Genomic DNA, 57,029 nt, shown 5'->3' on the forward strand with positions numbered 1-57,029 from the left:
GTACGGCAAGGAAATTCACGTCAAGTCCGTCAGCGATGCCATCCATCACGGGATCGCGTATGCGACCGAGGACCGAAAGCGATACGGCCTCAACCTGATCGACGACATCAAGCGCAACATCTCCACTGCGGCCCTCGACAAACTGGTGACCGGCGGTTTCGTCGACGACAACCAGGAATACAAGGTTGCCGAGGGCTTCCGGAAGAGCATGAACATCAAGGCACCGAACGTCTCCGCCGTGGTCGGCAAGCTCTCCGGCGGCAATCAGCAGAAAGTCGTGCTGAGCAAGTGGATCTTCAGTGATCCCGATGTGCTCATTCTCGACGAACCGACGCGCGGTATCGACGTCGGCGCGAAGTTCGAAATCTATTCGATCATCAACGGTCTCGCCGACGCGGGCAAGGCAGTTCTGGTGATCTCCTCCGAGCTACCGGAACTGCTCGGGCTGTGCGACCGGATCTACGCGCTGTCCGCAGGCCGGATCACCGGCGAGGTGACTCGCGAGGACGCGACACAGGAATCTCTCATGCACCTCATGACCCGTGGAACAGGAGTACTTCGATGAATCAGCTGTCGACCGTCCGGGGGCTGCTCACGCGAAACCTCCGCCAGAGCGGGATATTCATCGCGTTCGCGTTGATCATCCTGCTGTTCACCGTTCTGACCGGCGGCCAACTGTTGGTCCCGCAGAACATCAGCAACATGGTGGTCCAGAACTCGTACATCCTCATCCTGGCCATCGGCATGGTCGTGATCATCATCGCGGGCCACATCGACCTGTCCGTCGGATCGGTCGTCGCGGCAACAGGAGCGATCTCCGGTGTGCTGATGGTCCAGCAGAACGTGCCGTGGCCGCTCGCGGTGCTCATCACGCTGATCATCGGTGGTCTGATCGGAGCGTGGCAGGGCTATTGGGTTGCGTACTTCGGCATTCCGGCGTTCATCGTGACCCTGGCAGGCATGCTCATCTTCCGCGCGGTCACCCTCATCGTTCTCGGTAACCAGGGCATCGGACCGTTCCCCGGGCCCGTACGTACTCTCTCCAACGGCTTCCTCCCGGGCTTCATGGGCAACGTGGGCCTCGGGCCGCTCGGCGGCGCGGACATCTTCACCCTGCTCGTCGCGATCCTTGCCGTTGCCGGAATCGTGTTCACTCAGTGGCGTTCTCGGACGGGTCGGCAGAAGTACGGGCAGACCGTCGACGCGATGCCACTGTTTCTGACCAAGATGATTCTGGCCGGCGGCCTGGTTCTCGCCATTGCCGTACAGCTGGCGCGCTTCAAGAACCTGCCGTACGTGCTGATCCTTCTCGCCGTACTGGTGATGGGCTACTCCACGCTGGCAGGCCGGACGGTGTTCGGTCGGCACGTGTACGCCATCGGCGGAAACATCCACGCCGCATCGCTGTCCGGCATCAAGGTCAAGCCGGTCACCTTCTGGATCTTCGTGAACATGGGCGTGCTGTCCGCCCTCGCCGGAATCATCTTCGCCGGCCGCCTCAATCAGGCGGGCCCCACCGCAGGCAACGGCTTCGAGCTCGACGCGATCGCGGCGGCATTCATCGGCGGTGCAGCAGTACAGGGCGGCGTCGGCCGCATCGTCGGCGCGCTCACCGGTGGACTCATCATCGCCGTGATCAACAGCGGAATGTCCCTCATCGGTTCGCCCAGCGAGCGCGTTCAGCTGGTCAAGGGCCTGGTACTCCTCGCCGCGGTGGCGTTCGACATCTGGACCAAGCGCCGAGCAGCGAGCGGCAAGGGCAACAAGGGTGACAAGGGTGACAAGGCTGCGCCTCCGAGCAGCTATCTGGGGGTGCCCGTGCCTGCCGAGATGTTCTCCGGTGCCGAGCCCGGTAAGCCTGCGCCCACCACGACCGGTTCTGCGGTGACCACACCCACGTAATCGACACGGTCGCGGGCACCGCAGGACCGGGCATGCTGTGATTGTCTTCGACCAGGAAGGGAGGCTCGGCAAAGATGACACCGACTCGCGGACCCGCCATGACCGACGTCGCCCGGCTCGCAGGCGTGTCTCATCAAACCGTCTCCCGCGTCATCAACGGTCATCCCAACGTGACCGAAGCGACGAGAAACAAGGTGGCTCAGGCGATCTCGGAGCTCGGGTACCGACCGAACACTGCTGCACGCGCTCTGGTCACCGGCCGCAGCAAGACCATCGGAATCGTGGGGACCGGAAACGCTCTCTACGGTCCGGTGTCGACGCTCTACAGCGTCGAGTACGCAGCCCGTCACGCCGGCTACTCCGTGGTGGTCGGCGTGCCCACCTCGTTCGACGAGTCGGCGATCATCACCTGCGTGCGCCGGTTGCAGAAGCAGGGTGTCGACGGCGTCGTCGTCATCGCGCCTCTGCGAACCGACGGCGGTGACATAGCCGATCTGGCCGGGGAGCTCCCGCTGGTCGCCGTCGAGGGCTCGCCTGCCGGTGATCTGGCCGTCGTCTCGGTGGACCAGATCGCCGGAGCCAGAGCCGCGACCGAACATCTGCTCTCGCTCGGACACAGCGCCGTGTGGCACGTTGCCGGCCCGCTGGGGTGGTACGAGGCAGCCGACCGCGTCACCGGATGGCGGATGGCCCACGAGGATGCCGGCGTGGAACCACCGGCGACCCTCAGCGGCGACTGGACCGCGAAATCGGGCTTTCTGGCCGGCAGCGAACTGGCCCGGAACGCCGACGTCACCGCAGTGTTCGCAGGCAACGACTCCATGGCGCTCGGGGTGCTACGCGCACTGAACGTGCACGGAAAGCGAGTGCCGGAGGACGTCAGCGTGGTCGGCTTCGACGATGTTCCCGACGCGGAATTCTTCTCGCCGCCCCTGACCACCATCCGCCAGGAATTCACCGACGTCGGCGTGCGAAGCGTCGAAATTCTGCTCGACCAGATCGACACCGGAAACCGAAGCACGAGGCGTTCGAGTATCGAACCGACCCTCGTGATCCGAGCGAGCACCGGCGGCGCTCACATACGCAACTGAATCTCGACGAGGAGACGTGCGTCGGAATCGGTGAGATCGAGATCGAGAATCTGCTCGACGCGTCGAATGCGGTAGCGCAGGGTGTTCGGGTGAATGTGCAGTCGCTCGGCGGCAGCCCGAACGTCGCCGAAGCACGCCAGATAGAACTCGAGACTCTCGCGCATTCTGGAGTCGTTGGTGGCGTCGTAGCGGTCGAGGGCGGTGATGCGTGGGTCTCGCAGCTGGTCGTGATTGGTGATCAGTTCCAGGATTTCGCCCAGCAACACCGAGGTTCTCGACTCTTCCAGCGTCGTGACGCGCACCTCGCCGGTGGTGCCGTCGAGCACTCGGTCCACCTCGAATCTGGCCACGGCCACCCCGTCGAGATCGGCGATCGGCGCAGCGACCGCGGCACGCAGCGCCAGCGAGGTACGCGCCTCGATCCGCCCGACGGCATCGGCGGTCCACGCCGCGATCCCCGTGCCCGACGCCACCCCGGGAAACAGTGCGTAGATTCTCTCACCGATGATGGTGACCAACGAGTCTCGCCGAAAAGCGCTGGCATGCAGTCGAATGGACGGTGCCAGGGCGCTGATCTCGAATTCTCCGCAGGCAGCGAATCCGACGACCGCCGCGGATCCCGAGGTGGGTATCGACAGCGCCGACGCCAGCGACGGGACGTCGACACCGCCGCCCCTGGCCCCGAGCAGGCGCTGAATCTGCAGGGCCTCGTTGGTCGGGGCGTTCGCGATGCGGGTGATCAGTCGGGCCGCGACGGCCGAGGCACCGCGCAGTACCGCGTCGGCGTCGGCGGCGAGTGGGGCGGAGCCCTCCTGTATCCAGATCGTCCCGAGAGTCGTTGCGCTGCCTGAGCTTCGGCGTATACCGACGGCGAGCCGTCTACGAATGCCCAGTTCGGCATCGGCCGGTACGTCGATCACGTCGTCGGTGCGGCGGAGTCGATCGAACACCCCTCGCTCGTGCAGTCTGCGCAGGTAGTCGGCCGGACCTTCACGTCCGAGAATAGACAGGGTCCGCAGTTCGTCGGCCGCGTCGTCGGATGCCGAGTAGGCCAACACATGTGAGCGCTCGTCCTCGATGCTCACCATGCCCTTCGTCAGTGACGCCACCGTCTGCGCGAGTTCGTAGAGGTCGGTGTCGGCTCCGAACAATCCGTCGTCGGGGCTCTGGGCGCGCACCTGGTCCAGGACTCCGCGCATCATCGACAGCAGGAGTTCCCACCGTGTCTGCTGGTGCACCGCGACCAATGCGATACCCGTCTCCCGCGCACCGTGGGACAGCGCCGTCGAGGTTGCGACTTTGGTCAGCACCGCGAGCGGTCGGTCTGCGACGGGGCGCAACGCGAGATCGTCGAACCACCGCACCACATCGGCCTCGGTCACGCCGACCAGCAGCGTCAGGTCGGACGCAGTTCCCGGAGGCAGCCGCAGGTCGTCGGCATCGAGCAGCGCGACGGACTCGACGGCCATGTCCGTTCCCGCGGGCGCGAGGACGAGTTCGACGACGGCGCTGTGTAGAGAGGTCAGCATCGAACGCAGCGACACCGTATTGGCCATACGGACAAGTAGATCACGAATTCTTTGGCCGACGGGCTGATTGAACGACGAGCGGATCGGACTTCAATGAGCAGCACACGCCGAAGACGAGGAGCAGCCATGGACGCCGTCACATCCGTACCGACCCCCACCAACGAGCCGGTCAACACCTACGCCCCGGGTAGCCCGGAACGGGCCCGCTTGCACAGCCGCCTGAGCGAACTCCGTTCCTCCCCCGTGGAGATCCGTCAGGTCATCGGCGGGGTTCACCGCCGGGCCGACGGCCCGGTCGAGAACGTCGTCGAACCGCACAAGCACTCGTCGATCATCGGCAGCTTCACCGGGGCCACCCACCAGGATGTGCGCGACGCCATCGACGCCGCGACGACAGCAGCCCCCGCATGGCGCGATCTCCCCTTCGACGAGCGCGCCGCGGTGTTCCTGCGGGCCGCGGATCTGCTGTCCGGTCCGTGGCGCGAAAGAATCGCTGCTGCAACGATGCTCGGTCAGTCCAAGTCGGCCTACCAGGCAGAGATCGACGCACCATGCGAGCTGATCGACTTCTGGCGGTTCAACGTCACGTTCGCCCGGCAGATTCTCGCCGAGCAGCCCGTATCGGCACCGGGAGTGTGGAATCGCGTCGAATACCGTCCACTCGAGGGCTTCGTCTACGCCATCACCCCGTTCAACTTCACCGCCATCGCAGGCAACCTACCCACCGCGCCCGCGTTGATGGGCAACACCGTGCTGTGGAAGCCCTCGCCCACCCAGGCAGTGGCCGCGTATCTGACGCTCCAGTTGCTCGAAGCCGCAGGTCTGCCACCGGGGGTCATCAACCTCGTCCTCGGCGACGGGCCGATGGTGTCCGACGTGGCCCTCGCCGATCCGCGTCTGGCCGGAATCCATTTCACCGGGTCCACCGCGACGTTCCAGACGCTCTGGCGCGAGGTGGGCAACAACATCTCGAACTACCACTCGTATCCACGGCTCGTCGGCGAGACCGGCGGCAAGGACTTCATCGTCGCGCACAGCTCTGCCGATCCGGATGTGCTGACCACCGCCATGATTCGCGGTGCGTTCGACTTCCAGGGACAGAAGTGCTCGGCAGCGTCCCGGGCGTTCGTACCGAAATCTCTGTGGGCCTCGATGGGCGATACGTTCATCGAGCAGGTCTCGGCGTTGAAGTACGGTGACGTGACCGACCTGTCCAACTACGGCGGAGCCGTCATCGACCGAAAGGCGTTCGACCGCAACGCAGCTGCTCTCGACCGAGCCAAGTCCGTGTCGAGCCTGACCATCGCCGCCGGCGGTACCTGCGACGACACGGAGGGGTACTTCGTCTCCCCCACGGTGCTTCTCGGCGACGACCCCACCGACGAGGCCTTCACCACCGAGTACTTCGGCCCGATCCTCGCCGTGCACGTCTACGACGACGCCAGGCCCGACGCCTATGCCGAGACGCTGCGCGCCGTCGACTCCGGATCGAAGTACGCGCTGACCGGAGCCGTCATCGCCACCGACCGCACCGCCGTCGAACAGGCCCATGCGGCACTGCGATTCGCCGCAGGCAACTTCTACGTCAACGACAAACCCACCGGCGCAGTGGTGGGACAGCAGCCGTTCGGCGGAGCCCGCGCGTCGGGAACCAACGACAAGGCCGGCTCGCCGCAGAACCTGCTGCGGTGGACCTCGGCCCGCACCGTGAAGGAAACGTTCGTTCCGCCGACCACCCACGGCTACCCACACCAGGAAGGCGAGGGCACGCGATGACCACGCTACTGAGCAATCCGCTGCGGCCTGCCCTGCTGGCGGCGGCACGTTCACCGAAACTGCAGGCGACGGTGACGCGGCTACGCGCCACCCGATCCCTCGTCGACCGTTTCGTGGCAGGCGAATCCGAGCCTGCGGCCGTCACTGCAGTGGACGCCCTGCTGGCGTCGGGCCGGTTCGTCTCGGTGGACTACCTCGGCGAGGACACCACCGACCGAGGCCAGGCGAGAGCAACCGTGGACGCGTATCTCTCCCTGATACAACGCTTTTCGACTCGCCGGGCCGATGCGACAGCCCTGGAGATCTCGCTCAAGCTGTCTGCGCTCGGCCAAGGAATCGACCGAACCCTGGCGCTGGAGAACGCACGAACGATCTGCACCGCTGCCACTGCGGCCGGGGTGTGGGTGACGGTGGATGCCGAGGACCACACCACCACCGATTCGACCCTGTCGATCGTCCGCGAACTGCGCGTGGACTTTCCGGATCTGGGGACGGTGCTGCAGGCATACCTGCGGCGCACCGAAGCGGACTGCCAGGACCTGTCCGGGCCGCGATCTCGAATCCGACTGTGCAAAGGTGCGTACAACGAACCGTCGTCGGTGGCATTTCAGGGTGCACGGGAGGTCTCCGACTCCTACCTCCGGTGCCTGACGATCCTGATGAACGGCCGCGGTTACCCCATGGTGGCCTCGCACGACCCGGAGATGATCGAGGCGGCAGACAGGTTGGCGGCGGCCGCAGGACGGTCGTCCGAGGAGTTCGAGTTCCAGATGCTCTACGGAATCCGTGATCCCGAGCAGCGTCGACTCGTGGACGCCGGGCGCAACGTACGCGTGTACGTCCCGTACGGATCGCAGTGGTACGGCTACTTCATGCGCAGACTGGCCGAGCGTCCGGCGAATCTGATGTTCTTCGCGCGATCGGTGCTCTCGCGTACGTAGCGGGTTCACCGAAGTACTCGATTCCCGCACCCAGGAGTCGGCCGCCGCTTCCTCTCGGCGTTCTGGCGTGGATTAGGTTCTGCGACATCGGGGCACCCTGGCTGCATGGCAAATTACAGAGTTATCGATCCGCACGGAACCGTTGTCGAGACCAAGGACATCTCCAGTTCCGAGGACGCGCACGCCTGGTTCAAGGACAGCCGCGCCGACAACGAGGAGTTGGGGTGGCGACTCGAGGTCGAGCACGACGGCGAGTGGGCGTTCTTCAGCGACTCCGAAGGAACCAAGGACTAGTTCGCCTGAGCCGAAACACTTTCGGACGATCCTGAGCCACGGCCATGCCGTCGAGCAGGGTCGTCCGTTGTGGAATCGGGGTTCGAACGAACAGTGGGCAGCCCCGGTACTGGAGCTGCCCACCTCTTGTCGCGGCGATGAACGCCGGGGTACTACTGGTCGTTCGTAGGACGAGCCGTCGGAATCGTGGACTCGAGATCGGCGACCTGGAGCAGACGCGAAACAGAGCGTCCGGCGACGATCGACCATGATGCGCCGATGCCGGCCGTGTAGTCACGGACTGCATCGAAGACTGTGAGACCTGCGATGCCGAAGAATTCGACATTGTGCAGATCGAGGGTGACATGCCGTTTGCTGGACACGCGGCTGCAGACGAAATCGGAGAACATCGGCGCGCTGCGCATGTCGATGTCGCCGTGGACGGCGACGACGAGTGAGCCGTCGGGGCCGTCGTGCGCAGTGAAGATTGCTCCGGTTGCTGCGACGGACACGGACTTCTCCGCGACTGTCACCGGGGTGGTTCGAACTTTGTTGCCTGAAGATTCAACACTCATGGCAGATCCCATCGATCGGTCGAACTGAGGGGGAAACCGATTGACGCAGCGGGAGCAGAATGTTGCCTGACCCGGACGCCGACTTCGCTGCGTTTCCCCGTGACCGGCTGTTAGCTCAACCAGGGCCAACCCTACGTCACAGGCAGCCTCAGCGTCCAGCATCGGTTCTGCACAGGCCGCCCACCAGCGGTTCGAACACCGCGCCGCGCAGGCACCCTACGCGCGACCGCTGTTTCCCAGGTCGGCATGGTGTTCTCGCATGGCTCCGATGAGCGCTTCGAACACCCGATGCGCGGCGGCGAGATCATCATCGGGCAGGTCTGCCAACGCGGTGCTCGTGCGCTTGCCGAGGGGGCCGAAGAACCCGCGAGCGACCTCCATCCCGTGCTCGTCGTATCGCAGAATGACTTTGCGTCGATCGGATGCGTCGGATTCGCGGCGGATGTGACCGGAGGTGATCATCCGCTCGACGAGGTAGGTCATCGCCGCCGACGACAGCCCCAACATCGTGCCCAGTTCCCCCGCCGTCAGCGGCGCACCCTCGACGTCGGCGACCATGACGTGAAGAAGCGCACGAAAGTCGTTGGGCCGCAGGCTGTGTAGAGCACCGAACACTTGGCCGATCTGTTCGGAGACCGACGACAGCGCTCGTAGATCCGCGGAAATCGCGGATTCGAGGTGGTTTCGGTCGGCCATGTCGGTGGTAACTCCTTCGCTGCGGTCATCGTCAGACTACTGCCCGCAAGAGATTCAGTTGCTTAATATCTAAGTAAATGAGATTGTTTGACCGTGGACAGCACTCGAACCGAGAACAAGACCGTCTGGGACCGTGTCGCGGACGCAGCCACCGGGCGTAGATCCGGTGCCTTGGCGGCAGCGATCGTCATCCTCGCGGTCGCCGTGATGGGATTGGTCGGCAGCAACGATTCCGCCGACCAATCGCCGAACTCGTTGCCGACGTCGGCCGAGTCCTACCAGGTGGACGAGCTGCTCTCCCAGTTCTCGGACTCCGACACCGCACCCGTGATCCTGGTTCTGAGCCGCGCCGATGGCGGCGACCTGACACCGACCGACATCGAGAGCGCAGCTGCCGCGCAGAGCAGGCTCCTCGCCGTCGATCGCTCGGTGCCGGACGAGCCCGGCCCGCCCCCGATCGTCGCACCCGACGGCAAAGCGGCGATTGCGCTGGTCCAGGTCGATTCCGAGTTGTCGGGCTTCACGCTCAACGAACTGATCACCGAACTGCGGTCCGCTGCGAGCGACGGCCTGTCACCCGATCTCGATGCTCAGGTCACCGGCGGACCCGCCTTCGGTGCCGACATCGCGAACTCGTTCTCCGGTGCCAACTTCACACTTCTCGCCGTCACCGCACTCGTGGTGGCCGTCCTCCTCATCGTCACCTATCGATCGCCCATCCTCTGGCTGGTGCCGTTGGCCGTCATCGGTTTCGCCGACCGATTCGCCACCACCGTCGGCACCGTGCTCGCCCAGGCCACCGGCCTCTCCTTCGACGGTTCGACCTCCGGAATCACCAGTGTGCTGGTGTTCGGCGCAGGCACGAACTACGCACTGCTGCTCATCTCTCGATACCGCGAGGAGCTGCGTCGCGAGCCCGATCATCGCCTCGCCCTGCACCGCGCTGTTCGCCAGGCCGGGCCCGCCATCCTCGCCAGCAACGCAACCGTCGTGCTGGCACTGCTGACCTTGCTCCTCGCGATGCTGCCGAGCACCCGCAGCCTGGGGGCGCTGGCCGCGGCCGGCCTCGTCGTCGCAGCAGTGTTCGTGCTGTTCGTACTGCCGCCCCTGCTGAAACTGTGCGGTCCGAAGCTGTTCTGGCCCTTCGTTCCCAAGGAATCGGACCGGGACACCACCACGGAAGGCGTCTGGCACTCGATCGCCGCAGGCGTTGCCCGACGCCCCGTCGCCACCGCCTCGGTCACGATCGTTGCGCTACTGGCCTGCTGCGGCGCATTGTTCGGGACTCAGATCGGACTCTCGCAAACCGAGCAGTTCCGCGTCACCGCCGAATCCGTCGAAGGCTTCGACACTCTCTCCCAGCACTTCCCGGCCGGATCAGCCGATCCGATGACGGTCCTCGCTCCCACCGCAGACATCGACGGAGTCATCAGCACCGCCGAGGGCATCGACGGCGTCGTCTCGGTCGATCGCGTCGCGGATTCCGACACCGGACTCACCCGGCTCTCGGTCGTCACCGATGCGGCCCCCGCATCCGACGAGTCGTTCGCCGTCGTCGGCGATCTCCGCGCCGCACTCACCGGTGTGGACCGTGCATTGGTGGGCGGCAGCGACGCCAAAGCACTCGACACCAGCGACGCAGCGGCCCGCGATCGCCTCGTGGTCATTCCCGCGATCCTTGCGGTCGTGCTCGCCGTGCTCCTGGTACTGCTGCGCGCCCTCGTTGCACCCGTGATCCTGGTTGCCACAACGGTATTGAGCGCCGTGGCCGCCATCGGAGTCGGCAGCTGGGTGAGCCTGCACGTCTTCGGATTCCCCGCCCTCGACGACAACACTCCGCTGTTCGCGTTCCTGTTCCTGGTCGCGCTCGGAGTGGACTACACCATCTTCCTGGTCACTCGCACCCGCGAGGAGACGCCTCGGCACGGCACCAGGTCTGCCATCGTGCGGGCGGTCTCGGCTACCGGAGGTGTCATCACGAGCGCCGGAATCGTTCTGGCAGCAGTCTTCTGCGTGCTCGGCGTCCTACCGCTGATCACCCTGACCCAACTCGGCATCATCGTCGGACTCGGCATTCTGCTCGATACCTTCGTGGTACGCACCGTGGTGATTCCCGCCCTGTTCACCCTCATCGGCCCGGGGATCTGGTGGCCGAACAGGATCGACTCGAGCACGAACACAACCGCAACTCAAGGAGCGAACACATGAAGATCCGCAACGCATTCGGCCGCACCGCACTCGTCGGTGCCCTCGCCGCGGGTGCACTGCTGACCGCGGCCCCGGCTCAGGCCCAGCCGGTCGGACCGCTGGGATCGGTCGGCCTCGAGCCACTGGCTCCGATCCCGTCGCTCGATGTCGAGCGTTACCTGGGCACCTGGAACCAGGTTGCCGCGGTACCGCAGCCGTTCAACCTGATCTGCGCCCGTGACACCCAGGCGAACTACCAGATGATCGACGCGTCCAACATTCGCGTCGAGAACACCTGCACCACCTGGACGGGCCAGGAGAACCGCATCGTCGGCAACGCACGAGTCAACGACACCGTCACCAATGCCCAACTGCACGTGAGCTTCCCGGGCGTCCCCACACAGGAGAGCCAGGAGGGGCCGACCAACTACATCGTGGCCTACATCGCCGACGACTACTCGTGGGCGTTCGTCGGAAGCCCCACCCGCACGTCCGGATTTGTGCTCAAGCGCACGCCCGACGTCAGCGTCGAGCAGTTCCGTGAGATCCGCAGCGTCGTCGAATCGCTGGGTTACGACTCGAACTTCATCACCACGACGCCCACCCCGGGCGGCGCGACGACGATTCAGCAGCTCTCGACGGTGTAACTGCGGCGGAGCCGCAGTGGCGCGGTTGAGTGCCCCAGGGGGGACTCAACCGCGCCACTGCGCGGACCGCACTCAGCTCGCGGACAGGATCGAGATCGCGAAGATCAAGCTGTCGCCCGGCTCGATTCCAGCTGCCGGATTGCCGCTCGCATAGCCGTCGGCCGAGGTGACCGCCACGGCGACGGTCGAGCCGACGGTCTGTCCGGCGATGGCCTTCTGGAAGCCGGCGACGACTCCGTCGAGTGGGAATTCGACCGGCGCGCCCCGCTCGAAGCTGCTGTCGAACGTTTCGCCGGTGCGTCCGTTGACGCCCATGTAGCAGACGGACACCTCGGCGTCGGCTGCGATGACCGGCCCGTCCCCCGCCGTCAGAGTTTCGACCTGCGTCTCGGCGACGGTGAACGGCGTCTCGACGGTGACCGCGGGCGCGGCCGTGTCGGTCGATCCGACGACGGCGATGCTGCCGGAGTCCCCGGCCAGCGTCCATCCGGGGGTGGCTGCGGCGTCGGGTGTCGCCGTGGGGCAGGTGCTCGAGGCGGCCGCGGCACCGGCGGCGGACGACGCCGAGGAGGTGGAGGTCGCCGCGGACGAGGTGTCGGAGTCCGAGCTGCACGCACCCGTCAGCAGGGCGAGCGAGACGGAGGCGGCCAGGAACACGGTGCGGGTGTAGGAGTGATTCACCGCGCCCACGCTACAAGTACCGCCCCCGGTGCCCGTCACACAGCGGCGCGGAGTACGTCTGCGACCGGGGTGGATGCACGACCGATCAGGGTCTGCAGGTCTCCGGAATCGGTATCCAGCTCGCCGCGAGCGATTCCTGCGTCCGCGCTGGCCAACATGGTTGCCACGAAGTCGGGCAGTCCCGCGCCCTGAAGAATTGCGGCGTACTCGGACTCGGTGACGTCCTTGTAGACGATCGACTTGCCGGAGAGCTCGCCGATGACGGCCGCAAGCTCGGCGTAGGTGAGGCGTTCGTCGCCGCCGAGCTCGTAGATCTTTCCACCTTGATCGTCGAGTGTCAGTACGGCTGCGGCCGCGGCGGCGAAGTCGACGCGAGACGCGGCGGCGAGCTTGCCGTTGCCTGCCGCGCCGAGGAGCACCCCGCCCTCGATGGTCTGTGCGAGCGAGCCGAGGTAGTTCTCCCAGTACCAGCCGTTGCGGAGAAATACCGCCGGAATGTCGGACGCGGCGAGGCGTTCCTCGGTGGCCTTGTGCTCGGGCGCGAGGCTCACTCCCGACGTGTCGGCGGCGAGCAGGCTGGTGTAGGCGATGAGGCCCACTCCGGCGGCCTCCGCTGCCTCGATCACGTTGATGTGCTGCGCAATTCGCTGGCCTACCTCCGAGCCCGAGACGAGCAGCAGCTTGTCGACGCCCGCGAGAGCCGCCGTCATCGCGGCGGAATCGGAGTAGTCGGCGACCCGAACCACGACGCCCCGTTCGGCCAGCGACGAGGCCTTGTCTGCGTTTCGGACGACCGCCACGATGTCGGCGGGTGCGACGCCACGCTCGATGAGTGCGTCGACGACGAGTCCGCCGAGGTTGCCCGTTGCTCCGGTTACCGCTGTGGTCATGATCGAACTCCTGAGGTTGAGGTTTCAAGTACCCACTCACTATGCACTTACTTTTCGTACAGTGCAACCCCTCACGTCATCACTCACTCTTTCGCATGCGCTAGCATGGCGATATGCCAGAGCCCACGGAATCACTCGAAGCATCCGTCTTCGCGCGTGACTGTGCGTCGAGGCAGACATTGCAGAACGCCACCAGCAGGTGGGGTGTGCTCGCGCTCGCCGCCCTCACCGAGGGCGACTACCGATTCAATGCGTTACGCCGACGAGTCGACGGCGTCAGCGAGCGCATGCTCTCGCAGACCCTGCAGACCCTCGAGCGGGACGGGCTCGTGGTGCGCACCGTGCAGGGGACCATCCCACCGAAGGTGGAGTACAGCCTCACTCCGCTGGGCCGCGACGTCGGCACCCGATTGAGCGGTCTCATCGAACTCATCGAGGGCAACATGCCTGCCGTTCTCGAATCACGCGCCGAACACGACGCCCGCTGATCGGCCGGGCTCACGCGGGAGGCGTCACCAGGCACCACTCGTTGCCTTCGGGGTCGAGGAGCACCTGAAAGGTTCCCGCTGCGTCGGAGTGTCGGTCGCCGAGCACCCTCGCGCCCAGTGCCACAGCCTGCCCGACGGCACGGTCGATATCCGATACATCGACGTCGAGATGGAGCCGGTTCTTGCCGGCCTTGCCCTCCGGGACTCGCTGAAATGCCAACCGAGTGAACCCGGGGACGTCGACGAAATGCCACGACTCGTCGCGCACCGTCGGCTCTCCGCCGAGCACCCCGGCCCAGAATCGCGCCAGCACCGCCGGCTCTCGGCAGTCGAAAACGACCTCGTCGATGCGTCCGATCATGGCCTCATCGTAGGGACCGAGAACAGCACCCGGTTGCGTTATCTCAGCGTTACTTTACCGAGACGCTTTCGAGATCCCGATGAACCCGCGCCGCGCCCGGGCAGGTCGAGACTCGAAGCCAGGACGTGCGGGCCGTCCGCAACCTCGGCCCGGTGACCGACACGCTCGGCACACCGGTGCCGACGCACTGATCTGGGGAGGCATTCACCATGTTCCACACCAAGAGGATTGTCGGCGGAGCGGCAGCATTCGGATTCGCCTGCGCGTTCGCAGCACTGGTACCCGGCACCGCATCCGCAGCACCGGTCGCGTGTACCACCGCACCCGGAGGGGCCGACGTCGCTGCGCTCGTCGGAGGATCGCAGTGCGACAGCTCCGCGGACGTCGCAAGTGCTGCGGCCGGCCTCGGCCTCGAGGGGTGGGGTTCGGCCGAGGCGATGAACAACGCAGCCGCCCTGGCCCTCGGACTGAACGGTGGAACTGCAGTCAGCAACGGCAGTTTCGGTGGTGCGCCTGCAGCGATCGCCTTCGGCCCCGGTGCCGTCGCGCAGAACACCGCAGCCGGCCTCGGGCTCTCCATCGCGGTGGCAGCACCGGGCTCCACCATCACCCTCACCCCGACCGGCGCGGTGTGCGACGGTGCCGGAATTGCCGGCAGCTTCACCACTCTGCAGGGCTGCATCGGCTGACGCGCGCTACGGGGGGGCTCCGCGCAACGGAGTGCGCCGAGTGGGCGATATGGGTGTCACCGAAGGCCGCGTGATCTACAGTCTCAATGACCTACAGTCTCGGTCACCCACAGTCTCGGAACGCGGGCCGGCAACGACCCGCTGAACAAGGAGTTCGACGGCAATGATGTCCTACCTGCTCTACGACGTTCTGCTCCCCCAACTCGGCCACGACGTCGCGTCGTACTGGGCGCACCTGCTGGTTGTCGCCCCGGTCTGAGTTCTGAGGCCGGACACGACAAAGGCATCCCCGCTCGGCCACGCAGGCCGGGCGGGGATGCCTCGTTCGAAACCGGAATCGAATCAGACCGGTTGGGGCAACAGTCGGGTCAGCACATCGGACAGAGTCACGACGCCGACGCTGCGCGCCGGATCGTCCGCCGCCGCCGAACCGTCGACCACCAGGGCCAGATGATGCCGGGTCTCGCGCATCGACTGCAGGGCAACGTATACCGGCGTCGTCGCCTCGAGCGTGTATGCCGGACGCGTGATCTCGGCGAGAGTCTGCGGAGCGGTCAACGTATCGCGCACGTGCACCACTCCCTTGACCACGTCGGCGTCGCTGACCAGGATCCGCAGATGCCCCGAGCGACGCGAGGCTTCGCGCACGTCGTCGATGGTGGCCGTCGACGGTACCGACGTGGGCTTGCCGAACTGGCGCACCAGGTCGCCGACGGTCAGTTCCTGCAGTTCGAGCGCACTCGAGATCTGCGCCTGGTAGCTGGCGTCGAGAGCACCGACGTTCACCGAATGCTCCACCAGCTGACGTAGATCGTCGGCGTTCTGGCCGGTACCCACGGTGTCGGCCGGCTCGACGCCGACCCGCCGCAGGCACCAGTTCGCCATGTTGTTCAGTGCCGTCAGAACCGGACGGGTGAGAAACATGAACCCGCGCATCGGGATTGCAAGCATCGTCGCCGACTTCTCCGGATGGGCGATGGCCCAGGACTTCGGAGCCATCTCACCGACCACCAGGTGCAGGAAGGTGACGACGATCAGCGCGAGCACGAAGCCGAGAACGTCGGCGAACCAGTACGGCAGGCCGCCGCTCTCGAACAGCGGAGTGAGCCAGTAGTGCACGGCCGGCTTCGTCGTTGCGCCGAGACCGAGGGTGCAGACCGTGATGCCGAGTTGCGAGCCGGCGAGCAGGACGGTCAGCTCGGACGAGCTGCGCAGCGCGGCACGCGCAGAGCGCGAATTGGGAGCCGCGTCTTCGAGCCGATGCCGCTTGGCGGCCAACAGCGCGAACTCGACGGCCACGAAGAACGCACTGGCAGCGATGAGGCCGATCGTGACGGCCAGGAAGACCCAGATGTTGCTCATCGGTGCACACTTTCCTTCGTCTCGGCCGACTCGTCGTCGTGCTCGGGGTCACGCTCGCCGAGCGTCAGAGTCAGCAGGGACGGGACGTGGCTGTCGATCTCCTCGATCTCGAGGATCACGAAGCGAACGGGACTCTCCTCGTCGTTCGCCAGATCGGCGTTGTCCGGTGGTAGGTCCACTTCGATCCGTTCCCCGACGTCGGGGAGAGATCCGTTGTGCGCGATGGCAAAACCGGCGATGGTCTCGTAATCGCCCTCGGGCAGATCGATACCGATGGCGCGTTCGACCTCGTCGACGTGCACCTCACCGGCCATGGTCCAGCTGCCGTCGTCGGCACTGACAGGGCTCGGGTCGGACAGGTCGTCGTCGTGCTCGTCGGTGATCTCGCCGACCAGCTCCTCGGCCAGGTCCTCGATCGTGATGACGCCGGTCAGACCGCCGTATTCGTCGATGACACAAGCCAATTGGTTCTTCGTCGAACGCAACTCGCGCATCGCGTCGGGCAGGCTCTGGATCTCCGGAAGGATCAGCGCGTCACGCGTGAGCTCGGAGATCGGCGTGGAACCCGGCACCGTCGCGGACAGGACGTCCGCGAGATGCACGACGCCGACGATGCCGTCGTCCTCGTCGAGCACCGGGTAGCGAGAATGCTCCTGACCCATCAGGGCCGCGACCTCGGCGAGGGTGTCGGTGTCTCGGACCGTGGCCGAACGAGAGCGCGGGATCATCGCGTGTTCGACTGTGCGAGTGGGGAAGTCGAGGATGCGGTCGAGCAGCGTCGACAGCTCGTCGGGCAGATCGCCGGTCTCACGCGAGTCCGAGACGATGTGCTCGAGGTCGCGCAGACTGGCCGAATGCTCCACGTCGTGCACCGGCTCGATCTTGAGCGCCTTGAGCAGCAGGTTCGACGACTGGTCGAAAATGGTGATCAACCACCCGAAGAGCTTGAGGTAGATGGTCGTCGACAGCGAGAGCCATCGAGCCACCGGCTCGGGGCGGGCGATGGCGAAGTTCTTCGGGAACAGTTCACCGAAGAGCATCTGCACGAACGTCGCGAACGTGATCGCCAGAACGGCACCCAGGCCGACACCGACGGCCGTCGGAACTCCGACGCCGCCCAGTATCGCGCCGAAAGACTGACCGATCAGAGGTTCGGCGACGTAGCCGACCAGCAGTCCGGTGACCGTGATGCCCAGCTGAGCACCGGACAGCATGAACGACGTGCGTTTGGTGACGGTCAACGTACGAGCTGCGACGGCGTCACCGGCCTCGGCGCGAGCTTTGAGCCGGGACCGGTCGACGGTCATGTACGCGAATTCCTGGGCTACGAAGTAGCCGGTCGCGACGGTGATGAGGAAAACGACGAGCAGGCCGAGCAGAAGAGTGAGCAGAACGCTCATTCGCCGGACACCGCCTCGCACGTAGTAGCCGTGGTGCGGGGGGCCGTGTCCGGCCCGGGTTTATCGCTGTCCATGATTCCTCGGGGTCGTATGGGGTGAAGTTTGTCCGATACTACCGGGTCACGGCGCCTTCACGACGAGTACGGGAACCGGGCAGTCCAGGAGCACCCGCTGCACGGTGCTGCCCATCAGGAACTTGCCCACCGCGGAACGACGCTTGGAGCCGATCACGACCATGCCCGCACCGACGTCTGCGACGAGGTCGACCAGAGCGCCGGCCGGGTCGCCGCCGTCGGGTTCGACGCGCACGGTGGTCGCGATCCCCGGCAGTGTTCGCTCGACCTCTGCCTGCGCCGAATTGCGATCGTCCGCGGACACCGAATCTCGGTCCACCACGGACAACACGATCAACGGGGCCTGACGCAGCTCGGCCTCGGCGGCACCGCGGCGCAACGCTTCCTGACCCTCCGGTGTGTTGCTCATCGCTACTGCCACTGCGCTCGCTACCGACACGTTCTCTCCCGTTGCTCGTTGCTCGTATCCACCGAGGATCACCCTCGGAGAGTTGTGAACTGGACTAATCAGACAAACTGTATCTAACCTGACGCTGTGACACACCACACGAAAGGTCTCTGATGGCGATATCGCCCACACTGCTACGAACGGCCGGAGCCCTGGTGGTGGTGGGAGCAGTCACCGTCGCCGGAATCGATGCCGCTCGCAGTGCCAGCGGCTCCGACGCCCGAGCCAAACTGACACTGATCGCACCTGCTGCTGCGGGCGGCGGCTGGGATCTCGTCGCCCGTGAATCGCAGCAGGCGCTGCGCAGCGACGGCATCGTCAACAACGCCCAGGTCGTCAACGTTCCCGGTGCAGGCGGCACCATCGGCCTGAGCCAACTCGAGAACCTCAGCGGGCAGCCCACCACCGTCATGATCACCGGCACCGTCATGCTCGGCGGTATCGCGATCAACAACTCCGAGACCACCCTTGCCGACACCGTCCCGATCGCCAAACTCGCCGAGGACTTCGAAGTGTTCGTCGTCCCGAAGGACTCGCCGATCCAGAACCTCGAGGACATGATCGAGGCCTGGCGCGCCAACCCCGGAGGCCTCCCGATCGGCGGCGGTTCACTCGGCGGCATCGACCACATCGTGGCCGGCCAGTTGGCACAGGAAGCCGACATCGACCCGGCCGCAATCAATTACATCGCCTACTCCGGCGGCGGCGAGGTACTGACGTCGCTGCTGTCGAACACCGTCGGCGTCGCGGTCAGTGGGTTCAACGACTTCCGCGACCAGATCGAGGCGGGCAACGTGCGTGCACTCGCGGTGGCCGCGCCCGAGCCGCTCGAGGGATTCGACGTGGACACGTTCATCGAACAGGGCTACAACGTCGACCTCGTCAACTGGCGCGGAATCGTTGCGCCCCCGGGGATCTCGGACGAGGACCGACAGACGCTCGTCGATATCGTCACCGAGATGGTCGAGACCGAGCAATGGGCGACGGCCGTCGAGCGCAACCGCTGGAAGGAATCGGTTCTGACCGGAGACGAATTCGGAGAATTCCTCGACGTCGAGCAGACACGCATCACCGGAATTCTCGAGGAGTTGGGGCTGGTATGACAACAACGACCACCGACACGGACACCGGTACGTCCCGATCGTTCTGGACGGGCCGTAGCGGATTGATCGTTCCGGCGCTGCTCGTCGCACTCGGAGCCTTCCTGGTCTACGGAACCGTCACGATGCAGGTTCCACCCACCGCCACATCACCTGGCCCGCAGGTCTTTCCGGCCATCGTTGCAGGCGGCTGCTTCATCGTCGCCCTACTGGTCACCATTCAACTGTTGATCAAGCCCGACGCCGTCGACCGCGGTGTCGACGGCGACGGCGTGCCGCACACCGGCACCGTCAGCAACTGGCGCACACTGTCGATCACCGTCGGATCGGTGGCCCTGTTCATCGCGCTCCTCGACCCGCTCGGCTGGGTACTTGCCGGAGCGCTGCTGTTCTGGGGTGTCTCGGTCGGATTGGGCGGCCGCCGCTACGTGTTCGACGCAGCCGTCGCGCTGCTGGTCTCGAGCGCGGTTCAGATTGCATTCTCCGCGGGCCTCGGCCTGACCCTGCCCGGCGGCGTTCTCGCCCAGATCTTCTGACGGAGCTGACTTCACGATGGATTCATTGAGCAATCTGATCGACGGGTTCGGCACCGCGCTGACACCGATGAACCTGGTCTGGGTGTTCGTCGGCGCGCTGCTCGGTACTGCCGTCGGCGTCCTGCCCGGTCTCGGCTCTGCCATGGCGGTGGCCCTGCTACTGCCCGTCACCTTCACCCTCGACCCCACCGCGGCGCTGATCATGTTCGCCGGAGTGTATTTCGGTGGCCTGTTCGGCGATTCGATCTCCGGCATCCTGATGAACACCCCCGGCAACAGCACCGCGATCGCCGGGACGTTCGAGGGTCACCGGATGGCCAAGAACGGCCGGGCCCCACAGGCTTTGGCCACCTCGGCCATCGGAGCGTTCATCGGCGGCATCGTCGCCACGACGCTGGTGGTGTTCTTCGCTCCCACGCTGGCGGCGTTGGCGACCAACTTCGGTCCCGCCGAGTATCTCGCCCTCGCGGTGTTCGCGTTCATCGCCACCTCGGCCGTGGTCTCGGACTCGGCGCTCAAGGGCCTGACCGCACTGCTCATCGGCCTCACCCTGGCCGTGATCGGCATCGACGGCCCCTCGGGCGCTTCACGATTCACCTTCGAGGTACCGGCCCTGTTCGACGGCATTCACATCGTCGTCATCACCGTGGCGATGCTCGCGCTCGGTGAGGTCATCCACATCGCATCGAAGATCGGTCGGCCCGAAGATCGGAGTCTGATCAAGTCACAGGGACGACCGTGGCTGAGCAAGGCCGAGTTCCGCGATGCCATGCCGGCCTGGTTGCGCGGCACGGCATTCGGTGTGCCGTTCGGTGTGATCCCCGCGGGCGGCGCCGAGGTACCCAGCTTCCTCGCCTACGGCACCGAGCGCAGGCTCGATCGCAAGCGCGAGAAGCCGATGTTCGGCAAGGGTGCCATTCGAGGCGTCGCGGGTCCCGAGGCCGCCGGAAACTCAACGGCCGGAACAGCAATGGGAGCGCTACTGGCTCTGGGTCTGCCGACGTCGGCGACGGCGGCCATCATGTTGGCTGCCTTCCAGCAATACGGCATGCAGCCCGGACCACTGTTGTTCGAGCGCAGCGGCGACATCGTGTGGGCCCTGCTGGCCAGCCTGTTCGTGGCGATGATCGTGCTGCTGATCCTCAACCTGCCGTTCGCACCGTTGTGGGCGCAGCTGCTAAAGATCCCGAAGAACTATCTCTACGCCGGCATCTCGGTGTTCGCCGCCCTCGGCGTGTATGCGTCGAGCGCCTCGATCGTGGATCTGATCTTCATGCTCGGGCTCGGCATCGTCGGATTCATGATGCGCCGCTACGACATTCCGTTGGCACCGGTGTTGATCGCAGTGATTCTCGGCCCACTGGCCGAGGAATCACTGCGACGCGCACTGGCCGTCAGCGAGGGCGACCCGTCGATCCTCGTCAGCAGCGGCATCACCATCGTGCTGTACGCATTGATGATCATCGCCGTGGTGTTCTCGATCGTCAGCAAGGTCCGCGCCCGCAAGACCGCAGACTTCTAGAGCTGTCTTCACAACCGTTAACCCACAGGTTGTTCAGATGCCCACCTGTGACGGTGGGCATCTGAATATCTGGCCGGTAGACGTCGCCTACTGCTAGTGCTGCAACGCCGGGTAATCCGTGTAGCCCTTGGCACCATCGGTGTAGAAAGTGCTCGGATCCGGCTCGTTCGGGGGCAGATCCTCGCGCCAGCGGTAGGCAAGATCGGGGTTGGCGATCGCCGGACGGCCGACGACGATGGCGTCACCGATGCCGTTGTCGAGCAGCGACAGCGCCTCGTCGCGGTTGGTGATCTCACCGAATCCACTGTTGACCAGTACGGCACCACCGAAGGCCTGCCGCAGATCCTGAACCAGCTCGCCGGCCGGATCCTTGTGCAACACGCTCAGATACGCCAGCCCCAACGGTGCGATTCGGTCGACCAACGCGCGGTAGGTGGCACGCACGTCGTCGGAATCCGTCTCCAGCGCATCCTGAATGTTGTGCGCCGGTGAGATTCGAATGCCCACTTTGCCTGCGCCCAGGGCTGCGACCACTGCCTCGACGACCTCGGCGACGAAGCGCGCCCGATTCTCGGGCGAGCCGCCGTACTTGTCGTCGCGCTGGTTCGATGCCGGCGAGAGGAACTCGTGCAACAGGTATCCGTTGGCACCGTGAATCTCGACGCCGTCCATTCCGGCCGCGATCGCGTTCTTCGACGCCTGCACGAAGTCCTCGATCACCGACGGCAACTCGTCCTCACGCAACGCGCGCGGGGTGGGGTACGCCTTCTTGCCCTCGTACGTGTGGGTCTCGCCGTCGATGGCAATCGCACTGGGTCCGACGACCTCACGGCCACCCGTCGTCGCCTCGTGCGTGACCCGACCCGCGTGCATGACCTGCGCGACGATAAGTCCGCCGTCGGCATGCACCGCGTCGGCGACGTTGCGCCAACCCTCGATCTGCTCGTCCGTGACCAGACCGGGCTGACCGGGGAAGCCCTGGCCTGCATGGCTCGGGTAGGTGCCCTCGCTGACGATCAGGCCGAGGGACGCGCGCTGCTTGTAGTGCTCGACCACCAGTGGGCCCGGCACGCCGTCCTGACCGGACCGAACCCGCGTGAGCGGGGCCATCACCAAACGGTTGTCGAGCTTCAGGTCACCGAGCTCCAACGGGGAAAACAACTTCATGGATCTCTCTCCTCACGGGTGCGTGCACAGTCTTTGCCACTGTCCACTCCGAACCCGAAAGATCCACCGAGCTATTCCGCCTCGAGATATTGCTCACGCCGAAAACAACAGTGGTGTGGATAAGTGCCGCCTGAGGCACCTATCCACACCACTGCCCTATCTGGTCGTTCTGCAGGCTCCACTCCTGCCGAAGGCACTCAGAGGATGTAGAGCATCTCCTGATACGTCGGCAGCGGCCAGAGATCGTCCGCCACCATTGCTTCCAGGGTGTCCGCTGCGGAACGAACGGCGGCCATAGCAGGCAGCAGCTCGTCCTTGGCGTGGGTGGCCTCCGCGAGGGCCTCGCCGCCGGGGTCGGCTTCGAGAGCGGCCTTCAGCGTCGCCAACGCTGCGCGCAGCTCCGACAGTGGAGCCGACACCGCCTGCAGCGCAGTCATGTCCACGTCGTCGACGCCTGCGCCCTTGAGCGCACTGACGTTCTGCGCCAACTCGGTCTGGTAGCGCACCGCAGCGGGCAGGATGGACGTCTGACCCATCTCCAGCGTCAGACGCGCCTCGACGAACACGGTCAGCGCGTACTGCTCGAGCCCGATCTCGTAGCGGGAGTGCATCTCTCGGTGGTTGAAGACCTTGTACTTCTCGAACAGTTCCATAGCCGAATCCGAGATCAGCTCGGGCAATGCGTCGAGCGTCGTACGCAGGTTCGGTAGGCCGCGTGCCTCGGCCTCGATCTGCCAGTTGTCGGAGTAACCATCACCGTTGAACACCACTGCACCGTGTTCGGTGATGATCTCCGTCAGCAGGTTCTGCACGGCGGTATCGAAATCGGTGCCCTCGGCGACGGCCGCTTCGAGGTTGGTCGCCATGTAGTCGAGAGCCTCGGCCATGATCGTGTTGATCGTGACCATCGGGCCGTTGACCGTCTGCATCGAACCGGGGGCGCGGAATTCGAACCTGTTGCCGGTGAAGGCGAACGGGCTGGTTCGGTTGCGGTCGCCGGGGTCGGTCGGCAGCACGGGCAGGGTGTCGGCACCGATCATCATGGTGCCCTTGCCCTTCGACGACGTGGCCGCACCCTTGGCGATCTGGTCGAACACGTCGGCGAGCTGGTCGCCGAGGAAGATCGAGATGATCGCGGGCGGAGCCTCGTTGGCACCGAGGCGGTGATCGTTGGTCGCCGACGCCACCGAGGCGCGCAGCAGACCGCCGTACTTGTGCACCGCGCGGATGACGGCGGCACAGAAGACGAGGAACTGCGCGTTGTCGTGTGGGTTGTCGCCGGGAACCAGTAGCGATCCCAGGTCGGAGTTACCGAGGGAGAAGTTGACGTGCTTGCCGGAGCCGTTGACACCCTCGAAGGGCTTCTCGTGGAACAGGCACTCCATGCCGTGCTTCTTGGCGATGGTCTTGAACGTCGTCATCAACAGTTGCTGGTGATCGGCTGCGATGTTTCCGCGCTCGAACATCGGGGCGATCTCGAACTGTCCTGGTGCGACCTCGTTGTGCCGGGTCTTGGCCGGGATGCCGAGCTTGAACAGCTCGCGTTCGGTGTCCATCATGAAGCCGAGGACACGCTCGGGGATGGCTCCGAAGTAGTGGTCGTCGAATTCCTGACCCTTGGGCGGCTTCGAGCCGAACAGGGTGCGACCGGCGTTGAGCAGGTCGGGACGGGCAAGGAAGAAGTGTCGGTCGACGAGGAAGTACTCCTGCTCCGGACCACAGAACGAGACGATGTTCTCGATGTTCTCGTGCCCGAACAACTTCAGGATGCGCTCGGCATGTCCGCCCATCGCCTGCTGCGAACGCAACAACGGCGTCTTGTGGTCGAGGGCCTCACCGGTCATCGAGACGAACACCGTCGGGATGCACAGGGTGTTGCCGTTCGGGTTCTCGAGCACGTACGCCGGGCTGGTGACGTCCCAACCGGTGTATCCGCGCGCCTCGAACGTGTTGCGCAGGCCGCCGTTGGGGAAGCTCGAGGCGTCGGGCTCGCCCTGGATCAACGTCTTGCCCGCGAATTCGGCGAGCGCGCTGCCGTCACCGACCGGATCGAAGAAGCTGTCGTGCTTCTCGGCCGTCAGTCCGGTGAGCGGGTAGAAGACGTGCGCGTAGTGCGTCGCACCCTTCTCGAGAGCCCAGTCCTTCATCGCGGACGCGACCGCGTCGGCGACCATGGGATCGAGCTTCTTGCCCTTGTCGATCGTCGCCATCACGGACTTGAAGACCGATTTGGGCAGACGCTTCTGCATGACAACCTTGCTGAAGACGTTCTCACCGAAGATCTCGCCCGGCTTCTCGTCTCCGACGAAGCTGACCGCAGGCGGCACATACGCCTCGACGTCTTTGATCGCCTGCAGGCGTACGGTATTTCCACTCATGGCTACCCCTTGACAAGGTGCTGCTCCACAGCTGGATTTTGCGGAGTCCGACCCGGCGACTGTACGAACGCGACGTGGCGGTCGTGTTTCGTCGTTGTGTCCACTGCGAGGCAAAAACGGCGATCGGAGTTTCTTTCCCCGCAGACGGGGGTAACTCCATAGCCAGCATAAACAACTGAAAGGCGTGTTCCATGACCGACGAGTTGACCGTTCGGCGCGTGATCGACGCTCCCCCCGCCTCCGTGTTCACCGCCCTCGCCAACCCCGAGGTCCAGGCGGCAGTCGACGGCTCGGAAATGCTGCGTGGGGCGATCGACCCGACGCCGCTGAGTGCGGTGGGCGATACCTTCGCGATGGACATGTATCAGCCGGAAATCGGCGAGTACGTCATGGAGAACACCTTGTTCGTGTTCGAGCAGGATCGACGCATCGGTTGGATTCCCAATCGCCAGGGCATGGAACCTCGTGGCACGCGGTGGTCCTGGGAGCTCGAGGAGGTCGCCGACGACCGGACAGCGCTCACGCAGGTGTACGACTGGTCGCGCGTCACCGACCCGGAGTTCCGCAAGATGGCCGGGTTTCCGCGGGTGACCGAGGACCAGATCGTCGGCACCATGCGCCGGCTCGCCGACCATCTCGGCGTTCCACTCGAAGACTGAACCTCAACGGCAGGAAAGAACTCTCATGGTCGACGTCACCCGCACCTTCACCGCCGCTGTTCCGCTGGAGAAGGCGGCCGCGTTTCTACGCGACTTCTCCAATGCGCCGTCGTGGGATCCCGGAACCCAGAGCTGCACCCAGATTTCGGACGGACCGGTCGCCGTCGGAACGCAGTGGCACAACGTCTCGAAGCTCTTCGGTATCACCACTGAGTTGACCTACACGTTGGTCACGGACGAGCCTGGCCACATCGTGCTCGAAGGCGAGAACAAAACGGCCACCAGCGTCGACGACATCACGCTGACGGCGGAAGGTGACCGATCGACGCGGATCGACTACCACGCGCAGATCGAGTTCAACGGTGCTGCCAAGGTGGCCGGCCCGTTCCTGAAGGCGGGCTTCGAGGCGAAAGTCGCGCCGGACACCGTGGAGAAGATGACCGAGGCGCTCGAGCGACTGAGCTGACGCCCTACGTACGTGCGACGACGGTGAAGTTGTCCGCCGAGCTCGCCTGGACGTCGGGTGCCACGATCGAACCGTCGTCGGCGAAGATCTCGGAGATGGTGAACCCGGCATCGGTCACCAGTCGTCGCACGTCCGCCACAGTGGTGAAGTGCATGAACGGAGCGAAGTCGTGCGCGGCGAGCGGAGCGACCGCCCACGTTCCTCGATCGACTACTCGAGAACGCGCAGACCACCAATTGGCAACGCTGCGAACGACTCCGGTGGGATCGAGCAGTCGCCTACCGATGGCCGTCACGACGCGTCGGGGTGAGAACGTGAATCGTTGGGTCGGTCTGCTCAACTGAAACGGCGTCTCCCCGAACGACGGTCCGTTGCGGTTGAGAGTGGAGAACACCAGGATTCCGGCCTCACCGAGAACTCGGCGAAACTCTTTCAGTACCCGAACTCGTTCGTCATGGGTCACGGTGTCGATTCCGTTGTTGCTGAACACGATCAGACCGAATTCGCCGTCGGAGAAGTCCGCCAGATCACGCGCGTCGGCCACGTGCGCCTGCAGGTCGGGGAAATTCCGACGAAAGGCGTCGACCATGGTGGGTGCGTAGTCGATCGCAACGTAGCGGTCGCTGATCAGCCGTAGCAACGCCGTGGTTCGGCCACTGCCGACCCCCACGTCCAGTACCGGCGTTCCGCGAGCAACCGACGCAGCCGCGACCAGGGCGGCCGCCTCCCCACGGTCGAGAAACCCATCGGTCGGACCCGCATACTCCACATACGCAGCGGTCACCCGTGCGCTGTCGAACACGTCTCGATTGTGGTCTATGGACACGCGATCACCTCCGCTTCCCACACCGCTGACACAAGCGTCCCGCCCCTGTGGTCAGACGGTACCGGCGAACCCTGAGGTGCGCCTGAGGTCCCGTGCGTCCGCCACACCCCCATCCGGGGGTATTCGTGGGGTGACTCGGATCACTACCGTTCCTCGCATTCGGTATCGCACATTCGCCCGATACCCGACAAAACGGAGGAACCATGACCACTGTCTCACCCGACGACCCGGGTGTGTCCGCACCGACGCCACCTGCGGTGCAGACCAAGACCAGTGTTCGACGGGTCGCTGTCGCCAGTGGCATCGGCACGACGATCGAGTTCTACGACTTCTTCATCTACGGCACCGCAGCCGCGCTGGTCTTCCCGACGATTTTCTTTCCGGCACTCGGCTCCACCGCAGGCACTGTGGCCTCGTTCGCGACGTTCGCGGTCGCGTTCATCGCCAGGCCCGTCGGTGCAGTCCTGTTCGGACACTTCGGTGACCGCATCGGTCGCAAGAAGACCCTGATCTCGACGCTGCTGCTGATGGGGGTGTCCACGTTCGCCATCGGTCTGCTGCCCGGCGCGGAGACGATCGGCGTGGCCGCGCCGATCATCCTGGTACTGCTCAGGTTCGGCCAAGGGTTCGCGGTCGGTGGCGAGTGGGCCGGCGCAACCCTGCTCACGGCCGAATACGCACCGCCCGGCAAACGCGGCTTCTACGCGATGTTCCCCCAGCTGGGACCGTCGGCTGCCTTCATCTTCTCCAGCGCGACGTTCCTCGCGACGGGACTGCTGCTCGGCGATACCAACGAGACGTTCCTGAACTACGGTTGGCGAATCCCGTTCCTGCTCAGCGCCGTTCTGGTGCTCATCGGCCTCTACATGCGGTTGGCCATCGAGGAGACCCCGGTCTTTCGGGCCAACAAGCTCGCCGAGGAGCAGGCACCGGCGAACGCGGCACCGACGAAACTGCCGATCTTCGACGCCTGGCGCATCCAGAAGCGGGAAATCATCACTGCTGCAGGCGCATTGGCATCGCTGTTCGCCTTCTTCTACATGGGGACCGCGTATCTGACGAGCTATGGCACCAAGACACTCGGGTTCGACCGCCCCTTCGTGTTGATCACCGGAATCGGTGCCGCAGTCATCTTCGGCGTCGCCATCGCAGTCTCGGCGACCTACTCCGATCGTGTCGGCCGACGTCGAGTGATCATGGGGGCGTGCATCATCGCGGTACCGTGGTCGATCGCACTGTTCCCCGTCCTCGACACCGGATCACCCGCAGCATTCGTGATAGGCATGTGCGTCACGCTCGCCATCTTCGGAGTTGCCTACGGACCGACCGGAGCCCTGCTTCCCGAGCTGTTCCAGACTCGATTCCGTTACACCGGAGCAGGTTTGGGTTACAACCTCGCCGGAGTTCTCGGTGGCGCGATTCCGCCGATGCTTGCGGCACCGCTCACGGCCGCGTTCGGCAGCATCTCGATCGGCGTCATGCTGGCCCTGCTGTCGGTACTCAGTCTGGTGTGCACCAAGCGGTTGATCGAGACCAAGGACGTCGACATGGCCTGATCCACCGCGAAAGAACCGCAACAACGACGAACCGCGGCCACCCGATGATCGGGTGGCCGCGGTTGCTCGTCGTTTCGGAGCGGACGATCTCTAGTCGTCGCCGCGGGGCGGCGGTTCGACATCTACGCCGCCGGAGTTGTGTTCCGGTCCGGCCGCGGGATGACTCGCAGGTACGCGGCCACGCGTCTTCGCGGCCTCGCTGTCCTTGGTCGCACCCTCGGCGAACTTGCGACGCCAGCTCTCCTCGGGACGGTAGGGGCCCGGCTTCGGCCGAACCTTGCCGCCCGGGAAGGCCAATCGCGCGATGGTCCGCTGGACCATGCCCCACTGCTGAAAGAACGGCCCGGTGTTGTACGGCAATTCGTAGCGCTCGCAGATGTCCTTGATCTTCGGCGCGACGTCCGAGTACCGAGTGCTGGGCATATCCGGGTACAGGTGGTGTTCCACCTGGTAGCTCAGGTTGCCGCTCATCAGGTGGAACAGTGGACCACCATCGATGTTCGCGGCTCCGACCAACTGACGGACGTACCATCCGCCGCGGGTCTCGTTCTCCACCTCTTCCTGACTGAAGGTGTAGGCCTGGTCCGGAAAGTGACCGCAGAAGATGATGGCGTTCGACCAGACGTTACGAATGATGTTGGCGGTGAAGTTCGCGGCCACCGTCGACAGGAACGTGCTCTCGACACCACTGAACCGACTGTCCAGCAGCGCCGCCGTCTTACGGTTCTTGCCGAAGCGAGCCGACCCGCGCAGCTTGGACGCCAGCCGAGACCTTTTGCTCTCCGGCACACGACCGCCCGACGCCAGCTGTGCCAACGCGAACGCTCCGGCGCTGATCAGCGGCCAGCCCACGTAGTCCTTGACGAACTGCTTGCGTGCCTTGACTCCGATGCCCTTGAGATCCTCGACCAGATCCTTCACAGGCTTCTCGCCACGGCGGATCGCCTCGATGTCGAGATCGTGCAGGGCCACGCCCCACTCGAAGAACGCCATCAACAGCACGTTGTAGAACGGCTGGGCCAGGTAGACCGGGCTCCACTTCTGACGTGGGTCGATGCGCATGATCTCGTAACCGAGGTCTTTGTCCTTGCCGCGAATGTTCGTGTACGTGTGGTGCACGTAGTTGTGCGAGTGCTTCCACGAGTTGGCGGTGGACGCGGTGTCCCAGTCCCACACCGACGAGTGGATCTCCGGATCGTTCATCCAGTCCCACTGGCCGTGCATGACGTTGTGACCGATCTCCATGTTCTCGAGGATCTTCGCAATCCCGAGGCATGCGGTGCCGGCCAGCCAAGCGGGCTTGCTGGTGGAGCCGAGCAACAGCACGCGTCCAGCGACCAGCAGCTGACGCTGCGCGGCGATCACCGAGGTGATGTACTTGCGGTCCTTGTCACCGAGGCTGGCGTAGACCTCGTCGTGGATGGCGTCGAATTCCTTGGCGAGTTCGGCGATCGTCTCGTCACTCAGGTGCGCCAGCGGGTTCACCGGCTCATCGGTGTCGGTGACGCGCCTCGTGGTTTCGTCGATAGACATACATTCCCCTGTTCGAATGGAAGATCAGAGTTCGATTTCGATGTCGCCCTCAGCAGTATTGACACAGATCCGAACCGCTTGCCCCGTAGGTTCTGAGATATCCCCGTTACGTAGGTCACGTAAACGCCCCTTCTTCAGGGTACCTACACAGGTGTGACAGATGCCGATGCGACAACCGAACGTCAGATCCAGACCGGCATCCTCACCCGCAGCCAGAATCGTTGTGCCGCCGTCGCATTCGACGTCCTTCTTGCTGTTGAGGAACGTGACGGTGCCGCCCTCGCCTGCGTCGTCGCCACCGCCGATGACCGGCTGGAAACTCTCGTGATGGAATTTGTCGTAGTCGCCCTGGTCTTTCCAGTACGAGCGCAGATCGTCCAGATGTTCGCCAGGACCGGAGCAGAATGCTTCTCGGTCACGCCAATCCGGGACCAGTTCGTCCAGTTCGGATGCCTTCATCCGACCTTCGTCGCTGGTGATCCGGAGCTTCACCGCCAGTCCGTCGTGCTTGCTTTCGAGTTGGTCGAGAGTGTCGGCGAACATCAACTGCTCACGGTTGTGCACCGAATGCACCACCACGACGTCGCGAACCTGATCGTGATGATCGAGGGACCGCAGCATGCTGATGATGGGCGTGATTCCGCTGCCCGCGCTGATGAACACCATCTTGTCCGGAATCGGGCTCGGCAGAGTGAACTCACCCTCCACCTCACTGAGGCGGACGATGTCGCCGGTTCTGATGCTGCCCACCAGATACGGAGAGACCGTGCCCGACGGCACCAGCTTGGGGCTGACGCTGACGAGACCGTCGGCAGGATCGGGATCGGACGTCAGCGAATACGCTCGCCAGTGGTAACGACCGTCGATGAGTACTCCGAGCCGGACGTACTGCCCGGGTGTGTGGCCCTGCCACTCGAAACCGGGACGGATGTACACCGACACGGCTTCCGAACCCTCCGGAGCAACCCGCTCGACCTTCCCCCGAAGTTCGCGCGTGGTCCACAGCGGATTGATCATCGACAGATAGTCGTCGGGCCGGAGTGGATTGAACAACGATCGGACTGCACGCAGCATCGTCCGTCGCACAAAAGAAACCTGGGGCTTGGCCCCCCGTTCAGCCATACTCAACGGTAACCCTGTACGCCGTGCTACACATCCGAATCGCTCAGACTCGAATGAGACTGCTACACAAGGTGAACAGAACCGGCCGATATCGGCCGGTCAGCGCGCTCTGGAAACGCGGTCCCCCAGGGCGGCACTGACTTTTCCGTACCACCCGAGCGGACGCGCGGGCCCGCGTGTCGGCACGTCCGCGAGCAACGCCTCGGCCGTTTCCTCGGCGTCGATCTTGTTGTCGCCGATGCCACCCGTGGCACCTCGCTTGGCCCATCCGACGACGTAACACCCCGGAACCGGAGTGCCGTCGGCAGCGGTGATGCGGCCACCGTCGTTGCGAATGGTGCCACTGATGTCGTCGAACGGAATTCCCGGTGACGGGGTTCCGCGGTAGCCGATGGCGAGCAGCACCAACTCCGTGGGTAACTCGACCGCATGCTCACCGACGCCGACCTCGATGGACTGCACCGAGCCGCTGCCGTGGAGAGCGGACGGAGCTCGGCCGAACGCGAAGACGATGCGGCGGTCTTGTGCCTGCGACCCCAGTTCGACTCGCGCCGCCCCGGCCAGAGCCGATGCGGGAGCGGACAACGGCAGGCGATCGATGGCGTCGACGATTCCGTCCGGTCCTGCCACCACGACGTCGACATCCGGGCGGTCGACGAGGGCTTTGCACTCGGAACGGGTGAACGCCGCGAACTCGGGGCCGCGGCGCGCGAGAACGACGACCTCGGTGACGCGGTGGCGACGCAGCTCGGCCAGCGCATGCGGTGCGATCTCGGTCCCGACGAGCCGGTCCGGGTCGGCCGTGAGGATACGAGCCGCGTCGAGTGCGACGTTGCCGTTTCCGATGATGGTGACGCGGTCGACGCCGGTGAGATCGATGGCATCGGCTGGAACGTCAGGGTGGCCGGTGTACCAGCCCACCAGGGTGCGCGCGCTGACGGATCCATCGAGGTCGATGCCGGGAATCTCGAGGGCTCGGTCCTTGTCGGCACCGACTGCATAGACGACCGAATCGAACTTTCGGGCCAGTTCGACGTGGTCGACGTCCTTACCGACCTCGACGCCGAGCTTCATCGTCACTCGTGGATGCACGAAGATCCCACGGAAGTGCTCGCTGATGCGTCGGGTACCGAGGTGATCGGGAGCGACGCCGTAGCGGGCGAGACCGCCCGCGGTGGGCAGCCGGTCGTAGAACGTGACGTTGGTGCCGGGCACGCGCAGCAGCGCCTGGGCGGTGTAGCAGGCAGCCGGTCCGGTGCCGACGATGGCGATGTCGATCGGCGGTAGGTCGTTGACCGTCGCCACCGGGAACCGAGGCGCGCCCCACTCCGCCACGGCGGGCTTGTCCTTGTAGTAGTCGGCGTTGATGTCGGCGTAGATCTGCTGATCGGGCGTCAATCTCGAGACGCGAGTGATCGCGTCCACCGGACAGGCGTCGGCACAGGCACCGCAGTCGATACACGAGCGCGGATCGATGTAGAGCAACTCGGTCTTGCCGAAATCCGGCTCGTCCGGCGTCGGGTGTATGCAGTTGACGGGGCACACCGACAGGCAGGATGCGTCGTTGCAACAGTTCTGCGTGATCGCGAACGGCATTGTTCTCGGATGTCCTTCACGGCCTCGAAAAGAGTGGTCAGAGCATGTGCAGACGACGGTAGATCATCTCGGCCGGCTTGGTGACCAAACCGCAGTCGAGAAGAAATGCCATCAAGTGCTCGCTCGAGGTGCGCATCATCGTGTGGTGATGGGCGTTGTTCTTCGCTTCCTTCACCGCGCGGTCGACGTCGAGGCCCGCTGCTGCGTAGACCTCCTTGTTGACCATGTTGGACACGATCATGCGGGCGGCGATCGCGACGACGAGCGCGCTGGCCTTACGGCGAGCGGGGCTCTTCTCGGCGATCTCCTCACGCATCTGAGCGCGCGCGAACGTCATGTGCCGCGACTCTTCGACGACGTGGATCTTGCTGGTGGTGCGCACGAGCGGCAGCACGTTCTCGCCGCGCATCCAGTCGCGCTGCATGACGTCGAGCACCTCTTCGGCGACGAGGATGCCTCCGTAGGCGACCTCGGCGGACGCGAGAGCCTTGAAGCCACGGCCGAGTTCGATGCTCGATCGACGCGGCAGGTATGCCTTGATACCCATCTTCTGGCAGGCGCGGGCGAACATGATCGAGTGACGGCACTCGTCGGCGATCTCGGTGAGAGCGAACTGGAAGTCCGAGTTCGACGAGTCCTTGCAGTACTGATCACGCAGAACCATCTGCTGCAGGATCATCTCGAACCAGATTCCGGTGCTCATGATCGAGCAGACCTCGTGACGAGTGAGCGTGATGCGCTGCTCCTCGGTCATCTCGTCCCACAGCTTCGTGCCGTAGAGCGTGCTCCACTCCGGGTTCAGTCCGTAGAGGGAGGGATCGAGATCGGCTTCCCAATCGACCTCCTCGGACGGGTCGTACGACAGCTGGGCGGCGGAATCGAGCAAACGAGCGGAAACGTCCTCGGGCTCGAGAACGTCGTTCCTGGAGAGTGTGCTGGTCATCGCCGTGGTTCCTTCCATCGTCGAAAAGCTGTAGGTAACTGTTACGGAGATTACCAGGTACTCAGCGACACAGGTAGTCACTCCGGCAGAAAGTTCCAGATTCTTTTCGCTTGTCCCTACAGTTCGAGCGTGCAGGACACGGAGAGCGTGGCGGCGGTGTCGTGAACGAGTTCGAGGGCGAGACCGCACTGATGACCTTCGGCGCTCCGGGCTAGCACTCGCTCTGGAAGACGGGCGAGAGGGTCCCCGCCGACGTCCGAACCTCGGGCGAAAAATTCGAAGGTTTCCCGTTCGGTGCCGATGGGGCATACCCCCCGAACCAACTCACCCCATCGCGCATGCGCGAGACGTTGACTGGTACAACGTCTCTCGCTCCGAAAGGCAACCATGCCCGCAATTCTTTTCGGCTCGATCAGCACACTCGTCGACACGTCCGAACTGCAACGCCGATCGTTCAACGAGGCCTTCGCAGCGCACGATCTGAACTGGAACTGGTCCCGTGACGACTACCGGGCGATGCTCGGATCGAACGGTGGTGCCGACCGCATCAGCGAGTACGCGTCCGATACCGGCACCGAGGTGGACGCCGCCGCCGTGCATGCAACGAAGTCCGAGATCTTCCAGCGTCTGATCGGCGAATCCGACGTGAAGACGCGACCGGGCGTGGCCGACACGATCGACTCCGCGAAGGCGAACGGCCTGAAGGTCGGCTTCGTGACGACCACCTCGCGGGACAACATCGACGCACTGCTTGCTGCCCTGTCGCCCGAGCTCACCGCCGATTCGTTCGACGTCATCGTCGACGCATCCTCGGTGGACGCAGGCAAGCCCGACCCCGCATCCTACGAGTTCGCTTTGAAGACGTTGGGCGAGAACGCATCCGACAGCGTGGCCATCGAGGACAACGCCGGCGGCGTTGCGGCGGCATCGGCCGCGGGCATCACGTGCGTCGCATTCCCGAACGAGAACACCGCAGGCACCGAGTTCGGCTCGGCCACCGACACCGTCGATGCACTCGATCCCGAGCGCGTACGCGCTCTGATCGCAGCCTGACCCTTCATCCACCCCAGGAGTAATTGTGAGCAATCTTCAGGCCCAGGTCGTTGCCGGGGACAGGTCGTTTCGCGTCGAGGGATACGAGCGCATCGAGTACGACCTGATCTATGTCGACGGCGTGTTCGCAATCGAGAACACCGAACTGGCCGACAGCTACCGACCGTACGGTCGCGCGCTGATGGTCGTCGACGAGTCTGTGCACGAAATCTACGGTGACCGGATCAGCGCGTACTTCGACCACTACGACATCGACCTGACGGTGGTTCCGGTTCACATCGCGGAGACCGCGAAGTCGCTGGAGACGTTCGAGCGCATCGTGGGAGAGTTCGATGCGTTCGGTCTGGTCCGCACCGAGCCGGTGCTTGTGGTCGGTGGCGGGTTGACCACGGACGTAGCAGGTTTCGCGTGCGCCAGCTACCGTCGCAACACCCCGTACATTCGCATTCCCACCACGCTGATCGGCCTGATCGACGCGAGTGTGTCCATCAAGGTGGCCGTCAATTACGGAAAGCACAAGAACCGCCTCGGTGCCTACCACGCGTCGCAGAAGGTGCTCTTGGACTTCTCGTTCCTCGGCACGCTGCCCGAGGATCAGGTGCGCAACGGCATGGCCGAGCTGATCAAGATCTCCGTCGTCGGCAATCTGGAGATCTTCGAGATGCTGGAGCAGTACGGTCCCGACTTGCTGCGAACCCGATTCGGTCATCTGGACGGAACAGCGGAATTGCGTTCGGTCGCAGACAGACTGACCTACTCGGCGATCGCGACGATGCTGGAACTCGAAGCCCCCAATCTCCACGAGATCGACCTCGATCGCGTCATCGCCTTCGGCCACACCTGGAGCCCGACTCTCGAGCTGACCCCGCCTGCACCGTTCTTCCACGGCCACGCGATCAACATCGACATGGCGCTCTCGACGACCGTCGCCGAGCAGCGCGGGCACCTGTCCACGGCCGACCGCGACCGCGTACTCGGCGTGATGGCGAGTATCGGCCTGGCACTGGACAGCCCCTACCTGACACCCGAATTGCTCTCCGAGGCAACGGCATCCATCCTCAAGACTCGCGACGGTATTCTGCGGGCTGCGGTGCCGGATCCGATCGGTACGTGCCGCTTCCTCAACGACCTCGACGCAGCCGAGCTGGCCGATGTCCTGACGCTGCACAAGAAGATCTGCCTGGACTTTCCGCGGGCAGGCGAAGGCCTCGACATGTTCACCGCGCCGACGCCGTGACGAAGGCCCCGCGACCGGTGACCCCGACGACCATTCTGGCGCGTGAGCTGAGCGAGATAGCCGATCTGCTCGCCGCCGGCGTCGGGGTCACCGACGAGCTGACCACCCGTGTTCATCGAGCCCGCGATCTCGCAGCGGGACTCGACCCGTACCTCGACACCTGCACCACCTCCCAATCCGCAGCACTGGCGACACTGGCGTCGCGGACCCGCACCGAGGACTGGAGATCACGTGACGTCGTCTCCGGCTCGGGGCCCCTGGAGATGGAAATGCTCTCCGGCCACGTGGAGGGACGCTTCCTTGCGTTTCTCGTGCACATGACCCGAGCGAAGCGAGTGCTCGAGATCGGTATGTTCACCGGCTACTCGGCTCTGGCGATGGCCGAGGCCCTGCCCGCGGGCGGCGAGGTGGTCGCGTGCGAGGTGGATCCGTACGTGGCCGAGTTCGCGCAGTCCTGCTTCGCGGAATCACCTGCGGGCTCGTCCATCACGGTGGAGGTGGGGCCGGCACTGGACACCCTGCGCCGGTTGGACGGAACGTTCGATCTGGTCTTCGTCGACGCCGACAAGACCGGATATCGCGCGTACGTGGAGCACTTGCTCGGTAGCGAGTTGCTGGCCGAGAACGCCGTGATCGCCGTCGACAACACCCTGCTGCAGGGCGAGCCGTACAGCGAACAGCCCACCGAGAACGGCCGAGCCGTCGCCGAATTCAACGATTACGTGGCGAACGACCCCCGCGTGGAGCAGGTACTGCTTCCTCTGCGCGACGGCGTGACTCTGATCCGTCGAACATGATTCGTACGGTTGCCGCGCTGTTCGGCCTCGCAGTCACCCTTCCCGCCGATCTCGCGGCGGCCGGGGTGGCTGTCGTTCGCGGCGAACGGCCCGCCACGCGCCGATCCGATTCACCCAAGACTGTCCTGATCAGCGGCGGGAAGATGACCAAGGCCCTGCAGCTCGCGCGGTCTTTCCACCTCGCCGGGCATCGCGTCGTCCTGGTGGAATCGGCCAAGTACCGCTTCACCGGGCATCGGTTCTCCCGGGCGGTCGACCGATTTCACTGCGTACCCGAGCCGACCGAACCCGGTTACGCCCGAGCACTTCTGGATGTGGTGCTCCGCGAGGGCGTCGACGTCTTCGTCCCCGTAGCAAGTCCCGCTGCAAGCATTCACGATGCCGACGCACGGGCGCTCCTCGATCCGCACTGCGAGGTGGTGCACGGTGACGGCGACACGGTTCGCATGCTCGACGACAAGTCCCGATTCTCCGAACGCGCTGCAGCGCTCGGCTTGCGCGTTCCCGATTGGCGGCGCATCACCGATGTGAAACAGATCGAGGAGTTCGACTTCCCACCGGGCCGCGAGTACATCCTCAAACGCATCTCCTACAACCCGGTCGGCCGAATGGACCTGACGCGGTTGACCCGCGACACGCCTGCCGACAACGTACGGTTCGCACGCGGTCTCGGGATCTCCGAGGACGATCCGTGGATTCTGCAGGAATTCATAGCCGGGCAGGAGTACTGCACCCACGGCACCGTCCGTGGAGGACGGCTGCAGGTGTACGGCTGCTGCGAATCGTCGGCGTTCCAGGTGAACTACGAGATGGTCGACAAGCCCGAGATACGTACCTGGGTCGAGACGTTCGTCGCCGACCTCGGAGTCACCGGACAGCTGTCGTTCGACTTCATCGAGGATGCGGACGGTGCCGTCCATGCGATCGAGTGCAATCCGCGCACCCATTCGGCGATCACCATGTTCTACGACCACCCCGACGTCGCTGCGGCGTACCTCGAGGACGGACACCCCGAGATCGTGCCGCTCTCCTCGGCCCGCCCGACCTACTGGATCTACCACGAGGTGTGGCGACTGCTCACCGAGGGCAACCGAAAGGCGCGCCTGGGCAGCATCTTCCGCGGCAAGGACGCCATTCTGACGGGATGGGATCCAGTGCCGTACCTGCTGGTGCACCACCTCCAGATTCCGTCGCTGCTCGTGCGGAATCTGCTGGCCCGACGCGGATGGTCTCGCATCGACTTCAACATCGGCAAGCTCGTGGAGAACGGAGGCGACTGATGGCCCTGTCGGTCCTGGTTTTGGTCGGATCGTCGGTGGACGAGTTCCATTGCGATCTGTCCCGGGTGTACGCGGGCGGATTCCTCGAGGCGCTCGGTGGTGATCCCGCCTACCGGTTCGAGGTGGCGTTCGTCTCACCCGGTGGGCTCTGGAGCTTCCCCGGTGGCATCGATGCCGCCAGTGTGGCTGCGGCGCACCAGATGCCGTTGGCGCAGGCGGTGGAGGTCATCTCGTCGTGGCATTTCGACGTCATGGTGCCGCAGATGTTCTGCCTACCCGGTATGACGACATACCGCAGCCTGTTCGATCTGTTGGGTGTGCCGTACGTGGGCAACGGTCCGGACGTGATGGCGATGACGGCCGACAAGGCCCGTGCCCGAGCCGTCGTCGCGGCGGCCGGGGTCGCCGTTCCCGCCGGTGTCGTGGTGCGCTGCGGCGACGACATCGACGTCGATCTGCCGGTGGTCGTCAAGCCCGTGGACTCGGACAATTCGATGGGCGTCACGCTCGTTCGCGAATCCGACCGTCTGGCAACCGCAGTGAGCGAGGCGTTGACGTACTCGTCTGCGGCACTGGTGGAGTCGTACGTCCCGTTGGGCCGCGAAGTCCGCTGCGGCATTGTCGAACGCGGCGGTGAGCTGATCTGCCTACCGCTCGAGGAGTATGCCGTCGAGTCGATTCGTACCAGCGCCGACAAGTTGAATCGCACGTCGGACGGGGATCTGTATCTCGTCGCGAAGGAACAGACCAAGGCGTGGATGGTCGACGTCTCCGATCCGATCACCGAGAAGGTCTGGGCGGCAGCACGATCGTGCTATCGATCCCTCGGCTGCCGACACTACGGTCTCTTCGACTTCCGGATCGACCCCGACGGTAGACCGTGGTTTCTCGAGGCCGGCCTGTACTGCTCGTACTCACCGTCGAGCGTGCTGGCGGTGATGGCCTCGGCGGCAGGCATCGCCGTGGACGAACTGTTCGCACGATCGCTCGACGAACTGTCGGTGAAGGAGATGTCCTCGTGACGCTGGGAATCGAGATCGACGATGTGGACCTCAGCTCCACCGCGATCGAAGAACTGCGAACGTTGTTGGCCGAACACGGCGTGCTGATTCTGCGGAAGCAGCCCCTGGACGACGCACGCTTCCTGGCGTTCCTCCGGCGGTTCGGCGACATGATGTTCACCGAGGGCGAGACGCCCGTGCCGGGCTTTCCCGATCTGAACGTCATCAGTAACGTCGGCCGAACCACACCGCCGAAATCGACCTTCCACGTGGACACCACGTACGTGGCGAATCCGCCTGCCTACACCGCATTACGCGCGGTCGAAGTACCGGAGTCGGGTGGCAGCACGTTGTTCAGCGACCAGTACGCGGCGTACGACACCTTGCCTGCCGACCGCAAAGCGGACCTGGCCGGAAGAACGGTGACGCACCGAGTCACCGGGGTGGCGTCGGACACCGATTCCTGTGCCGAACATCCCTTGTTCGCAGTGCATCCCGTGTCCGGGCGCACCGCATTGGCGTTGTCGGCACCCGCCCGGTGCGTGGCGATCAGCGGAATGTCCACCGAGCAGGCGCACGAGACCGTGCGATACCTGTTCGAGCACTCCACTCGCGAGACGAACCTGCTGACGCACTCGTGGGCACCGGACGATGTGGTGATGTGGGACAACCGATGTGTGATGCATCGAGCCGATCACAGCGCAGTGTCGGGAAACAGGGTGATGCACCGTGGAATGGTCGCGAATGGGGAACCTGCGTCGGTTGTGTGACCGACAACTCAAAGTCTTGCCGGTTCGCTTCAGGTCAGGAGAATCGAGTCATGACTTCCCCATTGACGATCAGCCGGGAGACAGCCGTCGGTGCCGAAGCTCGTCTGTCCTGGATTCTGTCCGGACTCGCGGGGATGGTGGGTGCAGTCGCCTTCCTGCATTCCGCCGGCTACTTCGTGACCTTCATGACCGGCAACACCGAACGTGCTGTGGTCGGGCACTTCGGGCACCCCGAGGGCAAGGAGGTCACCCCGGGGGCCTCACCGATCGCGGCTCTCTCGCTCATGGGGTCTTTCCTGGCCGGCGTGATCGTCTCGTCGATCTGTCGGCGTCGCTACTGGTCCAACCACCCACACGGAGCAACGGTGCTGACCACGATCGCGCTCGCCGGAGCGGGAGCGATCGACATCGCCATCTCCGGATGGTCGTCGGCCACCGTGAACTTCTACCCGATTCTGCTGGTGGCCTTCGCACTCGGTGCACTGAACACCGCGTTCACGAAGAAAGAGGAGACCTACATTCCCCTGAGCTATGTCACCGGCACCATGGTCAAACTCGGCCAGGGTATCGAGCGGCACATGTTCGGCGGCGGGACGCGCTACGACTGGCTCTGCTACACAGCCCTTCTCGGATCCTTCGCATTGGGTGGTGCGATCGGTGCCTTCATCGGCGTCGTCATCACCGGCCCGCAGGTACTGCTCCTCACCGCACTGATCAGCTTGGGCGCGACGATCTTCACCTTCACCCACACCGAGCGTCGCACGTTGCTGGGGTGAAGCCACCGATCCGGTTCAGCCCTCGACCAGCGGCGAGGCCACGACGATCTTGCGCAACATCTGCTCCGTGAAGCTCGAGGACAGGCGCGATCCGATCAGCACTTGCCGCTGCACCAGACCTTCGATCATCACCACGAGGGTTTCGGCGTCGGACGGTGGATCCTCGGAGTCCAGCGAGGCGACGATCCACTGGGTATACGTGACGAATGCTGCCCGCTGACTGTCGAACAACTCGCGGATCTCGTCGTCGTGCTGCGCCTCGCCGAGCATGATGTGGCGAGCGATCACCCGTTTGACGGCATCTCCCGACGTCATGGCGTCGATGAAATCGATGATGCGGGACACCACGACATCGGCGGTGAGTGGTTTGACGTCGACCAGGCTGCCGAACGTCGCGCCGGCCACCTCGAAGTCGCGGACGAACAATTGGCCGAGAGCCAGGTGAAGCAGCCGACTCCGGGTGGGCGCGTGGTAGTTCACCGACCCGGGACCGAGTCCTGCTGCCGCGTCCACCGCCCGGTGCGTCAAGCCGCGGAGCCCTTGGGTGGCGAGCACCTCGATAGCGGCGGTGGCGATCTCGTCGCGCCGACGCACTCTCGACTCATCGTCCTTGGGGTGTGCCGGACTCATACCGCGCAGTGTAGTGCCAGGCCATTGACATCCGCCGATTCCTGGCCCTAGCCTCAACGAATGTTGAGCAGGGTGGGGACATGAGCCGGGGGCCTTCCAGACGCCAGATCATGATCGGAGCAGCCGCCGCGGCCACCATCGCCGTCGTCGGCCCGGTAGCCAGGGCAGCAGCGGTGCCGGCGACCGGTTCGAGCGACGAGTGCGGCGAGCGCTATCAGGGCTATCGCGACGCCGATCGACATCTGCCGTACGCCCGATACATGGCGCAGCGAACGACACCCGCACCGGCCGTCGTCGCGGACACCTGCGCGGGCCCCGCGCTCGCACCCGATTCGATTCCCGGATTCGATTCGATCACAACCGATCTCGCGCCCACCGGCTACTCCACGATCGAAACCGGATACGGTCGACGCGCCGACGGAGTGACGTTCGTGGCGGTCCGCACCGCGATGCCGCGCGTGACCGCGGCGATGTGGGACTGGTGGTTCGGCTGGCATTCCACCGAGGCCGCACGCTACAAACTGTGGCATCCCGACGCCCATCTACATGCCGCACTTGCCGAGGATCGCACCGCACTCGACATCCCCGACAAGGCCAAGTACATCGGCAACACGACGTTCGTGGACGAGTACGTCGGGCCGAAGCTGCAGCAGCTGGGTATCGCTTTTCGCGATCCCATTGCGCACGGATTCGAAGTTCCCGCGGATCAGACGATCGTCTTCGGCCGAGTGGGCAGCTCCATCGCACCGGTGGACCTGGGCTGGCTGGCGCACCAGGTGCGCCCCGTCGACGGCGGTGCCGAGATGCGTAGCCGCTTCTTCCTGAACCTACGAGGGCTGCATGTTCCGGACCTGAAGCAGGCCGCGTGCGCCGTCCGCCGTGGGGCGTCGGTGGACCCGACGGACCTGGTTCTCGGACTCGACCTCGCCCGAGACCTGTTGCTGCACTGCGGACAGGAGATGAACCACCTCGCCGGCTTCCTGCCGGAGCTGTACGAGGAGTTCGGGGGCTGATCGTTCTCGGCGGCTAGTGGCCGAAGAATACTTTCGCCAGCACGATGAGCGCGGCGACCGCGGCAGTGGCCAACCCACCCAGAATCGCGCGGAAGGTCAACGGGTTGCCACGAATTCGCTCCGTGACCAGCTGGATCGTGGCCATGCGCACCACGATGACGCCACCGGCCAGCAGTTCCGACCACTGCCCAGGAAGCACCGACAACCAACCGAGTGCCAACATCAGCGCGGGGATGGTGCCGGAGCTCAGGATGGGCACGGCGTCGCGCAGTTCCTCGAAGGCCTTGAACGTGCGCTGCTCGTCGGTCGCATCACCGTGCGCTTCGGGAATCTGACTGCTTGCGACGAAATCCGCGAACACGTGCGCCAGGAACGTCGTCACCGCAGTGGCCAGAACCAGAACAGCGGCCGTTCCGTGTTCGATCGAGCTGGGCGTCGATGCAGCGACCGCTGCGAGGACCAGGATGTTTCCGTAGACGTAGGCGGACAGCCTCCTGGCCGCCCGCGCCGGCTCCAGCGGGCCGTCGGCGCGGGTGACCAATCGGCGATACAGCCGTGTTCTGCGAATACGGGGTTCTGCGTCGCTCATGCAGGAGATCGTTGCACGGTGGGCGAGATCATTCGACGGGAACGCCGAGCCGACCGGCCTGGTAGTCCTCGAATGCCTGCAGCACTTCGGACTTGGTGTTCATGACGAACGGGCCTGCCATCGCGACGGGTTCCCTGATCGGCTTGCCGCCGAGAACGAACACCTCGAGCGACTCCCCCACCGCCGAGGCAGACATCTCGATGGTGTCGCCGCGGCCGAACAGCGCAGTCTGCCCCATCCTGATCGGACGCTTCTCCGCGCCTACCGTGCCCTCTCCCGCGAGAACGTAGACGAGTGCGTTGAATTCACGATTCCACGGCAGCGTCAGCGCCGCGCCCGGTGCGATCGTGCTGTGCGAGAGCGCAATCGGAGTGTATGTCGAACCCGGCCCCTGCATTCCTGCGATCTCGCCGGCAATGACGCGAACCAACGCACCACCGTCGGGACTCGACGCCAACGCGACCTTGCTGCCGGTGATGTCCTGGTAACGCGGGTGCGCCATCTTGTTCTCACGCGGCAGATTGACCCAGAGCTGAACACCGTGGAACAGCCCGCCGGACATCACCAGATGCTCCGGCGGGGCCTCGATGTGCAGAATGCCACCGCCCGCCGTCATCCACTGGGTGTCGCCACCGCTGATGATTCCGCCGCCGCCGTGAGAGTCCTTGTGCTCCATGATGCCGTCGATCATGTAAGTCACCGTCTCGAATCCGCGGTGAGGATGCCACGGCGTTCCCTTCGGCTCACCGGGCGCGTAGTTCACCTCGCCCATCTGGTCCATGTGGATGAACGGATCCAGGGACGACATATCCAACCCGGCGAACGCTCGACGGACCGGAAAGCCTTCGCCCTCGTATCCCGTCGGTGCCGTCGTGACGGACCGGACCGGCCGAGGGACGGCGGTGGCGTCGGGCATGGGGATTCGGGGCAACGCGAGGATGTTGTCGACGGTCACTGCGGGCATGGGCGTCCCTTTCGGCAATGTAGTTGACTCTGCAACTACTATACCGAGCTCAACCCGACGGTGTCCGACGGTATTCCCGCGGTCAGCCCTGCCGGTCGGCCAGCCATTGCCTGATCTCGTCGGTCGGTTGCTCGACGATGTCGTCGAATTCCGAGTGCTTGCCCACGAAGGCTGCAACCAGTTCGCAGATCGGCACGATGCGCTTGGCGTCGGCGCGGGTGGCGTCGAGCGCCTGTTGCACGAGAATCGTTGCCAGTCCACGTCCGCCGTAGGCCGCGTCGACCTCGGTATGGAAGAAGATCCGTCGCGCATCCTCGTCGTCGACGAACTCGGTGAAGCCGACCTGCGTGCCGTCGACCGAGACGGTGAAACGATCTGCCTGCTGAGCGATCTCGACCTCGGCACCCGTTTTGTCGACTGTCATCTCGTGCTCCTCGCTTCGCCAGGCGCACACCGCGCCGAATCATCGTCGATCATTCTCGTCGAAATTGCAGCCGTTCGAAGAACTCGACCGTACGGATACTCACGGCTCACCTCGAAGGTCGGGTTCGTCGCCTCGAATCGGCTCGGTCTCGAGCATCGCCAGATCACGGAGCAGTTCCGATGCCGCAATCACCGACAATTCGAGTCCGCTGTGAAAGACGTGGACGATCTTCTGTTCGCCCCACATTCTCGGATTCGACACATTGAAGCCGGGAAACGCCATGATCACCGCCGTCGTGGAATCCAGACGCTTGTTCAGCGAGATCTGGGCACCCTTGTCTTGCGGATCCTCACGCTTCCATCCTCTTTCACCCAGCGCGAGCAGCTGATCGGTAGTCGTCTTGCGACCCTCGAGTGCTGCCATCTCGGCGGCGACATCCGTCCTGAAGACCTCCCGTCGGACCTGCTCGAAAGGCTGTTCCGGCATGAAGGTCCAGCTGCCGAGCGAGTCGCCCATCGTTGCCGGGTGGGCCACGACAACAAGATCGCCGTCTGCGACCTCGATATCGCGGCCGTCCGGGCCCACGGGGCGACGCAGCTCGGAAAATCGGAAGTATCGTCCGTCCGTCGTCGACCACACCAGAGCACTGCACAGATGCCAGGTCAACGGATGCCCGACGAGATGGGTCCGAACCTGCGACAGGGTCCAGCGCCGCTGGTTCACCATGGCTTTCTCGAACCGAGAAACGAGTTCGGTGCGCACCCCCTCGAGATCCTTCCTCAGGTCGGTGTACCGACGGTATTCCTCGCGCGCACCGTCGGAATCGGTGCGGCCGGGCCGCGGTACCCGGTCTCGGACCTTACCGTCGTTGTCTTCGACCACTATTCGAAGCTCGTGATCGAACGTGAGGGTGAAGGTTCGGTCTCCGTAATCGAAGGTCGTCGTACCGTCCGCGTCGAGCCCCAAGTTCGGCACCAATCGGTCGGCAAGTTCGAGAGGCGTCAGATTCAGCTCGTCGGCGATTCGGTGAATCAGTTTGTCGGCCTTGGCGCGAAGAGCAGGAAACCGGAGCGACTGCGAGATCGACCACAGGTGTCCGAGCGCGGCGTCGCTCCCGATCATGGCGAGGGCCTCGAGTCCCATCGCCGCGCGTCGGTGCGCCGACTGAAGCGGCCAGGTCCTGATCAGCGGGGTCAATTGCCGCGCAGTGTCGTCGTCACCCACTATCCCGAGGGCGTCGAGAGTCCAGCTCTGCGCTTCCGGAGCGCCCGCCCGCAACCACCTCTCGAACATGTCCCAGACGAACTTCGTGAGTTCGGGATGGCCGACGAGTTCACGAACGATATCGACGCCGGCGTACACCTCGTCCATTCGTGACAGCGAGAACATGGTGCAGATCGGGCGGATCGCGTCGGACGGCAGCTGTGCGCGCTCTCCCTGCAACGTCAACGGGGGGAGCAACGCCGGGTCCAGCCAGTCCGGGATGACCGGAATATGCCGCGGCAGGGCCAGAAGTGGATCTGCGTCGACGATATCTACTATCGCCGCACCAGCGGGCTCCCCGTACGACCGTCCAGCAGCGACCACGGCGTCTCGATGTCCGCGTCGCGCAAGAGTGCACAGTGCGCGTCGGGCAAGGGTTCGGCTCGGTCCGGTACGGCCGAGAGCAAGAGGAACCAGATCCGATGCTGCACTGTCGATGTGGCGATCGAACCATTCGAACGCGACCGGTCTGAGCGACTTCTTGCCGAGCCATTCGAGCATTGTCGTCGTCAGTTGTCCCCCGACGACGGGCAGCAACACCTGCGCCTGACCGGCCGGTGCAGCGAGGACGGCACGAAGCACGAAATCGAGTGCATCGCCCTCGAATCGGGCCAACAGTCGGCCCAACGAGATGGCACCTCGATACGCGTAACGCGGCGTCGGGGCGTACGACAGCACCGGACGCAGCAGATGCTCCGGAGCGTACGAGATCTCGTGCAACGACCAGAAACCTGTGCCTCGACCGAACGCGGCGACCACCTCCGGCCAATCCCGGCGCCCGAGATAGGGCACGTAGACGTCGATGGCCTCGGCCCACTGTCGCTGCTCGTCTCCCCGCCATGCCACACGCAGCGGCGCTGGGGGACTTTCGAGACGAAATACCTGCTCTCGGACGTCTCCGCGATCCATGGATTCGGCGCGGCCGAGCCACGGTGGATCGCGTAGCAGCGCAGGGACATCCGACGATTCGAGCGTTGTTCCGGATACTCGCTTGCGCGTCGCGGACTCCGGATGAACGTGCTCCAGATCCCGGCGCAGCCGCTCCGCATCCGGCCCGGAGGCGTCGGCCAGCAACCGCGCGGCTCGCTCGGGCGATCGTGCTATCGCCTCGATCACGGCGGGCTCGATGTACTTGCTACCCAGCCGAGACACCAAGTGCTCGAATCCCGAGTCCGTGTCTATCTCGCCGAGTATCCCGGCACACCATTTCTTGTGCTGGGCAGACAGGTTGCCCTCGAACAACTCGGCTACGAAGGGCTCGACACCCGGTCCGATATTCGCACACAGTGCGTATACGAAGTTCATGCTCATCCCGGTGGACCAGATCGCATGATCTCGCGTTTCTTCGAGCGCGAGAATTTTCTCGACCGACTCGACCGAGTCGACGCTGGCCAAGAGGTAATAGCAGTAGCTTCGGTAATAGCGGTGGACGGTCTGCGACCGCGCGATGTCCGCATCAACCCACTCGTGCTGGGTCGGGAACAGGAACGACGTCAACAGATTGCATCCGATTCGCGCGCCACGCTGCGGCGCGAGCCTGTCCACCGCGTTCGCATAGTCGTCGGCGGGGAGGGCAGCCAACGCCGTGCGCACCCTGCTCGCCGAATCTCCGAACACGACATTGCGAAGGTCGTCGGGATCTCGCACGCCGAGTGAGTGCCGGGTACGCGATCGATCCGGTACGAGTTCGCGGGTCACCAACTCCACACCTACCGCCTCGGCGAGCATCTCCGCAGCGAATACCGCGCCGAAGCGGCCGATGACGAAGTCCACGAATGGAACTCGCATCTTGTGCTCCGGCTGATCGGTGACGACCGTAAGAGTCACAGCAGCACCGGTAGGGGTCACACCGGCGCCCGAGAACCGTCCGTCGACGAAGGCGTGCGCGGCCGCCGACAGCTCCGAATTCGACTCGGGATGGTCGACTGTTTCGCCGAAACGTCCGGCGGTTCGAACGAGCAGGTCGTCGATAGCGGCTTCCTTCGCAGCCACCGCTGTGACTGCCGCCTTCGCGCTGGCTCTCGGCCGGGTGGATCGAGGTTGCGGACTCCGCCCGTGGAACGCCTCGCCGCGTCGCCACCACAAAGCGGGGACTTGCCATCCGGTCTGTCGCGCACCCACCCGACGACCATAGAACAGAACGCCTACGCCGGCGGGAAAGTCGGGAGGCTGATTCCGACACGACGTCGTCGCATAAGCCCAGTTCAACACCGCTCGGAATTGCCGACCAGCGCCTCTGTACGGTGGAGCGAAGGACCTCGACCGATGAATCATCCAGGGAAAGGAACTTCATGGCTCAGCCAGACAGGCTGGAGAAAGACCCGAACAAAGGTTTTGTGGCCCTGCTGGGCTGGAGTTTGGCCGCAGTGGAAGCACTGGACAAGTTCGATCGGCGCTACGTTGTCGTCGCCCCCGAGTGGGCCGAGGCGTACTGCACCGAGCACGACATTCCCTACCTCCCGTGGAACTTCGAGCGACTCAACGATCGCTCACTGGAAATCGCCGAGACCCTGCAGGCAAAGGGCGTCGACGTCGCGATACCGCTCTACGAGGAGACGGTCGAGTGGGCCGGCGCCATCAACTCGGTACTGCTCGGCAACCCACGCCTGTTCGGTCAGGCAATGCTGTTGCGCGACAAGTCCTTGATGAAGCGCCGTGCTCAGCTCGGCGGTATCCGCGTCGGCATCTTCGAAGAAGCCCACGACCGTGAGGACGTCACTCGATTCCTCAAACGTGTCAACCAGACGCTACTCAAGCTCGACGGCGATCCCAACGACCCGATCCACGTCAAGGCTTTCGACAAGGCCGGTTGCCTGGGCCACCGCGTCATTCGCACCCCTGACGAGGTCGACTCCATTCCCGACGAGGAATTTCCGGCGCTGATGGAATCTCACCTCGACGGCTGGGAGTTCGCTGTCGAAGCATGGATTCACAACGGCAAGATCAAGTTTCTCAACATCTCGGAGTACGTCACGCTCGGCTACTCGGTGTTCGTTCCTGCGACACCCGAGCTGGAGAAGTACCGCGAGCAGATCACGGTGCAGATCGAGAAGCTGATCAAGACCTTCGACATCGAGTTCGGATTCATTCACCCCGAGTACTTCGTGACCAGTGACGGTGAAATGTACTTCGGCGAAGTGGCTTACCGGCCACCGGGTTTCAAGGTGTTCGAGCTGCTGGAGCGAGCCTACGGATTCAACGCCTACCAGGGCTTGGCATTGGCGTTCGACCCGAAGACCACCGAGGAGGAGATCGACGCCTTCTTCCCGAAGGAGGTGGTCGACGCCACCGGTCACGCCGGGTGCTTCGGCGTCTACCCGCGCCGACGCGTCGTCAGCGATCTCGTCATCCCCGAGGTCACCGCGGACGACGACTACTACGAGACCAACGACCTGTCGGCTCCGGTCGAGGAAACCGTCACCAAGAGAACGGCATTCGGCACGCACTGGGGCCTGCTGTACTTCTTCGGCGACGATCCCTACCGAATGCGCGATCTGCTCAAGCAACAGGAAGAACTGGACTTCTACGTGTGAAGCAGCAACTCGGGGACGACACCAGCCCACCGTCACAGACGATGCACGAGCCGGCACCGACCAACGCGACCACGGCCGTGGACAGAGCGTTGGCATCACGTTTGGCGCAGCTCGACCATGCGATGCACGCGTTGGCCGATGCACCCGAGTTCAGCAAGAACACCAAGGTGCGGCGAGTTCTCGATGCGTTGCATCGAGTCTTGTTGCAGCCCGGTGGTTGCGGTGCAATTCGCGAACGCGCCGAGATGCTCGAGAATGCGGGGCTGTTCGCGGGCACCGACTGGGCGCACCCGGACATTCTCGTTCCAGGGTTCGTGGGGCCCAGCCTGCGCAGCGGCAACGACGACACCTTCGTGCTCGAAGCGACCAGCGAACTGCGGATGGTCGCGATCGTTGCGGGCGAGTACGAGCATGCTGCGGTGACCGCCGAGGATGCCCGTCGGTTCCTTTCTCAGGTTCTCGCGGTCAATCTCGACGTGCTGTTCACACCCCCGTCCGAGTCGGAGCGAGTTCGCCTGGGTCGTACCGCGCATCTGATCCGTGATCTGTTCGGGTACGTGGCCGGGCAGATCGGCTACGACAGTGTGCTCGACGAGTTGGTCGAAGAAATCTGGCGGATCCTGCGGCAGCGCCCGATTCAGGTGGACACCATCAAGGACATGGTCACCCGCATCGCGATCTATCGTGACGATCCGACCGTCGACCTCGGCAACTCCGGGCAGGGCCTGGATCGGTTGATCACGGCCCTGTTCGGAACCACCGATGCGTGCCGAGAGGATCCGGGCGTCGAGGTGTACCGGTCGCGGCTCGAAGCGATGGACGTCGAGGCGTTGCAGTTCGAGGCCCGCGGATTCGCGCGAGCGATGCACGACACCGGACTGGTCTCGCCGTACCACGCGACGCTGACGCAGTATCTCGTCGACCACTACTCGTACGTTCTGCCCGAGGCCCTCGGTCTGTCCGACACCGGCCGGACCTGCCTGACGCGGTACCCCGAACTGGTCCATCGCCTCATCGAAGAAACGGTGTACCCCGAAACCGCGCAGTGCCTCTACGGTTTGGCGCTGCTGCTCGATCGCGGGATTCTGCATCAGCCGCCGATCGTGCCGTCCCTGTGGCGGCAGATCTCGTTGAAGCTCGCCCCTGCGGTGCGGGAACGACTGATCACCACGTTCGGGCCGGTCCCCGCGCCGGAGTCACGCTTGCTCGGCGGTTTGCTCTCGATGCTCGGGCAGCCCCTCGGTGTGGGCCAGGGCGACAACCCGACGTGTCAGTCGGCGCGGGCCTTGTCGATGTGGGCCTACAACGATCCCGACTACCTGCTGCAGATGGTGGTGTGGGCGGCGCGTGACGAGGAGATCGTCATGCACTTCGAGGGGCAGTCGATCTCGTCGACCGACAGTGTCAGCGGCGTCGCCACGTCCGATCCGGTGGACCTCGATCCCGCGTCGCTGTTGCTGGTTCCGCACCTCGACCGCATCTACGCCGAGATGGTCCGGCGTTGCGCCGATCGTCCCGGCGATCCGCACCGCTGGGTCAATCCCGAGTTCCACGGATGGTGGTCGGCGCGCGAATTCCACATCGACGTCGATGTCGAGACCGGCAATCTCGTCGACCTGGACGCATTTTTGCGGCAGTTCTATGCCGCGTACCACCCGGAGTACAACGGGCACCAACCGTTGATCCATCCGCAACCGGCAGGTGTGGCCGTAACCGACAGTGCCGCACGGTATGTGGGGTGGCACGCCATCACGATCCTGCGCGTGAACACCGATCCCGACGGCGTCATGCGGGTGTACTTCTTCAACCCGAACAACGACAGCGGCCAGGACTGGGGTGACGGCGTCGTGGTGGGAACGGCGGGCAACGGCGAACGCGCAGGCGAGGGTTCGCTGCCGTTCGACCAGTTCGCCTCACGGCTGTACATATTCCACACCGATCCCCTCGAGAACGGCGAGCCCGAGAGAATTCCCGCCGAGGAGATCGAGCGGATCCGGGGATACATCGAGCGGAGTTGGGGCGCAGAACGTTCGGTGCCCCAGGCCTGAGATGCACGATGCGCCCCGAGTCCGTGACTCGGGGCGCATCGCTGTTCGGTCGGGCGTCAGTCCTTCTTGTCGAGCGAGTCCGGCTTGTGCACCGCGTCCTTGCCCGACTTGTCACTCTCGACGCGGTACTGCGGCTCGTCCTTCGATGCCTTCACGGTGCGGCCTGCGGCTTCGGTCTCGGAGGTGATCTTCTCCACCACCGTTCCCTCGGTCGTGGTGCCGTGGGTCTTCCATTCGACCTTGTCGCCCTTGTGCAGTTCGTCTTTCGCCATGGTCAGGGTGTCCTTTCGCCGGTGATGTCTCACGTGCGCTTACCCGCGGGAGTGGCGGCGCAATCAGGTGGTTCCCAGAGCCGGTGCCAGCGTGGTGAACCAGGCTTCGCGCAGCTGATCCTCGAACAACGGCCAGGTGTGCGCGCCCTCCTCGCGCATGGAGACCGTTGCCGGCACATCGGCTCGGCGCAGGGCGTCGACGAAGATCGATGTGCAGTGGTTGACCATCGCTTCCACCACCATTCCTCCGAACGGCGGGATCGCGCCCTCGGGGATGCGATCCACCGGTCCGGGGAGCCCTCGAGACGAGCTGACATACACCGCGGTTCCGCGTAGACGCTCGACGTTGAGCGACGGGTCGTGATCGCGCCACCCCTGACTTCCCGGCAGGCCCCACATGTTGAACGGGTTGTTGAGTCCGCCGGCGATCATCGCCGAGATGCCCGCAGTGGCAAGCGGGTTGGAGGGTGCCGGACACCCACTGAACGACGCGGCCGCGTCGAACACATCCGGGGCCTGGATCGCCAGGTCGAGTGCGGGACCACCACTCATCGACAGCCCCGCCACGCCGCGCCTGCCGGTCGATCCGTAGGCCGCGTCGACAGCGGCGGGTAACTCGCGGCTGAGGTAGGTCTGCCACATGTTGCTGCCGAGCACCGGATCCGTTGTCTGCCAGTCGGTGTAGAAGCTGAAGCGGCCGCCGATCGGTGCGACGACGGTGACGTTCTTGTCCAGGAAGAAATTCTCGACGCCGGAGTTGTTGAGCCACCCGACGCCGTCCTCGTTACCGAGTGCGCCGTTGAGCAGCACCAGAGTGGGTGCGGGTCCACCGTCGGGGGAATGCAGCACCTCGTTGGAGATGACGCGATTCATGGACGGGGAGAACACGTTCAGCACAGCGCGAGTCGCCGACACCTGATGGATGCCGACCGCTCCGGCAGCCGCGTCGGCCGATCCCGAGTTCCCCGGCAGCGCCTGCGCCGTCGTTCCGGTCATCAGCATCGACGCCACCGCGGCGGCCGTCACGACCACAGCGGATCGAGTTCGCTTCTTTCTCTTCTGTCCCACACGCAACATCAGCACCAATCGAGGGTCGCACGAATTTCGCTTCCTACCGCTAACGATCGGATTACGAAACCGATCGGTCCGTTCACTCGCGGCGGTCTCGATCGGCCCGTATCCGCGCGGCCTGCAGCGTCAGATGGTGCCGCTCGGGGATCGACGACGCCTGCTCCGCCGCCTGCACGCACAGGTCGGCAGCACGCAGCAGATCACCGGCCTTCTCGCACAGGTACGCGGCCGCCGCCGTGTGCCGCGGGACGGCCGGATCGACCTCGCCGAGCGCCTCGAGCCCCGCCGCCGGACCGTCGGCCTCCCCGATCGCCACCGCTCGATTGAGTCGCACGACGGAACTGTCGGTGAGAGCGAGCAACTCGTCGTACCACTCGACGATCTGCGGCCAGTCGGTCTCGTTCACAGTCGGCGCATCGGCGTGCAGGGCGGCAATGGCCGCCTGCGTCTGGAACTCGCCCAACCGATCCTGCGCGAGCGCTGCCTGCAGAATCCACACTCCCTCCGCTATCAGCGTTGTGTCCCAACGAGATCGGTCCTGCTCCGCGAGCGGGATGACGTGGCCGTCGGATCCGGTCCTGGCCGAACGGCGTGCGTGGTGCAGAAGCATCAGCGCCAACAGCCCGGATGTTTCCTCGACGTCGGACAGTTTGGCCAACTGCCGGGTCAACCGGATCGCCTCGGCCGCCAGATCGACGGCGCCGGTGTACCCCTCGTTGAAGACGAGATACAGCACCCGTCGCACCGTCCCGACGTCCCCGGGCGCGTCGAAACGCACGTCGCGCACTGTGCGTTTGGCTCGGCTGATGCGTTGCGCCATGGTTTTCTCCGGAACCAGGTACGCCTGCGCGATCTGCCGCGTCGTCAATCCCCCGACGGCACGCAGCGTCAGCGCCACCGCTGCCGCCGGACCGAGCGACGGGTGCGCGCACAGAAAGAACAACTGCAACGTGTCGTCGACGCCGCCCACTCTGCCGGGATCCGGTTGCGCAGCGACTCGATCCTCGCGGGCTCGTCGCGCCTTCTCGGAGCGTTGCGCGTCGAGAAACTGTCGCCACGCGACGGTCACCAGCCAACCCTTCGGGTCTGTCGGCTCGGCGTCGACCCACGTCGAGTTCGCCTGTACCAACGCCTCCTGCACGGCGTCCTCGGCCGACGCGAAATCTGCTCCGCGGTGGACGAGGACGCCGATCACTGCGGGCGTCAATGCCCGCAGCACCTGGGGGTCCATGGTGATCGTCAGTCGGCGATCGTGGGAGGAGCCTCCATGAACGGGCGCAACTCGAGCCACTCGTCGATCGGTTTGCCCCCTGCGCCCGGCGCAGCCGACAGCTGTCCGGCCAGCTCGAGCGCGCGATCGTAGGAGTCGACGTCGATGACCATCCAGCCTGCGATCAGGTCCTTGGTCTCCGCGAACGGACCGTCGGTGACGGGTGGTTTCCCTTCCCCGTCCGAGCGCACCCACGTTCCCTCGGGGGCCAGGGCCTGCGCATCGACGAACTCTCCGGTCTTCTCGAGCTCGGCGGCGAAATCTCGCATGAACTGGATGTGGTCGTTCACTTCGGCAGGGGTCCACCGGTCCATGGGAACCCAGTCGGCCGGCTCGGGGGCTCCGCGGTAGTGCTTGAGCATGAGGTACTTCGCCATGGTGTCTCCTGACAGTCGGTGCGGCCATTCTTGCCGCATTCGACCCTGGGACGAAGCCGGTCCGCCGATTTCTACACGCTCGACGGAAATTGATCAGTGCATCGTGCGCCCTGCCGAGCCGAGCATCTGTGTCGCCTCGACCACCCGAGCCGCCATCGCCGTCTCGGCCGGCTTGCCCCAGGATCGGGGGTCGTAGGCCTTCTTGTTTCCGTACTCGCCGTCGACCTTGAGAACCTGGTCGTACTTGCTCAGCATGTGACCCGCGATGGATCTGGTGAACGCGTACTGGGTGTCGGTGTCGATGTTCATCTTGATCACCCCGCTGGCGACGGCGGAGGCGATGTCTTCTGCGCTGGATCCCGATCCACCGTGGAACACCAGATCGAACGGGTTGTCCTTACCGGTCTCGGCTCCGACGACGGCCTGGATCTCGGCAAGAATTTCCGGGCGTAGGTGCACCGAGTCAGGGTTGTAGACACCGTGTACGTTGCCGAAGGTCAGGGCAGTCATGTATCGACCGCGCTCCCCTGCGCCGAGCGCGGCGATCGTGGCGCGCGCATCGTCGACAGTCGAGTACAACTGTTCGTTGATCTCGTGTGAGACGCCGTCCTCTTCCCCGCCGATCACGCCCACTTCGATTTCGAGGATCGTGTTCGCCTGCACCGACAGATCGAGCAATTCGCGAGCGACACGCAGATTCTCGTCGAGCGGCACGGCCGAACCGTCCCACATGTGCGATTGATACAGCGGGTCGAGTCCGCGTCCGCGTCGGTCGATGGCGTCGGCCAACAGTGGCCGCACCCAGTCGTCCAGATTCTCGGCGGGGCAGTGATCGGTGTGCAGAGCCACCGAGATCGAATAGTGCTGCGCCACTTCGTGGGCGTACTGCGCGAGCGCCTTGGACCCGGCGAAGCGGTTCTGCACGGCGTTGCCGGACAGATAGAGCGCGGTACCGACCGATACCTGAATGATGCCGTCGCTCTCGGCCTCGGCGAATCCTTGCAGAGCTGCGTTGAGAGTCTGCGAGCCGGTGACGTTGATCGACGGGTAGGCGAATCCACCCTCCTTGGCGCGATCCAGCATGGCGGCATACTGGTCCGGACTGGCAATCGGCATGAGCTGTCCTATCTTTCGGGTGCGGCCGGCATGTCGACTGATGGTGCCGTACAGCCGCAGGAATTTCGGTGGGTGAAGGTGGTCGGTACGCGGATCGATCGGGGCGCGTCCTCGCGCCCCTCGATGCGGCCGAGGAGTAGGTCGGCTGCGGTTCTGCCGATCGTTTGCACGTCCTGAGCCGCGGCCGTGAGCCGGGGCTCGAACAGGTCCGACCACTCGAAGTCGTCGTAGCACACGAAGGCGAGGTCGGCGGGAATCGACAAACCCAGGCCACGAACGGCTTTCAGTGATCCGATGGTCATCGAATTGTTCATCGACACCAGAGCCGTCGGCCGATCCGGACCCGACATCAGTCCACGCACCCGAGACTCGGCCACCTCGACACTGGACCGACCGTCGAGGATCAACCTGGGATCCAACTCGATTCCTCGATCGGCCAGTGCGCGGGTATAGCCGTCGAATCGCTCTGTGGTGGAGGAGATCCCCTCGATGCCGCGAACGATCGCGATGCGGCGATGTCCGGCGTCGAGAAGGTGGGTCGTGAGTTCGTACGCCGACACGTCGTTCTCCGGACCCACCTGATCACACGCGACGTCGAGCATCCGGTCGATCAGCACCAGAGGCGTTCCGCTACGCACGATCTCGGGAATCGTGGAGAACTCCGAGCCCGCTGCAGGCGCGAGAATCATGCCGTCGACCTGACGGTCCAGCAACGAGTCCGTCACTCTGCGCTCGGAACGCGGCTCGTCGTGCGAATCACCGAGGATCAGTACGTAACCGGCCTCGGACAACCGCTCCTCGACGGCATGGACCAGGCTGCCGAAGTAGGGGTTGGTCAATGCGGCGATGGACAGTCCCACGGTGTGAGTCCGACCTGCCGCGAGCGATCGAGCGACGACGTTGCGCCGGTAGCCGATCTCGAGAATCGCCGCGTCGACGCGTTGCCTGGTGGCGGGATTGACGTTGCGGGTGCCGTTGAGCACATGTGAGACAGTCGATACCGATACCCCGGCCAGGCGGGCGACATCGTCCATCGTGGGCATGTCAGACGGCCCAGCGCTGTCGGGTCTCGTGGCTTTGTGGAATCGTCATGTCAGCCGCAGGATTCGATCGGCGCGGCGCGCAGTCGACCCGATCAGTTCCGCGTTGCGCTCGTCCGATCCGAGAGCCCAGAACTCCGCATCCTCGTGCGACTTTCCGTAGGCCTCGTGCCGAGCCACCAGCCGTTGGTGCCGAACCTCGGTGTGCGGAGCCAGGAACCAGACCTCGTCGATCATCGCTCGCGCCGACGGCCACGCGTCGGACTCCATCAGCAGGTAGTTGCCCTCGGTGATGACGAGCGGGACAGTCGACGGCACCGGGATCGAGGACCCGATCGATTCCTCGATCTCTCGGCGAAATCTCGGCGCGTACACGACGGGACCACCTGGTTGCTGATCGTGCACGGCCGCGATGAGCCGCGCGTAACCACCGTCGTCGAACGTGTCGTGGGCACCCTTGCGATCGAGCCGGCCCAGCTCGATCAACACCTCGTTGGCAAGGTGGAATCCGTCCATCGGAACCAGTACCGCGAGCTCCGGCCCGAGCGCGTCGACGAGTTGCTGTGCCACAGTGGACTTTCCGGCACCCGGTGCACCGGTCAGGCCGAGTATGCGCCGCTCACCGGACACGGCCAGCTTTCGTGCCAGCTCCACGAGTTCTTCGAGGGTGGCTTCCTGTACGTCCTGGTCAATGCTCACCGTTGTCGCTTTCGAGTCCGCGGATGGGAAGTTCGTGTAGCCACACTCTGGGGCCGATCACCGAGCAGCGCAGTGCGGCAACCCGAGCCGACCTGTCGATGCGCTCGGAAAGAGAGCCTGGCTGCGTGGAGTAGTAGGCATACGCGCCGTGGAACGCATCCCCGGCACCCAGAGTATCGACCACTGCGACCGGCTTCACCTCGACCGATCCCGACGATCCCTCGGACCACCATTCGACGGGCTCGCCGCCGTGGGTGGTGACGACGGTTCGTACGCCGGATCCGACGAGCGCCGCGGCAGAGTCCGCTGTGTCCGAGGTGCCGGGGGCGCGAAAGTCCGCCGAGCACACCATGTCCGTGGCGTGCGGAATCAACTCGCTCATCACCGGTTTC

55 protein-coding genes (2 of these 55 running past the window's edge) are annotated in these 57,029 nt (G+C 64.7%); 26 read left to right on the top strand and 29 right to left on the bottom strand.

The annotated features are described in order from the left end of the window. The 3 genes from mmsA to CH302_RS15320 all read left to right on the top strand — a co-directional run. Positions 1-565 carry the end of a multiple monosaccharide ABC transporter ATP-binding protein gene (mmsA, locus tag CH302_RS15310; RefSeq protein ID WP_037194720.1) on the top strand. It extends 974 nt beyond the left edge of the window, so 565 of the gene's 1,539 nt are visible here — the last part of the coding sequence; its start codon lies off the left edge, out of view; the stop codon is at positions 563-565. Further along, the gene (gene mmsB, locus CH302_RS15315) at positions 562-1,902 is read left to right on the top strand and encodes a multiple monosaccharide ABC transporter permease (protein ID WP_037194488.1); all 1,341 of its coding nucleotides are present in this window, start codon (positions 562-564) and stop codon (positions 1,900-1,902) included. The genes mmsA and mmsB overlap by 4 nt, the downstream gene beginning before the upstream one ends. Before the next feature lie 74 nt (positions 1,903-1,976). Next, positions 1,977-2,993, top strand: coding sequence for a LacI family DNA-binding transcriptional regulator (locus CH302_RS15320; protein WP_037194486.1), 1,017 nt, complete (start codon positions 1,977-1,979; stop codon positions 2,991-2,993). Here CH302_RS15320 and CH302_RS15325 read toward each other — a convergent pair. Continuing rightward, positions 2,978-4,549 (bottom strand): PucR family transcriptional regulator, encoded by a 1,572-nt coding sequence (locus CH302_RS15325; RefSeq protein WP_037194484.1) that lies wholly within the window; start codon positions 4,547-4,549, stop codon positions 2,978-2,980. The genes CH302_RS15320 and CH302_RS15325 overlap by 16 nt on opposite strands. 99 nt (positions 4,550-4,648) lie before the next feature. Here CH302_RS15325 and pruA point away from each other — a divergent pair, with 99 nt between their 5' ends. The 3 genes from pruA (at position 4,649) to CH302_RS15340 (ending at position 7,533) form a co-directional block, all read left to right on the top strand. Next, entirely contained in the window at positions 4,649-6,298 is a 1,650-nt protein-coding gene (pruA, locus tag CH302_RS15330; protein ID WP_037194482.1) for an L-glutamate gamma-semialdehyde dehydrogenase, read from the top strand. Then, complete coding sequence (locus tag CH302_RS15335; protein ID WP_037194481.1) at positions 6,295-7,239, top strand: proline dehydrogenase family protein; 945 nt, start codon at positions 6,295-6,297, stop codon at positions 7,237-7,239. The genes pruA and CH302_RS15335 overlap by 4 nt, the downstream gene beginning before the upstream one ends. Positions 7,240-7,344: 105 nt before the next feature. Further along, positions 7,345-7,533: a hypothetical protein gene (locus CH302_RS15340; protein WP_037194480.1), complete on the top strand. Its 189-nt coding sequence runs from the start codon at positions 7,345-7,347 to the stop codon at positions 7,531-7,533. Between the two features lie 152 nt (positions 7,534-7,685). Here CH302_RS15340 and CH302_RS15345 read toward each other — a convergent pair whose 3' ends face one another. Both CH302_RS15345 and CH302_RS15350 read right to left on the bottom strand, forming a co-directional pair. Further along, positions 7,686-8,024 (bottom strand): STAS domain-containing protein, encoded by a 339-nt coding sequence (locus tag CH302_RS15345; protein ID WP_230596416.1) that lies wholly within the window; start codon positions 8,022-8,024, stop codon positions 7,686-7,688. Between the two features lie 279 nt (positions 8,025-8,303). Then, positions 8,304-8,783: a MarR family winged helix-turn-helix transcriptional regulator gene (locus CH302_RS15350; RefSeq protein WP_037194479.1), complete on the bottom strand. Its 480-nt coding sequence runs from the start codon at positions 8,781-8,783 to the stop codon at positions 8,304-8,306. Positions 8,784-8,990: 207 nt separating this feature from the next. Here CH302_RS15350 and CH302_RS15355 point away from each other — a divergent pair, with 207 nt between their 5' ends. Both CH302_RS15355 and CH302_RS15360 read left to right on the top strand, forming a co-directional pair. Next, positions 8,991-10,991: an MMPL family transporter gene (locus tag CH302_RS15355; RefSeq protein WP_052048015.1), complete on the top strand. Its 2,001-nt coding sequence runs from the start codon at positions 8,991-8,993 to the stop codon at positions 10,989-10,991. Then, complete coding sequence (locus CH302_RS15360; RefSeq protein ID WP_037194478.1) at positions 10,988-11,617, top strand: lipocalin family protein; 630 nt, start codon at positions 10,988-10,990, stop codon at positions 11,615-11,617. The genes CH302_RS15355 and CH302_RS15360 overlap by 4 nt, the downstream gene beginning before the upstream one ends. A 72-nt stretch (positions 11,618-11,689) precedes the next feature. On the opposite strand, the gene CH302_RS15365 is transcribed toward CH302_RS15360, so the two are convergent. Beyond that, positions 11,690-12,307: an FKBP-type peptidyl-prolyl cis-trans isomerase gene (locus CH302_RS15365; protein WP_082323816.1), complete on the bottom strand. Its 618-nt coding sequence runs from the start codon at positions 12,305-12,307 to the stop codon at positions 11,690-11,692. A 26-nt stretch (positions 12,308-12,333) separates the two neighbouring features. Further along, positions 12,334-13,188: an SDR family oxidoreductase gene (locus CH302_RS15370; RefSeq protein ID WP_037194477.1), complete on the bottom strand. Its 855-nt coding sequence runs from the start codon at positions 13,186-13,188 to the stop codon at positions 12,334-12,336. A gap of 113 nt (positions 13,189-13,301) precedes the next feature. Here CH302_RS15370 and CH302_RS15375 point away from each other — a divergent pair, with 113 nt between their 5' ends. After that, on the top strand, positions 13,302-13,676 hold the full coding sequence (locus tag CH302_RS15375; RefSeq protein WP_037194476.1) for a winged helix-turn-helix transcriptional regulator: 375 nt from the start codon (positions 13,302-13,304) through the stop codon (positions 13,674-13,676). Positions 13,677-13,686: 10 nt separating this feature from the next. Here the strand turns inward: CH302_RS15375 and CH302_RS15380 are convergent, their stop codons facing one another. Beyond that, positions 13,687-14,037, bottom strand: a complete 351-nt coding sequence (locus tag CH302_RS15380) for a VOC family protein (RefSeq protein ID WP_037194475.1) — start codon at positions 14,035-14,037, stop codon at positions 13,687-13,689. A gap of 209 nt (positions 14,038-14,246) precedes the next feature. Between CH302_RS15380 and CH302_RS15385 the strand changes: the two genes are divergently transcribed. Continuing rightward, positions 14,247-14,726 carry a DUF6764 family protein gene (locus CH302_RS15385; protein WP_037194474.1) on the top strand — a complete coding sequence of 160 codons (480 nt, stop codon included), beginning with the start codon at positions 14,247-14,249 and terminating at the stop codon, positions 14,724-14,726. A gap of 342 nt (positions 14,727-15,068) precedes the next feature. Here CH302_RS15385 and CH302_RS15390 read toward each other — a convergent pair whose 3' ends face one another. The 3 genes from CH302_RS15390 to CH302_RS15400 all read right to left on the bottom strand — a co-directional run bounded on the left by CH302_RS15390 (position 15,069) and on the right by CH302_RS15400 (position 18,043). After that, positions 15,069-16,088 carry a hemolysin family protein gene (locus CH302_RS15390; protein ID WP_037194473.1) on the bottom strand — a complete coding sequence of 340 codons (1,020 nt, stop codon included), beginning with the start codon at positions 16,086-16,088 and terminating at the stop codon, positions 15,069-15,071. Then, on the bottom strand, positions 16,085-17,488 hold the full coding sequence (locus tag CH302_RS15395) for a hemolysin family protein (protein ID WP_037194472.1): 1,404 nt from the start codon (positions 17,486-17,488) through the stop codon (positions 16,085-16,087). Before CH302_RS15395 ends, CH302_RS15390 begins: the two co-directional genes overlap by 4 nt. A 120-nt stretch (positions 17,489-17,608) precedes the next feature. Then, positions 17,609-18,043: a universal stress protein gene (locus tag CH302_RS15400; RefSeq protein WP_230596414.1), complete on the bottom strand. Its 435-nt coding sequence runs from the start codon at positions 18,041-18,043 to the stop codon at positions 17,609-17,611. An 80-nt stretch (positions 18,044-18,123) separates the two neighbouring features. On the opposite strand from CH302_RS15400, the gene CH302_RS15405 reads away from it, so the two are divergent. From CH302_RS15405 to CH302_RS15415, 3 genes are read left to right on the top strand one after another with little or no spacing between them, the layout of a single operon-like run. Continuing rightward, complete coding sequence (locus CH302_RS15405; protein ID WP_037194470.1) at positions 18,124-19,113, top strand: Bug family tripartite tricarboxylate transporter substrate binding protein; 990 nt, start codon at positions 18,124-18,126, stop codon at positions 19,111-19,113. Next, positions 19,110-19,646 (top strand): tripartite tricarboxylate transporter TctB family protein, encoded by a 537-nt coding sequence (locus CH302_RS15410; protein WP_037194469.1) that lies wholly within the window; start codon positions 19,110-19,112, stop codon positions 19,644-19,646. Before CH302_RS15405 ends, CH302_RS15410 begins: the two co-directional genes overlap by 4 nt. Before the next feature lie 16 nt (positions 19,647-19,662). Then, entirely contained in the window at positions 19,663-21,168 is a 1,506-nt protein-coding gene (locus CH302_RS15415) for a tripartite tricarboxylate transporter permease (protein WP_037194468.1), read from the top strand. Between the two features lie 93 nt (positions 21,169-21,261). On the opposite strand, the gene CH302_RS15420 is transcribed toward CH302_RS15415, so the two are convergent. Both CH302_RS15420 and CH302_RS15425 read right to left on the bottom strand, forming a co-directional pair. Next, positions 21,262-22,335 carry an alkene reductase gene (locus CH302_RS15420; RefSeq protein WP_037194467.1) on the bottom strand — a complete coding sequence of 358 codons (1,074 nt, stop codon included), beginning with the start codon at positions 22,333-22,335 and terminating at the stop codon, positions 21,262-21,264. A gap of 197 nt (positions 22,336-22,532) precedes the next feature. After that, positions 22,533-24,713, bottom strand: a complete 2,181-nt coding sequence (locus tag CH302_RS15425) for a glutamine synthetase III family protein (RefSeq protein ID WP_037194465.1) — start codon at positions 24,711-24,713, stop codon at positions 22,533-22,535. A gap of 191 nt (positions 24,714-24,904) precedes the next feature. Here CH302_RS15425 and CH302_RS15430 point away from each other — a divergent pair, with 191 nt between their 5' ends. Next, a complete protein-coding gene (locus CH302_RS15430; RefSeq protein ID WP_037194464.1) occupies positions 24,905-25,372 on the top strand; it encodes an SRPBCC domain-containing protein in 468 nt (155 codons plus the stop codon). Positions 25,373-25,397: 25 nt separating this feature from the next. Then, positions 25,398-25,838 carry an SRPBCC family protein gene (locus CH302_RS15435; protein ID WP_037194463.1) on the top strand — a complete coding sequence of 147 codons (441 nt, stop codon included), beginning with the start codon at positions 25,398-25,400 and terminating at the stop codon, positions 25,836-25,838. Between the two features lie 4 nt (positions 25,839-25,842). Here CH302_RS15435 and CH302_RS15440 read toward each other — a convergent pair whose 3' ends face one another. Further along, on the bottom strand, positions 25,843-26,664 hold the full coding sequence (locus tag CH302_RS15440; RefSeq protein WP_037194711.1) for a class I SAM-dependent methyltransferase: 822 nt from the start codon (positions 26,662-26,664) through the stop codon (positions 25,843-25,845). 203 nt (positions 26,665-26,867) lie between these two features. Here CH302_RS15440 and CH302_RS15445 point away from each other — a divergent pair, with 203 nt between their 5' ends. After that, positions 26,868-28,220: an MFS transporter gene (locus tag CH302_RS15445; protein ID WP_037194462.1), complete on the top strand. Its 1,353-nt coding sequence runs from the start codon at positions 26,868-26,870 to the stop codon at positions 28,218-28,220. 90 nt (positions 28,221-28,310) lie between these two features. Here CH302_RS15445 and CH302_RS15450 read toward each other — a convergent pair whose 3' ends face one another. The 4 genes from CH302_RS15450 to CH302_RS15465 form a co-directional block, all read right to left on the bottom strand. After that, a complete protein-coding gene (locus CH302_RS15450) occupies positions 28,311-29,753 on the bottom strand; it encodes a fatty acid desaturase family protein (protein ID WP_037194461.1) in 1,443 nt (480 codons plus the stop codon). Between the two features lie 24 nt (positions 29,754-29,777). Further along, complete coding sequence (locus tag CH302_RS15455) at positions 29,778-30,875, bottom strand: ferredoxin reductase (protein WP_037194460.1); 1,098 nt, start codon at positions 30,873-30,875, stop codon at positions 29,778-29,780. A 99-nt stretch (positions 30,876-30,974) separates the two neighbouring features. Next, entirely contained in the window at positions 30,975-32,471 is a 1,497-nt protein-coding gene (locus tag CH302_RS15460) for an FAD-dependent oxidoreductase (protein WP_037194459.1), read from the bottom strand. A 37-nt stretch (positions 32,472-32,508) separates the two neighbouring features. Next, a complete protein-coding gene (locus CH302_RS15465; RefSeq protein WP_082323821.1) occupies positions 32,509-33,414 on the bottom strand; it encodes an AurF N-oxygenase family protein in 906 nt (301 codons plus the stop codon). Positions 33,415-33,801: 387 nt separating this feature from the next. On the opposite strand from CH302_RS15465, the gene CH302_RS15470 reads away from it, so the two are divergent. Genes CH302_RS15470 through CH302_RS15500 form a run of 7 tightly spaced genes read left to right on the top strand, consistent with a single transcriptional unit; the run spans position 33,802 to position 40,328 of the window. Further along, a complete protein-coding gene (locus CH302_RS15470; protein WP_037194457.1) occupies positions 33,802-34,467 on the top strand; it encodes an HAD-IA family hydrolase in 666 nt (221 codons plus the stop codon). Between the two features lie 25 nt (positions 34,468-34,492). Then, on the top strand, positions 34,493-35,704 hold the full coding sequence (locus CH302_RS15475; protein ID WP_037194456.1) for a sedoheptulose 7-phosphate cyclase: 1,212 nt from the start codon (positions 34,493-34,495) through the stop codon (positions 35,702-35,704). A gap of 17 nt (positions 35,705-35,721) precedes the next feature. Beyond that, positions 35,722-36,501, top strand: a complete 780-nt coding sequence (locus CH302_RS15480) for an O-methyltransferase (protein ID WP_037194709.1) — start codon at positions 35,722-35,724, stop codon at positions 36,499-36,501. Next, on the top strand, positions 36,498-37,781 hold the full coding sequence (locus CH302_RS15485) for an ATP-grasp enzyme (protein WP_037194455.1): 1,284 nt from the start codon (positions 36,498-36,500) through the stop codon (positions 37,779-37,781). Before CH302_RS15480 ends, CH302_RS15485 begins: the two co-directional genes overlap by 4 nt. Further along, on the top strand, positions 37,781-38,803 hold the full coding sequence (locus tag CH302_RS15490; RefSeq protein ID WP_037194452.1) for a D-alanine--D-alanine ligase family protein: 1,023 nt from the start codon (positions 37,781-37,783) through the stop codon (positions 38,801-38,803). The genes CH302_RS15485 and CH302_RS15490 overlap by 1 nt, the downstream gene beginning before the upstream one ends. Continuing rightward, positions 38,800-39,552 carry a TauD/TfdA dioxygenase family protein gene (locus tag CH302_RS15495; RefSeq protein ID WP_082323814.1) on the top strand — a complete coding sequence of 251 codons (753 nt, stop codon included), beginning with the start codon at positions 38,800-38,802 and terminating at the stop codon, positions 39,550-39,552. The genes CH302_RS15490 and CH302_RS15495 overlap by 4 nt, the downstream gene beginning before the upstream one ends. Before the next feature lie 50 nt (positions 39,553-39,602). Then, positions 39,603-40,328, top strand: a complete 726-nt coding sequence (locus CH302_RS15500) for a YoaK family protein (protein ID WP_052047998.1) — start codon at positions 39,603-39,605, stop codon at positions 40,326-40,328. 15 nt (positions 40,329-40,343) lie between these two features. Here CH302_RS15500 and CH302_RS15505 read toward each other — a convergent pair whose 3' ends face one another. Continuing rightward, positions 40,344-40,958 (bottom strand): TetR/AcrR family transcriptional regulator, encoded by a 615-nt coding sequence (locus CH302_RS15505; protein ID WP_052047997.1) that lies wholly within the window; start codon positions 40,956-40,958, stop codon positions 40,344-40,346. 80 nt (positions 40,959-41,038) lie between these two features. Between CH302_RS15505 and CH302_RS15510 the strand changes: the two genes are divergently transcribed. Continuing rightward, on the top strand, positions 41,039-41,971 hold the full coding sequence (locus CH302_RS15510) for a DAPG hydrolase family protein (protein ID WP_230596412.1): 933 nt from the start codon (positions 41,039-41,041) through the stop codon (positions 41,969-41,971). 13 nt (positions 41,972-41,984) lie between these two features. On the opposite strand, the gene CH302_RS15515 is transcribed toward CH302_RS15510, so the two are convergent. The 4 genes from CH302_RS15515 to CH302_RS15530 all read right to left on the bottom strand — a co-directional run bounded on the left by CH302_RS15515 (position 41,985) and on the right by CH302_RS15530 (position 47,203). Continuing rightward, complete coding sequence (locus tag CH302_RS15515) at positions 41,985-42,560, bottom strand: hypothetical protein (RefSeq protein WP_037194450.1); 576 nt, start codon at positions 42,558-42,560, stop codon at positions 41,985-41,987. Between the two features lie 28 nt (positions 42,561-42,588). Continuing rightward, a complete protein-coding gene (locus CH302_RS15520) occupies positions 42,589-43,524 on the bottom strand; it encodes a pirin family protein (protein WP_037194448.1) in 936 nt (311 codons plus the stop codon). A gap of 82 nt (positions 43,525-43,606) precedes the next feature. Further along, positions 43,607-43,948 (bottom strand): GNAT family N-acetyltransferase, encoded by a 342-nt coding sequence (locus tag CH302_RS15525; protein ID WP_037194698.1) that lies wholly within the window; start codon positions 43,946-43,948, stop codon positions 43,607-43,609. Between the two features lie 99 nt (positions 43,949-44,047). Continuing rightward, positions 44,048-47,203 (bottom strand): DUF4132 domain-containing protein, encoded by a 3,156-nt coding sequence (locus tag CH302_RS15530; RefSeq protein ID WP_037194446.1) that lies wholly within the window; start codon positions 47,201-47,203, stop codon positions 44,048-44,050. Positions 47,204-47,502: 299 nt separating this feature from the next. Between CH302_RS15530 and CH302_RS15535 the strand changes: the two genes are divergently transcribed. Continuing rightward, positions 47,503-48,744, top strand: a complete 1,242-nt coding sequence (locus CH302_RS15535; RefSeq protein WP_037194443.1) for an ATP-grasp domain-containing protein — start codon at positions 47,503-47,505, stop codon at positions 48,742-48,744. A 41-nt stretch (positions 48,745-48,785) separates the two neighbouring features. Further along, positions 48,786-50,792, top strand: a complete 2,007-nt coding sequence (locus CH302_RS15540; RefSeq protein WP_052047996.1) for a hypothetical protein — start codon at positions 48,786-48,788, stop codon at positions 50,790-50,792. A 56-nt stretch (positions 50,793-50,848) separates the two neighbouring features. Here the strand turns inward: CH302_RS15540 and CH302_RS15545 are convergent, their stop codons facing one another. The 8 genes from CH302_RS15545 to CH302_RS15580 form a co-directional block, all read right to left on the bottom strand. After that, a complete protein-coding gene (locus tag CH302_RS15545) occupies positions 50,849-51,064 on the bottom strand; it encodes a DUF2945 domain-containing protein (RefSeq protein WP_037194440.1) in 216 nt (71 codons plus the stop codon). A 63-nt stretch (positions 51,065-51,127) separates the two neighbouring features. Next, complete coding sequence (locus tag CH302_RS15550) at positions 51,128-52,090, bottom strand: alpha/beta hydrolase (RefSeq protein WP_255138263.1); 963 nt, start codon at positions 52,088-52,090, stop codon at positions 51,128-51,130. Positions 52,091-52,214: 124 nt separating this feature from the next. After that, entirely contained in the window at positions 52,215-53,366 is a 1,152-nt protein-coding gene (locus tag CH302_RS15555) for an RNA polymerase sigma factor (protein ID WP_037194439.1), read from the bottom strand. Positions 53,367-53,374: 8 nt separating this feature from the next. Beyond that, the gene (locus tag CH302_RS15560) at positions 53,375-53,782 is read right to left on the bottom strand and encodes a YciI family protein (protein WP_037194437.1); all 408 of its coding nucleotides are present in this window, start codon (positions 53,780-53,782) and stop codon (positions 53,375-53,377) included. A 93-nt stretch (positions 53,783-53,875) separates the two neighbouring features. Next, complete coding sequence (gene fbaA / locus CH302_RS15565; protein ID WP_037194434.1) at positions 53,876-54,898, bottom strand: class II fructose-bisphosphate aldolase; 1,023 nt, start codon at positions 54,896-54,898, stop codon at positions 53,876-53,878. An 8-nt stretch (positions 54,899-54,906) separates the two neighbouring features. Continuing rightward, positions 54,907-55,941: a LacI family DNA-binding transcriptional regulator gene (locus tag CH302_RS15570; RefSeq protein WP_037194431.1), complete on the bottom strand. Its 1,035-nt coding sequence runs from the start codon at positions 55,939-55,941 to the stop codon at positions 54,907-54,909. Positions 55,942-55,986: 45 nt separating this feature from the next. Continuing rightward, a complete protein-coding gene (locus tag CH302_RS15575) occupies positions 55,987-56,637 on the bottom strand; it encodes a nucleoside/nucleotide kinase family protein (RefSeq protein WP_037194429.1) in 651 nt (216 codons plus the stop codon). Beyond that, positions 56,627-57,029 carry the 3' portion of a PfkB family carbohydrate kinase gene (locus CH302_RS15580; protein WP_037194427.1) on the bottom strand. 521 nt of this gene lie beyond the right edge of the window, so 403 of the gene's 924 nt are visible here — the last part of the coding sequence; its start codon lies off the right edge, out of view — the gene reads right to left on this strand; it ends in the stop codon at positions 56,627-56,629. The genes CH302_RS15575 and CH302_RS15580 overlap by 11 nt, the downstream gene beginning before the upstream one ends.

Origin of the sequence: Rhodococcus sp. 15-2388-1-1a (genome assembly GCF_002259145.1) — a bacterium.
In the GTDB taxonomy this organism is placed as follows: domain Bacteria; phylum Actinomycetota; class Actinomycetes; order Mycobacteriales; family Mycobacteriaceae; genus Rhodococcoides.

Excerpts from the sequence above, each read along its gene's own strand:
- CH302_RS15405 (WP_037194470.1), top strand. The coding sequence starts at position 18,124 with ATGGCGATATCGCCCACACTGCTACGAACGGCCGGAGCCCTGGTGGTG.
- CH302_RS15485 (WP_037194455.1), top strand. The coding sequence starts at position 36,498 with ATGATTCGTACGGTTGCCGCGCTGTTCGGCCTCGCAGTCACCCTTCCC.
- CH302_RS15520 (WP_037194448.1), bottom strand. The coding sequence starts at position 43,524 with ATGCCCGCAGTGACCGTCGACAACATCCTCGCGTTGCCCCGAATCCCC.
- CH302_RS15535 (WP_037194443.1), top strand. The coding sequence starts at position 47,503 with ATGGCTCAGCCAGACAGGCTGGAGAAAGACCCGAACAAAGGTTTTGTG.
- CH302_RS15560 (WP_037194437.1), bottom strand. The coding sequence starts at position 53,782 with ATGGCGAAGTACCTCATGCTCAAGCACTACCGCGGAGCCCCCGAGCCG.
- CH302_RS15450 (WP_037194461.1), bottom strand. The coding sequence starts at position 29,753 with ATGTCTATCGACGAAACCACGAGGCGCGTCACCGACACCGATGAGCCG.
- CH302_RS15320 (WP_037194486.1), top strand. The coding sequence starts at position 1,977 with ATGACACCGACTCGCGGACCCGCCATGACCGACGTCGCCCGGCTCGCA.
- CH302_RS15525 (WP_037194698.1), bottom strand. The coding sequence starts at position 43,948 with ATGACAGTCGACAAAACGGGTGCCGAGGTCGAGATCGCTCAGCAGGCA.
- CH302_RS15390 (WP_037194473.1), bottom strand. The coding sequence starts at position 16,088 with ATGAGCAACATCTGGGTCTTCCTGGCCGTCACGATCGGCCTCATCGCT.
- CH302_RS15555 (WP_037194439.1), bottom strand. The coding sequence starts at position 53,366 with ATGGACCCCCAGGTGCTGCGGGCATTGACGCCCGCAGTGATCGGCGTC.
- CH302_RS15445 (WP_037194462.1), top strand. The coding sequence starts at position 26,868 with ATGACCACTGTCTCACCCGACGACCCGGGTGTGTCCGCACCGACGCCA.
- CH302_RS15340 (WP_037194480.1), top strand. The coding sequence starts at position 7,345 with ATGGCAAATTACAGAGTTATCGATCCGCACGGAACCGTTGTCGAGACC.
- CH302_RS15350 (WP_037194479.1), bottom strand. The coding sequence starts at position 8,783 with ATGGCCGACCGAAACCACCTCGAATCCGCGATTTCCGCGGATCTACGA.
- CH302_RS15545 (WP_037194440.1), bottom strand. The coding sequence starts at position 51,064 with ATGGCGAAAGACGAACTGCACAAGGGCGACAAGGTCGAATGGAAGACC.
- CH302_RS15335 (WP_037194481.1), top strand. The coding sequence starts at position 6,295 with ATGACCACGCTACTGAGCAATCCGCTGCGGCCTGCCCTGCTGGCGGCG.
- CH302_RS15425 (WP_037194465.1), bottom strand. The coding sequence starts at position 24,713 with ATGAGTGGAAATACCGTACGCCTGCAGGCGATCAAAGACGTCGAGGCG.
- CH302_RS15355 (WP_052048015.1), top strand. The coding sequence starts at position 8,991 with ATGGGATTGGTCGGCAGCAACGATTCCGCCGACCAATCGCCGAACTCG.
- fbaA (WP_037194434.1), bottom strand. The coding sequence starts at position 54,898 with ATGCCGATTGCCAGTCCGGACCAGTATGCCGCCATGCTGGATCGCGCC.
- CH302_RS15505 (WP_052047997.1), bottom strand. The coding sequence starts at position 40,958 with ATGAGTCCGGCACACCCCAAGGACGATGAGTCGAGAGTGCGTCGGCGC.
- CH302_RS15540 (WP_052047996.1), top strand. The coding sequence starts at position 48,786 with ATGCACGAGCCGGCACCGACCAACGCGACCACGGCCGTGGACAGAGCG.
- CH302_RS15460 (WP_037194459.1), bottom strand. The coding sequence starts at position 32,471 with ATGCCGTTCGCGATCACGCAGAACTGTTGCAACGACGCATCCTGCCTG.
- CH302_RS15500 (WP_052047998.1), top strand. The coding sequence starts at position 39,603 with ATGACTTCCCCATTGACGATCAGCCGGGAGACAGCCGTCGGTGCCGAA.
- pruA (WP_037194482.1), top strand. The coding sequence starts at position 4,649 with ATGGACGCCGTCACATCCGTACCGACCCCCACCAACGAGCCGGTCAAC.
- CH302_RS15395 (WP_037194472.1), bottom strand. The coding sequence starts at position 17,488 with ATGAGCGTTCTGCTCACTCTTCTGCTCGGCCTGCTCGTCGTTTTCCTC.
- CH302_RS15370 (WP_037194477.1), bottom strand. The coding sequence starts at position 13,188 with ATGACCACAGCGGTAACCGGAGCAACGGGCAACCTCGGCGGACTCGTC.
- CH302_RS15375 (WP_037194476.1), top strand. The coding sequence starts at position 13,302 with ATGCCAGAGCCCACGGAATCACTCGAAGCATCCGTCTTCGCGCGTGAC.
- CH302_RS15490 (WP_037194452.1), top strand. The coding sequence starts at position 37,781 with ATGGCCCTGTCGGTCCTGGTTTTGGTCGGATCGTCGGTGGACGAGTTC.
- CH302_RS15420 (WP_037194467.1), bottom strand. The coding sequence starts at position 22,335 with ATGAAGTTGTTTTCCCCGTTGGAGCTCGGTGACCTGAAGCTCGACAAC.
- CH302_RS15430 (WP_037194464.1), top strand. The coding sequence starts at position 24,905 with ATGACCGACGAGTTGACCGTTCGGCGCGTGATCGACGCTCCCCCCGCC.
- CH302_RS15470 (WP_037194457.1), top strand. The coding sequence starts at position 33,802 with ATGCCCGCAATTCTTTTCGGCTCGATCAGCACACTCGTCGACACGTCC.
- CH302_RS15385 (WP_037194474.1), top strand. The coding sequence starts at position 14,247 with ATGTTCCACACCAAGAGGATTGTCGGCGGAGCGGCAGCATTCGGATTC.
- CH302_RS15410 (WP_037194469.1), top strand. The coding sequence starts at position 19,110 with ATGACAACAACGACCACCGACACGGACACCGGTACGTCCCGATCGTTC.
- CH302_RS15435 (WP_037194463.1), top strand. The coding sequence starts at position 25,398 with ATGGTCGACGTCACCCGCACCTTCACCGCCGCTGTTCCGCTGGAGAAG.
- CH302_RS15360 (WP_037194478.1), top strand. The coding sequence starts at position 10,988 with ATGAAGATCCGCAACGCATTCGGCCGCACCGCACTCGTCGGTGCCCTC.
- CH302_RS15380 (WP_037194475.1), bottom strand. The coding sequence starts at position 14,037 with ATGATCGGACGCATCGACGAGGTCGTTTTCGACTGCCGAGAGCCGGCG.
- CH302_RS15455 (WP_037194460.1), bottom strand. The coding sequence starts at position 30,875 with ATGGCTGAACGGGGGGCCAAGCCCCAGGTTTCTTTTGTGCGACGGACG.
- CH302_RS15510 (WP_230596412.1), top strand. The coding sequence starts at position 41,039 with ATGAGCCGGGGGCCTTCCAGACGCCAGATCATGATCGGAGCAGCCGCC.
- CH302_RS15570 (WP_037194431.1), bottom strand. The coding sequence starts at position 55,941 with ATGCCCACGATGGACGATGTCGCCCGCCTGGCCGGGGTATCGGTATCG.
- CH302_RS15325 (WP_037194484.1), bottom strand. The coding sequence starts at position 4,549 with ATGGCCAATACGGTGTCGCTGCGTTCGATGCTGACCTCTCTACACAGC.
- CH302_RS15515 (WP_037194450.1), bottom strand. The coding sequence starts at position 42,560 with ATGAGCGACGCAGAACCCCGTATTCGCAGAACACGGCTGTATCGCCGA.
- CH302_RS15415 (WP_037194468.1), top strand. The coding sequence starts at position 19,663 with ATGGATTCATTGAGCAATCTGATCGACGGGTTCGGCACCGCGCTGACA.
- CH302_RS15465 (WP_082323821.1), bottom strand. The coding sequence starts at position 33,414 with ATGACCAGCACACTCTCCAGGAACGACGTTCTCGAGCCCGAGGACGTT.
- mmsB (WP_037194488.1), top strand. The coding sequence starts at position 562 with ATGAATCAGCTGTCGACCGTCCGGGGGCTGCTCACGCGAAACCTCCGC.